Source organism: Leptospira bouyouniensis (genome assembly GCF_004769525.1).
GTDB lineage: Bacteria > Spirochaetota > Leptospiria > Leptospirales > Leptospiraceae > Leptospira_A > Leptospira_A bouyouniensis.
This window is the reverse complement of record NZ_RQFT01000010.1, coordinates 173,014-230,684: the sequence shown is the minus strand read 5'-3', so window position 1 is coordinate 230,684 and position 57,671 is coordinate 173,014. Positions and strand designations below refer to the sequence as shown.

The 57,671-nt window shown below is 38.1% G+C and carries 53 protein-coding genes and 1 tRNA gene (2 of these 54 only partly in view); 22 read left to right on the top strand and 32 right to left on the bottom strand.

Annotated elements, in window-relative coordinates; translation table 11 throughout:
- The 3 genes from tgt to EHQ43_RS11300 all read right to left on the bottom strand — a co-directional run.
- On the bottom strand, positions 1–953 hold the 5' portion of the coding sequence (gene tgt, locus EHQ43_RS11310) for a tRNA guanosine(34) transglycosylase Tgt (protein WP_135771248.1). Its footprint begins 163 nt before the window's first position; only the first 953 of its 1,116 coding nucleotides appear in the window; the start codon lies at positions 951–953; its stop codon lies off the left edge, out of view.
- Positions 953–1,390: a Fur family transcriptional regulator gene (locus EHQ43_RS11305; protein ID WP_244242780.1), complete on the bottom strand. Its 438-nt coding sequence runs from the start codon at positions 1,388–1,390 to the stop codon at positions 953–955. The genes tgt and EHQ43_RS11305 overlap by 1 nt, the downstream gene beginning before the upstream one ends.
- 67 nt (positions 1,391–1,457) lie before the next feature.
- Positions 1,458–2,009, bottom strand: coding sequence for an LPS assembly lipoprotein LptE (locus tag EHQ43_RS11300; RefSeq protein WP_135743018.1), 552 nt, complete (start codon positions 2,007–2,009; stop codon positions 1,458–1,460).
- Between the two features lie 124 nt (positions 2,010–2,133).
- Here EHQ43_RS11300 and EHQ43_RS11295 point away from each other — a divergent pair, with 124 nt between their 5' ends.
- On the top strand, positions 2,134–3,948 hold the full coding sequence (locus EHQ43_RS11295; RefSeq protein ID WP_135743017.1) for a M23 family metallopeptidase: 1,815 nt from the start codon (positions 2,134–2,136) through the stop codon (positions 3,946–3,948).
- On the opposite strand, the gene greA is transcribed toward EHQ43_RS11295, so the two are convergent.
- From greA to EHQ43_RS11270, 5 genes are all read right to left on the bottom strand, one after another.
- Positions 3,921–6,686 (bottom strand): transcription elongation factor GreA, encoded by a 2,766-nt coding sequence (gene greA, locus EHQ43_RS11290; protein WP_135743016.1) that lies wholly within the window; start codon positions 6,684–6,686, stop codon positions 3,921–3,923. The two genes, EHQ43_RS11295 and greA, sit on opposite strands and share 28 nt — an antisense overlap.
- Before the next feature lie 204 nt (positions 6,687–6,890).
- The gene (flaA1, locus tag EHQ43_RS11285; RefSeq protein WP_135743015.1) at positions 6,891–7,877 is read right to left on the bottom strand and encodes a flagellar filament outer layer protein FlaA1; all 987 of its coding nucleotides are present in this window, start codon (positions 7,875–7,877) and stop codon (positions 6,891–6,893) included.
- Positions 7,878–7,893: 16 nt separating this feature from the next.
- On the bottom strand, positions 7,894–8,610 hold the full coding sequence (flaA2, locus tag EHQ43_RS11280; RefSeq protein ID WP_015678734.1) for a flagellar filament outer layer protein FlaA2: 717 nt from the start codon (positions 8,608–8,610) through the stop codon (positions 7,894–7,896).
- An 11-nt stretch (positions 8,611–8,621) separates the two neighbouring features.
- The gene (locus EHQ43_RS11275; protein WP_015678642.1) at positions 8,622–8,858 is read right to left on the bottom strand and encodes a PurA ssDNA and RNA-binding domain protein; all 237 of its coding nucleotides are present in this window, start codon (positions 8,856–8,858) and stop codon (positions 8,622–8,624) included.
- Positions 8,859–9,012: 154 nt separating this feature from the next.
- Positions 9,013–9,483, bottom strand: a complete 471-nt coding sequence (locus EHQ43_RS11270) for a cyclic nucleotide-binding domain-containing protein (protein ID WP_135752958.1) — start codon at positions 9,481–9,483, stop codon at positions 9,013–9,015.
- 191 nt (positions 9,484–9,674) lie between these two features.
- Between EHQ43_RS11270 and EHQ43_RS11265 the strand changes: the two genes are divergently transcribed.
- Positions 9,675–10,295 (top strand): response regulator transcription factor, encoded by a 621-nt coding sequence (locus tag EHQ43_RS11265; RefSeq protein WP_135743014.1) that lies wholly within the window; start codon positions 9,675–9,677, stop codon positions 10,293–10,295.
- A 4-nt stretch (positions 10,296–10,299) separates the two neighbouring features.
- Here the strand turns inward: EHQ43_RS11265 and EHQ43_RS11260 are convergent, their stop codons facing one another.
- Positions 10,300–12,711: a hybrid sensor histidine kinase/response regulator gene (locus EHQ43_RS11260; protein ID WP_135771247.1), complete on the bottom strand. Its 2,412-nt coding sequence runs from the start codon at positions 12,709–12,711 to the stop codon at positions 10,300–10,302.
- A 164-nt stretch (positions 12,712–12,875) separates the two neighbouring features.
- Here EHQ43_RS11260 and EHQ43_RS11255 point away from each other — a divergent pair, with 164 nt between their 5' ends.
- From EHQ43_RS11255 to groL, 3 genes are all read left to right on the top strand, one after another.
- On the top strand, positions 12,876–14,459 hold the full coding sequence (locus tag EHQ43_RS11255) for a helicase HerA-like domain-containing protein (protein WP_135771246.1): 1,584 nt from the start codon (positions 12,876–12,878) through the stop codon (positions 14,457–14,459).
- A gap of 137 nt (positions 14,460–14,596) precedes the next feature.
- On the top strand, positions 14,597–14,887 hold the full coding sequence (groES, locus tag EHQ43_RS11250; RefSeq protein ID WP_135743011.1) for a co-chaperone GroES: 291 nt from the start codon (positions 14,597–14,599) through the stop codon (positions 14,885–14,887).
- Between the two features lie 21 nt (positions 14,888–14,908).
- Positions 14,909–16,558 (top strand): chaperonin GroEL, encoded by a 1,650-nt coding sequence (gene groL, locus EHQ43_RS11245; protein WP_135743010.1) that lies wholly within the window; start codon positions 14,909–14,911, stop codon positions 16,556–16,558.
- Positions 16,559–16,666: 108 nt separating this feature from the next.
- Here the strand turns inward: groL and EHQ43_RS11240 are convergent, their stop codons facing one another.
- The 6 genes from EHQ43_RS11240 to EHQ43_RS11210 all read right to left on the bottom strand — a co-directional run bounded on the left by EHQ43_RS11240 (position 16,667) and on the right by EHQ43_RS11210 (position 21,762).
- Positions 16,667–17,662 carry a GDSL-type esterase/lipase family protein gene (locus tag EHQ43_RS11240; RefSeq protein ID WP_135743009.1) on the bottom strand — a complete coding sequence of 332 codons (996 nt, stop codon included), beginning with the start codon at positions 17,660–17,662 and terminating at the stop codon, positions 16,667–16,669.
- 691 nt (positions 17,663–18,353) lie between these two features.
- Entirely contained in the window at positions 18,354–18,740 is a 387-nt protein-coding gene (locus EHQ43_RS11230; protein WP_135743008.1) for a peptide chain release factor family protein, read from the bottom strand.
- A 116-nt stretch (positions 18,741–18,856) separates the two neighbouring features.
- The gene (locus EHQ43_RS11225) at positions 18,857–19,549 is read right to left on the bottom strand and encodes a hypothetical protein (protein ID WP_135743007.1); all 693 of its coding nucleotides are present in this window, start codon (positions 19,547–19,549) and stop codon (positions 18,857–18,859) included.
- 47 nt (positions 19,550–19,596) lie between these two features.
- Positions 19,597–20,649, bottom strand: a complete 1,053-nt coding sequence (locus EHQ43_RS11220; protein ID WP_135752963.1) for an Mrp/NBP35 family ATP-binding protein — start codon at positions 20,647–20,649, stop codon at positions 19,597–19,599.
- Positions 20,650–20,659: 10 nt separating this feature from the next.
- Positions 20,660–21,523, bottom strand: coding sequence for a metallophosphoesterase family protein (locus tag EHQ43_RS11215; protein ID WP_135771245.1), 864 nt, complete (start codon positions 21,521–21,523; stop codon positions 20,660–20,662).
- The gene (locus EHQ43_RS11210) at positions 21,520–21,762 is read right to left on the bottom strand and encodes a biotin/lipoyl-containing protein (RefSeq protein WP_135743004.1); all 243 of its coding nucleotides are present in this window, start codon (positions 21,760–21,762) and stop codon (positions 21,520–21,522) included. Before EHQ43_RS11210 ends, EHQ43_RS11215 begins: the two co-directional genes overlap by 4 nt.
- A gap of 89 nt (positions 21,763–21,851) precedes the next feature.
- Between EHQ43_RS11210 and EHQ43_RS11205 the strand changes: the two genes are divergently transcribed.
- Positions 21,852–22,688: a hypothetical protein gene (locus EHQ43_RS11205; RefSeq protein ID WP_135771244.1), complete on the top strand. Its 837-nt coding sequence runs from the start codon at positions 21,852–21,854 to the stop codon at positions 22,686–22,688.
- A complete protein-coding gene (locus EHQ43_RS11200) occupies positions 22,685–24,550 on the top strand; it encodes a bifunctional chorismate-binding protein/class IV aminotransferase (RefSeq protein WP_135771243.1) in 1,866 nt (621 codons plus the stop codon). Before EHQ43_RS11205 ends, EHQ43_RS11200 begins: the two co-directional genes overlap by 4 nt.
- On the opposite strand, the gene hslU is transcribed toward EHQ43_RS11200, so the two are convergent.
- Genes hslU through xerD form a run of 4 tightly spaced genes read right to left on the bottom strand, consistent with a single transcriptional unit; the run spans position 24,540 to position 27,879 of the window.
- Positions 24,540–25,958: an ATP-dependent protease ATPase subunit HslU gene (gene hslU, locus EHQ43_RS11195; protein ID WP_135743001.1), complete on the bottom strand. Its 1,419-nt coding sequence runs from the start codon at positions 25,956–25,958 to the stop codon at positions 24,540–24,542. The two genes, EHQ43_RS11200 and hslU, sit on opposite strands and share 11 nt — an antisense overlap.
- Before the next feature lies 1 nt (position 25,959).
- Positions 25,960–26,493 carry an ATP-dependent protease subunit HslV gene (gene hslV, locus EHQ43_RS11190; RefSeq protein ID WP_015678681.1) on the bottom strand — a complete coding sequence of 178 codons (534 nt, stop codon included), beginning with the start codon at positions 26,491–26,493 and terminating at the stop codon, positions 25,960–25,962.
- Positions 26,494–26,539: 46 nt separating this feature from the next.
- Entirely contained in the window at positions 26,540–26,971 is a 432-nt protein-coding gene (locus EHQ43_RS11185) for an ATP-binding protein (RefSeq protein WP_135743000.1), read from the bottom strand.
- Positions 26,971–27,879: a site-specific tyrosine recombinase XerD gene (xerD, locus tag EHQ43_RS11180; protein WP_135742999.1), complete on the bottom strand. Its 909-nt coding sequence runs from the start codon at positions 27,877–27,879 to the stop codon at positions 26,971–26,973. The genes EHQ43_RS11185 and xerD overlap by 1 nt, the downstream gene beginning before the upstream one ends.
- A gap of 97 nt (positions 27,880–27,976) precedes the next feature.
- Between xerD and EHQ43_RS11175 the strand changes: the two genes are divergently transcribed.
- A complete protein-coding gene (locus tag EHQ43_RS11175; protein ID WP_135742998.1) occupies positions 27,977–28,498 on the top strand; it encodes a tetratricopeptide repeat protein in 522 nt (173 codons plus the stop codon).
- A 60-nt stretch (positions 28,499–28,558) separates the two neighbouring features.
- Positions 28,559–29,500, top strand: coding sequence for a thioredoxin-disulfide reductase (gene trxB / locus EHQ43_RS11170; RefSeq protein ID WP_135742997.1), 942 nt, complete (start codon positions 28,559–28,561; stop codon positions 29,498–29,500).
- Positions 29,501–29,572: 72 nt separating this feature from the next.
- Here trxB and EHQ43_RS11165 read toward each other — a convergent pair whose 3' ends face one another.
- The 3 genes from EHQ43_RS11165 to ilvB form a co-directional block, all read right to left on the bottom strand.
- Positions 29,573–31,309: a peptidase MA family protein gene (locus tag EHQ43_RS11165; RefSeq protein ID WP_167481785.1), complete on the bottom strand. Its 1,737-nt coding sequence runs from the start codon at positions 31,307–31,309 to the stop codon at positions 29,573–29,575.
- 62 nt (positions 31,310–31,371) lie between these two features.
- Positions 31,372–31,860: an acetolactate synthase small subunit gene (gene ilvN / locus EHQ43_RS11160; protein WP_135742995.1), complete on the bottom strand. Its 489-nt coding sequence runs from the start codon at positions 31,858–31,860 to the stop codon at positions 31,372–31,374.
- Positions 31,857–33,563, bottom strand: a complete 1,707-nt coding sequence (ilvB, locus tag EHQ43_RS11155; RefSeq protein ID WP_135771241.1) for a biosynthetic-type acetolactate synthase large subunit — start codon at positions 33,561–33,563, stop codon at positions 31,857–31,859. The genes ilvN and ilvB overlap by 4 nt, the downstream gene beginning before the upstream one ends.
- Before the next feature lie 112 nt (positions 33,564–33,675).
- Here ilvB and EHQ43_RS11150 point away from each other — a divergent pair, with 112 nt between their 5' ends.
- On the top strand, positions 33,676–34,782 hold the full coding sequence (locus EHQ43_RS11150; protein WP_135743089.1) for a tetratricopeptide repeat protein: 1,107 nt from the start codon (positions 33,676–33,678) through the stop codon (positions 34,780–34,782).
- A 512-nt stretch (positions 34,783–35,294) separates the two neighbouring features.
- On the opposite strand, the gene EHQ43_RS11145 is transcribed toward EHQ43_RS11150, so the two are convergent.
- The gene (locus EHQ43_RS11145) at positions 35,295–36,974 is read right to left on the bottom strand and encodes a P83/100 family protein (protein ID WP_135742992.1); all 1,680 of its coding nucleotides are present in this window, start codon (positions 36,972–36,974) and stop codon (positions 35,295–35,297) included.
- 123 nt (positions 36,975–37,097) lie between these two features.
- Between EHQ43_RS11145 and serC the strand changes: the two genes are divergently transcribed.
- Genes serC through EHQ43_RS11125 form a run of 4 tightly spaced genes read left to right on the top strand, consistent with a single transcriptional unit; the run spans position 37,098 to position 40,930 of the window.
- Entirely contained in the window at positions 37,098–38,195 is a 1,098-nt protein-coding gene (gene serC, locus EHQ43_RS11140) for a 3-phosphoserine/phosphohydroxythreonine transaminase (protein ID WP_135771240.1), read from the top strand.
- A complete protein-coding gene (locus EHQ43_RS11135; RefSeq protein ID WP_135771239.1) occupies positions 38,188–38,826 on the top strand; it encodes a hypothetical protein in 639 nt (212 codons plus the stop codon). The genes serC and EHQ43_RS11135 overlap by 8 nt, the downstream gene beginning before the upstream one ends.
- Positions 38,823–39,260 (top strand): ribose 5-phosphate isomerase B, encoded by a 438-nt coding sequence (gene rpiB, locus EHQ43_RS11130; RefSeq protein WP_135742989.1) that lies wholly within the window; start codon positions 38,823–38,825, stop codon positions 39,258–39,260. Before EHQ43_RS11135 ends, rpiB begins: the two co-directional genes overlap by 4 nt.
- On the top strand, positions 39,191–40,930 hold the full coding sequence (locus EHQ43_RS11125; RefSeq protein WP_244242773.1) for a concanavalin A-like lectin/glucanase: 1,740 nt from the start codon (positions 39,191–39,193) through the stop codon (positions 40,928–40,930). The genes rpiB and EHQ43_RS11125 overlap by 70 nt, the downstream gene beginning before the upstream one ends.
- Here the strand turns inward: EHQ43_RS11125 and EHQ43_RS11120 are convergent.
- Genes EHQ43_RS11120 through EHQ43_RS11105 form a run of 4 tightly spaced genes read right to left on the bottom strand, consistent with a single transcriptional unit; the run spans position 40,892 to position 44,820 of the window.
- Positions 40,892–41,281: a hypothetical protein gene (locus tag EHQ43_RS11120; protein WP_135742988.1), complete on the bottom strand. Its 390-nt coding sequence runs from the start codon at positions 41,279–41,281 to the stop codon at positions 40,892–40,894. The genes EHQ43_RS11125 and EHQ43_RS11120 overlap by 39 nt on opposite strands.
- Positions 41,278–41,469 (bottom strand): CopG family transcriptional regulator, encoded by a 192-nt coding sequence (locus tag EHQ43_RS11115; RefSeq protein WP_135752972.1) that lies wholly within the window; start codon positions 41,467–41,469, stop codon positions 41,278–41,280. Before EHQ43_RS11115 ends, EHQ43_RS11120 begins: the two co-directional genes overlap by 4 nt.
- The gene (locus EHQ43_RS11110) at positions 41,469–42,077 is read right to left on the bottom strand and encodes a tetratricopeptide repeat protein (protein ID WP_135742986.1); all 609 of its coding nucleotides are present in this window, start codon (positions 42,075–42,077) and stop codon (positions 41,469–41,471) included. Before EHQ43_RS11110 ends, EHQ43_RS11115 begins: the two co-directional genes overlap by 1 nt.
- Positions 42,049–44,820 carry a hypothetical protein gene (locus EHQ43_RS11105; protein WP_135771238.1) on the bottom strand — a complete coding sequence of 924 codons (2,772 nt, stop codon included), beginning with the start codon at positions 44,818–44,820 and terminating at the stop codon, positions 42,049–42,051. The genes EHQ43_RS11110 and EHQ43_RS11105 overlap by 29 nt, the downstream gene beginning before the upstream one ends.
- 51 nt (positions 44,821–44,871) lie before the next feature.
- Here EHQ43_RS11105 and EHQ43_RS11100 point away from each other — a divergent pair, with 51 nt between their 5' ends.
- Positions 44,872–45,846 carry an alkaline phosphatase family protein gene (locus tag EHQ43_RS11100; protein ID WP_135742984.1) on the top strand — a complete coding sequence of 325 codons (975 nt, stop codon included), beginning with the start codon at positions 44,872–44,874 and terminating at the stop codon, positions 45,844–45,846.
- Here EHQ43_RS11100 and EHQ43_RS11095 read toward each other — a convergent pair.
- Positions 45,843–47,012, bottom strand: a complete 1,170-nt coding sequence (locus EHQ43_RS11095) for a tetratricopeptide repeat protein (protein ID WP_135752975.1) — start codon at positions 47,010–47,012, stop codon at positions 45,843–45,845. The genes EHQ43_RS11100 and EHQ43_RS11095 overlap by 4 nt on opposite strands.
- A complete protein-coding gene (locus EHQ43_RS11090; protein ID WP_135771237.1) occupies positions 47,009–48,694 on the bottom strand; it encodes a tetratricopeptide repeat protein in 1,686 nt (561 codons plus the stop codon). Before EHQ43_RS11090 ends, EHQ43_RS11095 begins: the two co-directional genes overlap by 4 nt.
- A gap of 80 nt (positions 48,695–48,774) precedes the next feature.
- On the opposite strand from EHQ43_RS11090, the gene EHQ43_RS11085 reads away from it, so the two are divergent.
- From EHQ43_RS11085 to EHQ43_RS11055, 7 genes are all read left to right on the top strand, one after another.
- Positions 48,775–49,434 (top strand): class I SAM-dependent methyltransferase, encoded by a 660-nt coding sequence (locus EHQ43_RS11085; RefSeq protein ID WP_135742981.1) that lies wholly within the window; start codon positions 48,775–48,777, stop codon positions 49,432–49,434.
- Between the two features lie 41 nt (positions 49,435–49,475).
- Complete coding sequence (locus EHQ43_RS11080; protein ID WP_135771236.1) at positions 49,476–50,759, top strand: UvrD-helicase domain-containing protein; 1,284 nt, start codon at positions 49,476–49,478, stop codon at positions 50,757–50,759.
- A 14-nt stretch (positions 50,760–50,773) separates the two neighbouring features.
- A tRNA-Val gene (locus EHQ43_RS11075) sits at positions 50,774–50,847 on the top strand.
- 112 nt (positions 50,848–50,959) lie between these two features.
- A complete protein-coding gene (locus EHQ43_RS11070) occupies positions 50,960–51,640 on the top strand; it encodes a DUF6989 domain-containing protein (RefSeq protein WP_135771235.1) in 681 nt (226 codons plus the stop codon).
- Between the two features lie 28 nt (positions 51,641–51,668).
- Entirely contained in the window at positions 51,669–52,580 is a 912-nt protein-coding gene (locus EHQ43_RS11065) for a hypothetical protein (protein ID WP_244242772.1), read from the top strand.
- Positions 52,581–52,622: 42 nt separating this feature from the next.
- Positions 52,623–53,873, top strand: a complete 1,251-nt coding sequence (locus tag EHQ43_RS11060) for an LA_2490 family SGNH/GDSL-type esterase (protein ID WP_135771234.1) — start codon at positions 52,623–52,625, stop codon at positions 53,871–53,873.
- Positions 53,863–55,293 (top strand): MBOAT family O-acyltransferase, encoded by a 1,431-nt coding sequence (locus tag EHQ43_RS11055; protein ID WP_135771233.1) that lies wholly within the window; start codon positions 53,863–53,865, stop codon positions 55,291–55,293. The genes EHQ43_RS11060 and EHQ43_RS11055 overlap by 11 nt, the downstream gene beginning before the upstream one ends.
- A 148-nt stretch (positions 55,294–55,441) precedes the next feature.
- Here EHQ43_RS11055 and EHQ43_RS11050 read toward each other — a convergent pair whose 3' ends face one another.
- The 3 genes in view from EHQ43_RS11050 to EHQ43_RS11040 are tightly spaced (at most 54 nt apart) and all read right to left on the bottom strand, a layout consistent with a single transcriptional unit that may run on beyond the window.
- Entirely contained in the window at positions 55,442–56,032 is a 591-nt protein-coding gene (locus EHQ43_RS11050) for a LemA family protein (protein WP_135742976.1), read from the bottom strand.
- 54 nt (positions 56,033–56,086) lie between these two features.
- A complete protein-coding gene (locus EHQ43_RS11045) occupies positions 56,087–57,244 on the bottom strand; it encodes a DUF1343 domain-containing protein (protein WP_135771232.1) in 1,158 nt (385 codons plus the stop codon).
- Positions 57,241–57,671 carry the 3' end of a prephenate dehydrogenase gene (locus EHQ43_RS11040; protein ID WP_135771231.1) on the bottom strand. It continues 463 nt past the right edge of the window, so only the last 431 of its 894 coding nucleotides appear in the window; its start codon lies off the right edge, out of view — the gene reads right to left on this strand; its stop codon occupies positions 57,241–57,243. The genes EHQ43_RS11045 and EHQ43_RS11040 overlap by 4 nt, the downstream gene beginning before the upstream one ends.

Sequence of the window (57,671 nt, the reverse complement as noted above, 5' to 3'; positions counted from 1 at the left end):
TAACCAAGACTATATGTTTTACATACCTTACATTCACAATCTGGATCGATGGGTGACTCACTGAGCCTATGACTTTCATTCCGAAGATTGATTTTGCCATTCGAAGTAAAAACTTGGCCATTTCGTGCATTCCTTGTGGGCAAAACACAATCAAACATATCGATTCCGTTTTTAACTCCCTCCAGAATGTCGACAACAGTCCCTACTCCCATCAAATACCTTGGCCTACTATTGTCCAAATGCGGAGCCATACATTCCAAAATGCGAATGTATTCTGGTCTTGGTTCTCCTACACTGAGTCCCCCGATGGCTATTCCTGGAAAATCAATCTTTTGTAAGGTTTCTAAACTCCGCAAACGAAGGGTTTCATTGACCCCGCCTTGTACAATCGGAAATACATTTTGTCCATTCGGATTCTCCATCCAATATTCATAAGATTCTTTTGCCCAACGATGAGTTCTATCTAAAGCGAGTTCCAATCGTTTAGTATCACTTCCGTAAGGAGCACAATCATCAAGAACCATCATAATGTCTGAGCCGATAGACCTTTGCATATCAATCACAGAGGCAGGAGTGAACTTATGATAACTCCCATCAATATGAGATTGGAAACGGACACCATCATCTTCAAATTTAAATAGGCTCGCTAAACTAAACACTTGGAACCCACCAGAATCAGTAAGGAGTGCCTTTTTATATGACATGAAGTTTTTTAATCCTTGGAAATGATCAAAAACTTCTTTGCCCGGTTTTAAATACAGATGATAGGTATTGGCAAGAATTAGTTTGTAACCCAGCTCATCTATGTCTTCTGAAGTGAGAGACTTGATACTACCTCGAGTTCCCACTGGCATAAAAATCGGAGTTTGGATTTGGATGCCACCCAGATCTAAAGTTCCTGTCCTTGCGTAAGAACCTGTATCGTAGATACCTTCTTTAAAAATAGGAGACACTATTTTTTGTTTTTATGTTCGCAAGTTGCAAAATTTAAACAATTACCAAAAATATTCAAACTATGCCCTGTGATCGTAAATCCATTTTCTGATGCTGCTTTGTTTTGTAATTCTTCGATTCTTTCGTCAATGAATTCGACGATCCGACCACATTGCATACAAATAATATGATCATGGTGTTCATGACCAATTATATGTTCGTAATATTTGTAATCCTTTCCAAAATCATGTTCTTCAAGAAGTCCTGCCTCAACCATAATTGCCAAAATTCGATAAATCGTTGCTTTGGAAATGCGGTCCTTGTTGTCTTTGAGTTCGTCAAGTAGGCCTTCTGCCGTAAAATGGTTATGAGAAGAAAAAATCTTTTGCGCAACTAACAAACGTTGGTTTGTAATTTTTAAACCTTTTTCTTTGAGATACTCTTCAAATGCGAGCATCTCTTTTTTTGTGTCTTCTTGGGAAATAGGATCGTTTTGCAAGGGTTAAATCTCCTAAAATATTAACTTAATTTAATACACCAGAAATGGAATAATACCAAGCTCTTTCTGCTTCTTCTGCAATCCGGAGCGCCATAACACGTAAAAGGCGATTTTGTGCTTCCAGTTCTGATTCTCGAAACCCAATTTGTGTCGAGTAATGTACTCTTCCTGGTATTTCACTTCGTTCCATGGGAATTTTGACTCCCGTTTCCGCTTCGATGATTTCCACACGAGTGACAACAAACAATTCAGAGGTGATATGTTGGTCTGCTAGATCCATCAAATCACCAACTTGTTGGTAGTGGACAATTTCAGCATACAATCGGTATTTCGCGAGAGTTTTTTCACGTGTCGTGATGAACCGTCCCCTTCGATCGATTTCTTCCATGATCATTTGGGTGAGACGTGTGTGCATCCCAGGCGAATAGGTATTGTTACGCACATTTTGGATGTAAAGCAGTCGTTTGGTATCAGGGATGGGTACTCCATCAATTTTCGGAGGTCGACCAGGTTCTTTCGAGAAAAAAGCACAGCCCGAGACAACTAGCGTGAATAATAAAACAATTCCTGATTTCATATGAATTTGTTCCCTGTCATCTTAGGTCCCAAGTCTAGATTGTCAAGGGAATCGAAATGAAAGAGAATTTCCTTTTGCCCAAGGAAAGACATGACAAAGTGGGAGGGAAGTTTCTACTTTTCCCATGCGGTTGGCAAAGATTTGTATTCCCTTCCTATCCCTTCTCCTTTTTCCAACAATCCGTAATGCGGATTCCAAAATTCCTGAAATCCCACACTCTGAAGTTGGATTTCCATTGCCTTATTATTCACCTGTTTCGGGAACATTTGCTGAAATCAGAAATCACAATTTACATTTAGGTTCAGATTTTAAATCTTACGGGTTAAATGGTCACAATATCCTTGCCACTTTTGATGGTTATGTGGAGGAAATCAGTTATTCCAAAACAGGTTATGGTTTATCTTTAAACTTATACAACCCAAAATATAAAATCAAATCCAAATATGCCCACTTACATTCCTTTGGTGGAACACTTGTTGAATTGGAACTATTAAGAAGGGCTCTTCTACTAATGGGTGATCCAACAGGTTTTCAATTGAAACTGCCAGCTGGAATGTTTGTCACAAAAAAAGGGAATGCCATTGGAAAAACAGGCGAAACTGGATCAGGTCCACCTCATTTACATTTAGAGTTTCGTTCGGAAAAAGGAATCATCAATCCACTTTATTTCTCTGAAATCCACCAAAAGGATGTCACTCCTCCAACCATACTCAATATGTTTTTAGAAGGAGACGATTTAGACAAACCATTGATGTTTTCTGCAAAAGAAATCGCTAAGGGTAAATTTGAACTTTATAGTGAAAGTGGTGAAAAGTTCACTTCGATCCAACTCACTGGTAAAATACGAATTCGATTGAGTGGGTATGATAAAATACGTTCTCGAAACAAAAACAATGTTTATGGAATGGATTTGTTTTTAAATGGAAAATCGATCTTCACAAGAAATTTTGATTATTTATCGTTTGAAGACAAATCACAAAAACATCAATTTTACGATATCAATCGCTCTTCTCTTTCTCCACCTGTTTATTTTTATCATATGTATGAACAACCAAAACAATTTAAGGAAGAAGGATATTCGATTGACCTAAATCCATTTCCCAAAAAAGAAACAATACAAATCCAAGCATCCTTAAGGGACGCAACGGGAAACCAGTCTTCCGTTCAGTTTGAAATCATTCATGAAACATCGAAAAAAGACCTTAGTACAAAACAAAATTCTAAAAAAACGGGAAACAAATACAAATCAAACGACGGTGCAGTCTCCATTGATCTAACCAAAGCGGAAGTATCAGGTGATGGCAGTTTACTCATATCTGAAGTTTCAGAAAAAGAAATACCCTTTAAAATTCCCAAAGGACTTCCTTTAAAAGGTAAAATTTACCTATTAGATACAAAGCGAATGAGTTGGAAAGGAGAAGGACTCGGAGATTTGAATTTGGGTACGACTGCTTCCCTAAAAGACTCACTTTATTTTTTTGATTCTTCCATTGGAAAATTCCAAGGAATCCAACCAAAACGGAAACCTAACGGATTTAGTTTCAAACTCACGAAAGTTGGTTACCTAATGGTTCTCTCAGATGAAACCCCACCCACTGTATTTCCAATGACATCCATTGCTCGGTTTATCGAACTTCCTGAAGTTAGGAACCATTGTTTGGAAGAAAAATACTATGTTCTATCAGATGTGGGGAGTGGATTTAAGACCAATGTAGAACTGTTAGTTGATGGACAAACATTTCCATACGAATATGATCCAGACCGAAGTGCAATCAGAGTTCAATTGCCGAAAAGCCTACAAAAAGAAAGGCCTTATCTTCTTTTGGAAGTTAAGGCCTCTGATTTCGCCGGAAATATTTCCGATCCGTTTGTGGATTTAATTTCTACGAATGGATGGAAGGAAGACCTTCTTCAAGCTTCCTGTCCCGTCATCGAGTAACGAGCGATATCCAACACTTCATAAACAGTTTCAGTAGATCCGAAGACGAGAGTCGCTTCGTTTCCTGTGTGTTTACCAAGTAAAGATTTCGCAAGTGGTGATTGGTAAGAGATGATATTTTTTTCTGTATCAGCGTCCCAAGCACCTAAGATCGAGTAAGTGACCACTTCACCAGATTGTTTATTTTTCAAACGAACTGTGGTTCCGATCCCTACTTTTTCTGTTTTTACATCACTTAAATCTAAGATACGAGCACTTTTGAGTTCTGCTTCCAATCGTTTGATGGCCGCTTGCAACTGTGCTTGTTTTTCCATCGCTGCTTTGTATTCTGCGTTTTCTCGTAAGTCCCCTTTTTCTTGGGCCTCTCCGATATCACGAGAGTTTTCAGCCATTTCCACATTCACAAGGTGTTCAAACTCGAGTTTTTTCGCGTTGAAAGCTCGTCTTGTGACAAGCACCACATCGTGAGGTAAATTGGCTAATGGATCATCATCTGCATCTTCTTCTGAGTCATACTCATCCCAAACGATGTTTGGTTTAAGTTCGTTGATGAGTGCATACAATTGGTCTTTTTCTAAATCAGTCACATACGGAACTTCTTTAAAAAGTGCGAATAATTTACGAACATACTCATCATCAGCGTTGGTTAAAATATCACGGAGAAGGCTATTGTCTTTTCCGAATAAAATGTCCATCGCTTGGTTTTTGAGTTTGGTTCCTTTGTCTTCAATTTTCGCAAGTGGTTTCAAGATACGGAACACTCGGAGAACCAGGTCTTCTTCACTCACTTTTAACCAATCAAATTTCCAAGTATGAGAAAGAATTGATTTTGCGACCCAAAGGAAAACTTCAGGGTTTTCTTTGGATTTATTACAAACGGTTTCTACAAACAAATTGAGTTCCGCATACTTTTCGTCCGCTACCAAGTTTTGGAATACAGAACGGTTTACCTTCACTGGCACTTCGAAAAGAAGTCCGATGAGGATATTAATGGCTTCCGGATGGTGCAAACGAATGAGATCTTTAAACCCTTTTTTGATATCCGTGTTTTCCAATGCCTTAGAAATTTTTAGGGCATCTTCTTTGGTTAAGGTTTGGATCAGAGTTTTGAGTTCCGGTTCACGAATTTTATGTGAAAATTCTTCGGTCGGCCAAGCTTTCCCTGCTTCATCCAAGTATAAGTAAGCAGAAATTTTACGAATGATATCACGAGCTGATTCTTCTTCCACATAATGTGAGATAAAAAATTCACCCGCCTCTGCTGCTTCATCAGAATCTCGCACTGCTTCCATTGCGATTTCCAATTTTTTATTCGCATCATTGGTTGCTTGGAATTTTTGAGTGAGGGTTTCTGAGTGAGTGATTGGTTTTTCGTGGTAAACCACTTCATCCTTTTTCTTCGGATTCATTCCAATGTTCGCTTCTTTTTTCAGAACCGATTTTACCTTTGCCCACCACTTAGACCACTCATCTGCTTTTAAGAATGTACCTATGAGTTCATTCTTCATATCAGAGATTAACATTTTGTTATCGTAAGACTTGAGGAGTTGTTTTAAAAACTCTGCCAAGTTCTCTTGGAACATGGTAGTGATTGCTTTTCTATCTTCGAAGTGTTGCACCCAAATATGATCTTTTTTAAGCGGTTTTAAGGAAGTAATTGCCATTTGGATCGAAAGTTTGTGGTCTTTCTTTTCTTCAAAGTCTACAAAGATAGAATCTCCCGTTTGAGAGATTGAGGTAATTTTACCAACACCCCAATTTCTATGCATCACATAGTTACCAGTATCAAACACAATGTTTCTTTCAAAGTTTGTGATACAAAGTTTGACCGGCTTACGATTGTTACCGAGTTCACTCATCTTGAGGAAATCTTCAAGAAGGGAATGGGCAACGTATTTTTGTTTATAAGAACGAATGAGTTCGTTTCTTGCTTTTTGAGATGCAGGTTCGTGTTCTAAAATCTTTTTTAGAAAATAGATGACATGGTCCCAATCTTCCATTGCTTTGAATGGTTCAACAATTGGATAAAGAAGACCCACTAACCGAGTTTTTTCCCTTTGACCAAGGAGGATTCTTTCAATTTTATCAAAGAAAGATACATCTTCATAATTGTTTTGTACGATGGTTGGCCAAATCTCTTCCATCGGAACGTATTCTTTGTTTTTAGCATACATCTCAACAGCAAGTTTGAGATAAGACATCGCTTTGGGTTTGTCTTCTTCCATAATGGAGAATCCATACTTCTTTGCAATCTCTGGGTTTTTGCGGTCTTGTTTAGCTAATTTTTCAAGTACTACTTTAAGTTCTTTGTTTTTCTTGAGCTTATCTAACGCTTCGGCTTTGACTCTGAGCGCAAGTCTATGATCACCAAAACGCAAAATAGAATCAGTGATGTATTCGATGATGGTCCATTTTGCATGTGCTTTAAAAGAATCTAAAATGTTCTTCACCAAATTTGCATCACCCATGGAATCTTCCATAAAAGAGATGATCATTAACATGTATTTGGCGGAGATTGATTCAGGGTGTTCTTTGAAATGGTCTTCGATTTTTTGTTTAGCTTCAGCTAAACGATTTTCTGCCTTGTATGCATCAATGACATCGTCAAAGATTTTGAATTTAGAAACGGGCACCGTTCCTGCATCAGCACGAACATAAATTTCCTCATTAAATAGAGGTGTTAGTTTGTCGTTGTCGGCAATTTTGTTTGATTTGTCTTCGGTAATAGTCTCAGGCATGAAAAGAATCTCCCTCTTCGTATTTCCAATAAAGGGTGTTCATAGTTCCTATAAAGTTGTTACGGTAAATTTAGCGATGAATCCGCGAAAAGAACAGTCCTAGGGTTCATTTTCCAGGTCCGTTCGATTCTGTAAAGCCAAAAAACCCAACCGATTGGCTGGGTTTTCCTGGTCCAAGTAGATTCCCTTGGAGTGAAAAGGGATCTATTTGTTTTGAGAAGATCCGTTACTTCCACCACAATCGCGCACTTTGGCACCCGTGGAGATGGCTCCGGATTTTTGGAGCATTTGCTCAAGCTTCACTTTGTTTTTGCAATCTTCTTCATCAAAGTCAAGGTTTGCTCCATCAAAGTGAACTTCAAATGTATCCGCAAGGACACGAAGTTCATCAAAGAAAAGATACACGGTTTCTGGCCCTGTATTGTGTCTCGAACGAATTTTAAACTGTTTGAAAATCAAGTTTCTTGTTGCAGGGAAAGCATTCGCTTCCTGAGGGATTCCTGGAGGGATGATGATGTGGAGGGGTCTCCAACCAACAAAGTCAAGGGATCCAAAAGGGAAGATATGACTATTACCATTGTGGTCTTCAATCCAACCTTCAAGGTCGTATTCATTTCCACGGCCAAGAACCCATACAGAAATGGCTTTCACATTCCCTGGAGCTTCAATCCCATAGACCTTTTCCAATTTCTTCTTATTGTCAGCATCTATGTAAGGGCGAGCTCTTGTAATTTCATACTCAGGTGCACGTGGTGGGCGAACAGTCACTACGTTGTTCCCAGGAAATGTGAATTGGAATTTGACAGCCAAAACTTTTGCATTCCCAGCATCTACGTTTTTCACGTCGCCTGGTTTCCCTGGAACAAGTTTCACTTCTCTCAATACAAGCGGAGATTTCACTGAATCATTGAGAACAGGTGAATACTTATTGTTTTCATCATATTTCATGTCCCCCGATCCATCTTTGTTCACACCGTCTTTATCGGTGAACACTTCCCAACCATATGGAGCAGAAGCAACAGGATTGTCCCAAGATTCGATTGTAATGGCTTTTAACTCTAGTGCTCCAATATCGTTCCCAATTGGTGTTGCCACCCCGTTGGATACTTTGTATTGTGCTTGTGCGAAACCGATAAGTGTAACCGAGCTTAGCGCTAATAAAGTTAGGATTTTTGTTTTTTTATTTTCCATTGTTCCTTTCTCCCGCTTACCAATTGTCCTTAATTTCAGAACCAGGGTATTTCGCTTCGGATCTATCTGTTCTCACTTGTAAGTCATCTACGTAAAAGTAGAAGTCCCCTGCAACTTCATGAACATCAGATGTCACGAAAAGGGATACAAAGTGAAGGTTTTTATCCAAAAGTGCAAATCTTGAACTTTGTGGGATGAAACCAGGAACCGTTGCGGTTAACTTTCTCCATCCAAAAAAATCCAAACGACCCAAACGGATATTATGTGTTACGTCTTTATAATCTCTGAATTTTGCAAATAAGGTATGTCTGTATTTTCTTCCAAGAACCCATACAGAAATTTGTCTTACTTTTCCTTTGATGATGTATTCATGCGGAGGGTAAAGTTCCACACGATCCAAACCTTTAGCAGCAAAATGTGTTTTGACTCCTAAAATATGGTTCTTTTCGATTTTGTCTCCGCCATCTTCTGGTACGGTTTTTTCATCGAATACATCTTTGATGAGACCTCGTTGGACAAGTTTTAAAGTTCTTGTCTCACCAAGTGGAGTAGTTGCTTTCACTCTCCAATCTTCAGCCTCTTCAAAATCATCTAAAACGATTTTTCTAAGAGGGCTATCCTCATCATTTGCAGTGTTAGCTGTATTTTGTCCGCCAGTATCTGCCTGTGCGTACAACATTCCTATTGAAAGGAAGAGGCCTAACAACAGTTTGGTCATTCCTAATTTCCCCATGAAACTCACTCCTAAAAGGCTCCTAACTCCGGATCTTTCGTATTCTCATTATCGGCTATCCGGCTTTTAAATTGATGCAAGATTTCGATCATTCGATCGATTCCTTCCGCCGGAAGAAAGATCGAGGATTTTTTGCTATTCGACCATTCCGATACTTTCAGGTAAAATCCAGCCTGGTTTTTCTTCAAATCCACCAAGAAAGTCTTATTTTGTGTTACGATCTTCTCGGTTAGGATTTCGGGGTCCACCATGCATTCCTTCTCCCTGCCTACGGTAATAGTATCGGATTCCGAAACCCATTCCTTAGCTGTAATAGGAAGAAACTGAGGAATGGAAAAGGTTTTTTCGAATGCGCGCGATAAAAATTACTAATTTAGTAAAATTTTGTCTCTTAAACGAGGTTTATGCAAAACGTTTTCGCAGTTCCCTAGCATATGCTAAGTCATGTGTTAACTTTCGCAAACGGCGGATGTAATAATGGGTCACTTCTTTGTAAAATTTAAGCTCCATTTCTTTGTTTTTGGAGAACATATCATGCAAATCCGCATAACGTAGTTCGTATAATTCAGAATTTTCCTTCGCTTCCACTTTCGCAGAACGTTTTTCATCATCAAAAAAAGGCAATTCCCCAAAATGATCCCCTTCTCCGAGGGTGATCAGGTTCACGTCGTCACCGTGGCTTGTGGACGTGGAAATTTGTAAGGTTCCATACTTCACAATGTACATAGATTCAGCATCTTCACCTATGTCGTACAAAACATTTCTAGGAGGTAGGTGGACTTCCCGTATCTTTTCAGCTATATGTAATAGTTCATCTTGGTTTAACTTTTGGAAGAGATATATTTTTTTGAGACTCTCTACTTTAGTATTCATTCATTCTCCTAGGATCTTTCTGAACATGGGGGAAACTTTCTGATTTTGCAAGAGAAAATTAAGTAGAATGACCCATGATTTTTTCTGGACAAATGAAACGGAATAGTACTAATATTTGCAGTTCTCCTCGTCTACTAGGGGGAAACGCTAGGAGAAAAAATACTTCCTAGATTCGAAAAAAAGGGAAATTTATGACACCGAAAAAGAAGGTATTACTCGTAGAAGACCATGCTGTGACTCGTGTCGGCGTGAAACATGTGGTGAATGCTTCGAATGATTTTGAAGTGGTTGGGGAAGCAGAACATTCCTCTCAAATCTCAAACCTCCTCCTCGAAACAAAACCTGATTTTGTCCTCCTCGACCTTCGTATCCCAGGGGAAAACGTCCTCAATATGGTGAAGGATTGGAAAAAAGACCATCCACAATTGAAAGTGGTGACTCTTACCATGCTTGACGAACAACCCATTGTACATTCCGCCATTGAAGCCGGTGTGGACGGTTATCTTTTGAAAAGTGATGATTTGAGTAGCCTTACCAAAAACCTAAATGAAATTGCAGCTGGCAAAACGGTATATTCGAAAAACCTAAAACTCAGTTTTAATCGCAAACCCCAAGATGGGAAAGTGGCCAACAAAAAGGAAAAACAAATCCTCACCCTCCTTGGCCATGGGAAAACCTACCAAGAGATTGGAACGGAAATTGGACTTTCCAAACGTACGGTAGAATACCATGTAGGTCGCCTAAAAGATAGGTTCAATGCCAAAACTGTTGCCGAACTCATTGGTCGTGCCAAAGAACAAATGTTAATTTAAACGGTCAGAGGTCGAGGAGTCGTCTGACAATCTCGACCATCTTTTCGTCAGGAGATGTTTTGGTTAAAAAAGCATCTCCTCCAAGTTCAATCACTTCTGTTTCTAATTTATATCCAGTGTTTGGATCCGTATGGGAACTTGAAACCAGTAAGGATCGAATTTCTTCCATTTCAGCATTGGCATACAAATCACGCAAAAAATCGATTCCCGTTTTGTCAGGCATTGAAAAGTCCACAATGATGAGGTCAGGTTTTAATCTAGATACGGAATACAAAGCATGATCCGGGTATTCTTCTTCCCATAAAATACAAGGTAGGTCTTTTAATACCTTTCGGATTTGTTTGCGGTAACCTGGGTTGTCATCTAAAATCAGAACAATTTTTTCAAAATTAGGTAGCAGGAGTTCAACAGATGTACCTTTTTCTTCTTCTGATGCAACAACTAACTGTGCGCCATGACGTTCAGCAACCTCCCGACAAAAGGCTAAACCAACCCCTGCTCCCATTTCATCGGCTGTCCCTTTTCGTACAAAGAGAAATCCTTCTTCTAACACATGTTCGGTCCAGTATTTTGGCATCCCGATCCCTGTGTCTGTCACTTTCAAACTCCAATGTTTATTGGATTCAGTTAATGAAACCTCTACAGTTCCAGATTCTTTCGTAAACTTAACTGCATTTGTGAGTAGGTTCCATATCAAATGTTCAATGAGGTTTGGGTCACCAATCCCAATCGAAGATTCATCCATTTGTGTGATGACAGTGATGTTTTTTGGTTTTGCCATTTCTTGGACACGTTCGATGAGTTGGTCTGTAATTTGGCGAAAGTCAAAGAGTTGGTAATCAGGGAACACGGCAGCATTTTGAAATCGAGAGTATTTAATGAGTTCTTCCACCATACTCAAAATGTTTTTGAGCCCTGTGGATGCTTCACCTAGTACTTGCTTGGCTCTCTCTGGAGAAAGAGAGGGAGGTGATTCCGTGAGTAAATTGACAACCGAAGAAATTCCAAAAAGAGGAGATCGGATGTCGTGAGAAACAATGGATATAAATTTATCCTTTAATTCCCCTGTTTTTTCCGCTTTTTCTTTTTCTTTTTTTAACTCTAAGGTTTTCCATTCGACTTCTTTGCGTAAATTTAAGGATAGGTATTCCGCCGTTTCCCAAGTATGTGCATTTTGTTTGGAAATCACAATGGCTAGACTCATACAAAATATGGCAAACCCAAGGTCTGTGATGAGTGGTAAGTCCCATCGTTTGAAAAACACAACCGAATCATAAATGGTAGCAGATAAAATCACCAAAGTTCCAAATGTCAGGAATGCTCCCACATAACGTGATTCTCTCTGAAAAGTAGACCGAACTGATGCAATCAATGCAAGAATCAAAATCACAACCATGTAAGCTTGGCTAAACACAAGTAATTTTGTGTACACAGCGTACGGTGTTGTCAGGATTATGAGGATCTGTAAGGCAATGGGGACAAAAAAATAACGTTTGAATTTGTTTGGAACCAAATGGGGTTGGACATGGAAAAAAAATAGAAGGCTAAAGAGTTGGATCCCACAAAAGGATAAATATTCTAATCGAATCTGCAACATTTCAAGGAAGTCACTTCCGATGAACCAGTCCCTTGAAACCCTTTCGAATAATAAAATACGAACAAGCCATGAAAAACAAAGTAAGGCAAACCATAAGGGAGATTTGTCTCTTCTTCGATGGATGTACAAAAACAAATGGGAGACTGCAAGGACAAGAAAAGCCCCAAAGAAAAAGGACTTTTTTCGTTCTTTAAAACGCAGATAAAGAATGGTTTTTCCTACTTCACCAAGAACAGGCGAATAATAAGGGCCACCGCGTGAGTATAAATAATTTGATATCTGTAAGTAAATGACAGTTTCATTTGTCGCTCGAAAAGAACGTCCTGTTTCTAAGTAATAACCAATGGATTCTTCTTTGGATTTCGCAACTTTACCAGAGGAACCTAAAAGTATCAAACCACGTTCTGGGTTATAGTAGTACAATCTGTACGCTGATGATGCTTCCCGTAAATACACCATCAAATTCATTGGTTCCTTTACTTTTAGTTGTAAGCGGTAGGTCACATAACCGTGGGCAGGAAGGTTTTGGTTTACCCAGTAGGCAGGGACAGAAAGTGGGATTGGTGTTTTTTCATTGAGAGTTTTGAATTCAGCTTCGGTTTCTGGAAGTTCACCAGGGAATGCATGCCATTCTCCTGCTAATGGGAATGGATCCAAAGTTTTTGGATCTTCTTCGGTTAGATCCAATACACCATTTTCGATGGTTTTTGCCGGTCCAAGTGAAGGGATCCCTCGGTTACAGTTGGCAAAAACAAATAAAAAGGAAAAAAAGATGAAGGTAAAAAATGCTTTCGATGTGCGAATCCGTTCCACATCCATAGCTTAAAAAGATTTTGGAAAAACTCAAATCTTATTAGGAGTTCTACGAGAAATTTGTGTCAAAACTCGCTAGGGCACTCATTTGAGCTCTGGCATTTTCTATGTATAGAAAACATTGACTTGGTTGGGAAACGAAGCGAACTTGTGGATTCTCGAGGGAACCAATGGCCAAACAATCCGATGCATTTATTCAAAAAACTAAGGAAGGATACCCAAGTGACGGGTCATTATTTCTTGGTTGTGGAAAATTTGATGGGGATACTTTCCCTGAAGCCAAAGTGCAAATCCCGCTTTCTACTTTGAACAGGCACGGTCTCATTGCGGGCGCCACAGGAACAGGGAAAACAAAAACCTTACAACTCCTAACAGAATCCCTTTCCGAAGCAGGAGTTCCGGTTGTCCTCATGGACATTAAAGGTGATCTTTCCGGCCTTGCGGCAGAAGGAGAAGAAAACGATAAAGTAAAAGAACGAAATCAGATCCTAGGGGGAGACTGGACACCAACATCCTACCCCGTTGAATTTTTATCCATCTCCAAAGAACCTGGGGTCAAATTACGCGCAACTTTTGCAGAATTTGGACCCATTTTACTCTCTCGGATATTGGAACTCAATGAAACACAAGCCAGTGTTGTTTCCCTTGTCTTTAAGTACTGTGATGATTTAGGTTTACCTATCCTGGATCTTAAGGATTTCAAAAAAGCACTCCAATACATCAATGACGAAGGCAAAGAAGAACTCGAAAAAGAATATGGCACGGTTTCCTCTCAAAGTGTTTCCATCATCTTACGAAAGTTAATGGATCTTGAGAGCCAAGGAGGGGAGGATTTTTTTGGCGAACCTTCTTTTGATGTGAATGATCTCCTCCAAATTGAATCCAAAAAAGGAAAAATTTCCATCGTCCGACTCACTGACATCCAAACCAAACCACGTCTTTTTTCTACGTTTATGTTGTCTCTTCTGACAGAAATTTATGCAAATTTTCCAGAAGAAGGTGATTTGGAAAAACCAAAACTAGTTCTCTTCATTGATGAGGCACATTTAGTATTTGATGAAGCCTCCAATGATTTATTAAAACAACTGGAAACCATGGTGCGCCTCATTCGTTCAAAAGGGGTTGGCATTATCTTTTGTACCCAATCACCCACTGATTTGCCGAAGGAAATTCTTGGACAACTTGGTTTGAAAGTACAACATGCTCTCCGTGCCTTCACAGCAAATGACCGCAAGGCGATCAAAACTGCTTCCGAAAATTATCCAGAAACGGAGTTTTACGATACCAAGGAAGTGATCACAGAACTTGGGATTGGGGAAGCGTTTATTACGGCACTAAGCACAAAAGGTTCTCCCACTCCCCTTGTCCACACCCTTCTCTCACCACCAAAATCGCGTATGGGAACTTTAACCGAAAAGGAACTCCAAACTTCGATTGGAAAATCGGACCTTGTGAAAAAATATGAAACCACTCTCGATCGGGAGAGTGCACACGAAATGCTTTCCAAAAAAATGGAAACCATTGCGGAAGAAACAGAATCGGCAGAAGAGGAATCGGGATCAAAAAAACCCAAATCCAAACGTGCCAAGGAAAAAGAAGACCCCAGTTTTGTGGAAACTCTCTCGAAAAATCCTCTTGCGAGAGAAGTGGGAAGGACAGTGGCAAAGGAAGTCACTCGCGGCCTACTCGGAATGCTCGGAGTGACACCAAAACGAGGTTCTCGCAGGAAAAAAACAGGGTTATTTGGGTTCTAACTCTTTTTTAGCACTCTTCGCTTGAAAGTGCTTGACCAATTCCTCCTACAAACATTCTATGGTACCTGAGTTTAGCACTCTTTTTGAAATGGTGCTAAATTCGGAATCACCATTAGATTGCATACAAGGAGTTACTCATGGCATCAATCAAACCTTTAGGCGACCGAGTAGTCGTAGAGCCAAAGAATGAGTCAGAAGAAAAAATCGGATCCATCATCGTACCAGACACTGCCAAAGAAAAACCACAAGAAGGCAAAGTCATCGCTGTGGGACAAGGCCGTTATGAAGACGGTAAACTCGTTCCTTTAGAAGTAAAGGTTGGGGATACAGTTCTGTACGGAAAGTATTCTGGAACAGAAATCAAACAAGGTGGAAAAGAATTACTCATCATCCGCGAAAGCGACATCCTCGGTGTTGTTTCAAACTAATCATAATAAGGAATAATGATCATGGCTAAAACTATAGAATTTGATGAATCAGCTCGTAGAAAACTTCTTAGCGGAGTGAACAAACTCGCTAACGCAGTGAAGGTGACTCTTGGACCAAAAGGTCGTAACGTAGTCATCGACAAAAAATTTGGATCTCCTACCATCACAAAAGACGGTGTTACAGTTGCAAAAGAAATCGAACTAGAAGATGCAATTGAAAACATGGGCGCTCAAATGGTGAAGGAAGTTTCTACCAAAACGAACGACATCGCTGGTGACGGAACAACTACTGCAACCATCCTTGCCCAAGCAATCATCAACGAAGGTTTGAAGAACGTAACTGCGGGAGCAAACCCAATGGCACTCAAACACGGGATTGATAAAGCAGTTCTTGCTGCTGTTGAAGAAATCAAAAAACACGCAATTAAAATCAATAGCAAGGCAGAATATGCAAACGTAGCGACAATCTCTGCTAACAATGATCCTGAAATCGGAAACCTCATTGCACAAGCATTTGACAAAGTAGGTAAAGAAGGAGTGATCACTGTTGATGAAGCAAAATCAATTGAAACCACTCTTGATATCGTAGAAGGTATGCAATTTGATCGTGGATACGTGTCACCTTATATGGTTACTGATCCAGAAGCAATGATCGCTACTTTTAACGATCCATTCATCTTAATTTACGATAAAAAAATTGCTTCGATGAAAGACCTTCTCCCTGTACTTGAAAAAATCGCACAAGCGGGAAGACCTCTTGTTATCATCGCAGAAGAAGTGGAAGGGGAAGCTCTTGCAACAATCGTTGTCAACACACTTCGTAAAACGATCCAATGTGTGGCTGTAAAAGCTCCAGGGTTTGGTGATAGAAGAAAAGCAATGCTTGAAGACATTGCAATCCTCACTGGTGGACAAGTGATTTCTGAAGACCTCGGAATGAAATTGGAAAACGCTGATGTGAAGATGTTAGGTCGTGCGAAAAAAGTAGTCGTTGATAAAGAAAACACTACTATTATCGAAGGTGCTGGTGCTTCAAAAGATATCCAAGGCCGTGTGAACCAAATCAAAAAACAAATCGAAGATACTACATCTGATTACGATCGTGAAAAACTCCAAGAACGCCTTGCAAAACTTGCTGGTGGTGTGGCTGTGATCCATGTTGGTGCTGCTACAGAAGTAGAAATGAAAGAGAAAAAAGCTCGTGTGGAAGATGCTCTTTCTGCAACTCGTGCTGCTGTGGAAGAAGGAATTGTTCCAGGTGGTGGACTCACACTCCTCCGCGCTCAAGATGCAGTGAAAGCATTAAAACTTGTTGGTGACGAACAAACAGGTGCCAACATCATCTTACGTGCATTAGAAGAACCAATCCGAATGATCACTTCCAATGCAGGTCTAGAAGGATCTGTGATTGTTGAGCAAGCTCGCGCAAAAAAAGGTAACGAAGGCTTCAACGCACTCACCATGGTTTGGGAAGACCTCATCAAAGCTGGTGTTGTTGACCCTGCTAAAGTGGTTCGTTCAGCCCTTCAAAATGCAGCTTCTATTGGAGCCATGATCCTCACCACTGAAGTGACCATTACTGACAAACCTGAGCCAAAAGATGCTGCTGGTGCTGGAATGGGCGGCATGGGAGGAATGGGTGGTATGGGAGGAATGGGCGGCATGATGTAAATCATTTTCCCTATTCTCTTCTGAACAATCTGTTCATTTAAAAAGCCTAAGTGGGATTCTGCTTAGGCTTTTTTTGTATAAAAATCAAATCGATGGAAATCGATTAGATTACAATCCTTTGTACTTTCCTTGCATGATTTGTTGGATTTGTTCTGGTTGAGGTAATGACTTTTCCACATCTGAATTTAATGGAGTGGATAAACCTTTCGTTTCTCCCAAGGTAAGATCGGAACAAGGGTTACCTGGCATAGAAGGCATTTTCTTAATGGCACGAACCCAGGAACAAGCCATTTTTTGATAACCAGCGGAACTTGGATGGACACCATCAAATGAATAATCTGATGAAGACGTAAGTGCATCATACATATCAACAATCACAATTTGATTTGGAAAACCATTTATTGTTTTTGTCAATTGGTTCGAAATCCATTGGTTATATTGTTCAACGATTGGATTCAAAACGGAATAATCTTTACAGGAAGTGCATGTGGAAGCCGGTTTCATGTAACGTATAATTTGAGCCACGTAAATAGTTGTAGAAGGATTTTGTGTTATTAAGTTTTGTATTATGTATGTCAAGCCAACTGTTGCCCTGTCAACAGACTTTCCTTGAATAAAATCGTTTGTTCCTGCATGTACTAAAGTGATGTCAGCTATACTCGGTAAGGAGGCTATTGGTACTAATTGATCTGTTCGAAACCCTGGATAACCATCATGTGACATGGAATTCGTACTCCATTGACTTGCATTTGATCCACCACATTGATAACCAACTGTTCCAAAAACAAACTGATTAGCAGGTTGTAAGGCAATCACTGTCATCCAATTGCGGTATCCACCTCCCCAAAGTTGTACAGCACAGGGAGAACATGAGTTTTGACCATTATTACCGTAGTTCATACAGATGCCTGGAATCCCATAACACTGAACAAATCCGTAACCAAAAGTTATCGAATCACCAAACTGACGAATGATTGGATAATTGGTAGAAGATAATTTAGAGGGTATAGGTTCAGCCAAAATGTGGGTTTGCCGAGACAAACCAAGAAGGATAAACCCGAATAATAAAATTATTGGGAAGAAGCGAAAAAAGCGGTTTTTCATTGTTTCTCCATCAGGTAACTGCATACCATTAAAATAATCGCATACAAAGAATTAGTTTTTGGTATTGTTAGATGATAATTTCTCATTCAGCAAGTATATTTTTTCGATAAAAATAGAAAATCATCGTTCAAATCGTATTTCCTTTCCACCATTTAACAAACTATAATTGATTATTGAAGGGATAAAACTTTTTAAACTCTGAATTTTTCAAAAATTAAAATAAGATTTTATATCAAAAGAAAAATTAGTGACTGTAGTGAATCGGTCCAAAGATATTTTCACAAAATCCTCGTTCATTGGCGAAAGCAAAAACCTATGGTTCAACAAATATTTGTTATGTTAAAAAAAACACACTTGGAAAAGGAAACAATAATTTGGATGACAGTGTTTGTAACCATAACCAAACAAATATTAAGTTTCTTAAGGACATCAAAATAGTATCAGTATAGGCGAAAGTTAAGATCACAAGTGAAATCAAAACATGAAATGTCCACATCAACTGAATGACGTTCCAACGACCAGACCCAATAATCTTCTCAAAAAATACAAACAACTGATGGAAATTGAAAACAAAGTAAGGATAAAAATGAAAAAACTAGGAGGAATCGAATCGTTATAAAAAAAGCCAAAAAATCAAAAAGTATAACCAATCGGCTAAATTCCATCTGAAAAAAAACAATGAAGATTCGATTTAGATAGGATCGTTCCCTTCTGATTTTTCTTTCTCCAATTTCTTTTTTAGAGCCTTATTGTATTTGTTTTGTTTTTTCTTACGAAGTTTTTGAATAGAGGATTCGAACTTTGAAGGTTCCAATTCTCTCTCCATTTCCAAACAAAGTAAGTCGCGTGCTTTGTAACGATTCAGTCCTTGGGTACGGTAGATGGAACACTTCACTTGTTTCCCAGAAGGAATGTGAAGTAAGACAACGGCAGTTGCCACCTTATTCACGTTCTGCCCCCCTTTGCCACTGGCCTTCACAAATTGTTCTTTAAGATCAGATTCGCGGATACCAACAACCTCCATCCGTTTTTTGAGAGAGGCATTTTTTTCTGGTGAGACGGGGAAAGTAAGCGCCATGTTCGTTTAAGCTTTCGTGTGTCGTGTTATGTAGATTGGTCGTAGAGTGCTTAGCTTTGAAAATTCCCTTCTTTACAAGAAGGGTTTTGCAATGATTTTGATTCGACTAAAAACGTTTAAGTGGCAGTGGATTCAATTTCTAATATGCGTTTTCGCAAATCAGAAGCCGTTTCATAATTTTCGATTTGAATGGCATTGAATTTTTGAATATAAAGGCCAACCAGTTCATCCCCTACTTTGCCAGGAACAGACAACGCTTTTTTAAAGTTATCAATATCAAGTGTTGGGTGGTTGTTATGGAAGTAGTCCACAATTCGTTCCATTTTGAGTCTCGTCGCTTCTCTAGCGATCCCAGAAGTGTTACGGAATTCAATAGAAAGGTTTGCTAATGTTTCTAAAGGTTCACTCACTTGTTCGAGTTGGTCACCAAGATTTGTGGTTTGGGTTTTCTTTTCTTTAGCCTTACAAAATTCCACATACCGCATCACCATCGAATTGAACTGTTCCATTCGTTCCTGGATGTATTGGTTCGCCTGTTCTTTGTTTTCAGGCATCTGGAAATCAGGAAGTTGGACAACATCATACAAATGGATATTGTCCGAGAGGATTTTCATGAGTTCCTCTTTGGAAGGTAGTGCCACGGGGGGAAAGGTCACCACGGGGTAATTATCTCCAATTTTTAAGAAACTCACCACCACATTGGAGGCTATGATTTTACCACCTGGTGCAATCGGATTCTCTCCGAATACATGGCAGTATGCGATTAAATTCCCGGTTGGATTTGGTTTGGAACCGCGTTCAAAATTCATAGTGTAACCTTTAGACTCTAAAATGTGTAGGAAGACACAAGTGATTTTTACTCTTCCCAATTCGCAATTTGTTCTTCTAAATTCTTTGCAATCTTAAAATACGCCTGTTGCAGAGGAGAGTCTTTTGCGTCAAGTAAGGCAGGTTTGCCCGATTCTCCGGAACTCATGACATCAAGTGTGAGAGGAACGGCCCCTAGTTCAGGTACTCCTACTTGTTTAGAGAGTTTCTCCCCTCCCCCTTTCGAGAAAACATCTGTCACATGGCCACATTTTGGACAAGCAAAGCCAGACATGTTTTCAACAATTCCAAGAATTGGTACTTTCACTTGTTTGAACATCGCAGCAGCACGGCCAGCATCAAGGACTGCCACTTCTTGTGGCGTCGTAACAATCACAGCACCATCAAGATCAATGAGTTGGGCTAGCGATAATTGGACATCCCCAGTACCTGGTGGTAAATCAATGAATAGATAATCGAGTTCGCCCCAAACCACATCGTATAAGAACTGTTCAATGGCCTTTCCAAGCATTGGTCCACGCCAAACTACTGGTTGGTCTTCTGTGACAAGAAATGAAAAGGAAATCAGTTTGATTCCGTGTTTTTCAATTGGGTAAATTTTATCTTCTTCGGACTTTAATGCAACTCGTCCATTGATCCCAAACATTTTTCCAAGAGATGGTCCATAGATATCAGCATCCATGATCCCCACCTTTTTTCCGTTACGTGAAAGGGTACTCGCAAGGTTTGCAGTGACAGTTGATTTTCCCACTCCCCCTTTCCCCGATCCAACAGCGATGACTTTTTTTACACCAAAGATACGGTTTCCATCTTCCATTTTTAAGTTTTGGTCGACTTCAAATTTGATTTTGACTTTCCCAGCACCTTCGATTTTGGAGATGAGCTGTCTTGTTTGTGCTTCCAGACCAATTTGCAAACGGCGGTCTGCATTCGGAGTTTTGATGAGGATTTCGATGCCATCATCAGTTGGTGTGACTTTTGCAACCATGCCGAGACTTACGATGTCTTTTTTGAGTTCTGGGTGTTTCACTTGCATGAGTTGCCGTTGGATGGAGGTTAAATCAATTTTATCATTTGCCATGGTATGTCCTTTAGACGACTCCCTCTGTCTCTTCGTAAAGAATGGGATTTGTCTCTGTGAATTTGTTTTCTGAATAAATAAATCGACGGTAGTGAAATTGTTTCCCTAGTTCAATCAAATGGAAACCACACTCATGTTTGGAATCGGATAACCTTGTACTCGATGCGGAATTGACAATTGTAAAGGGCGTTTCTTTGCCAGGGAGTTTCACCCAATTGGTATGAGTATGCCCATGTAAGTACAATTCAGGTGGATTGGTTTGTAACCCAAGAACCACTTCTTTTCGGTTAGACATTCGGTGCGATGCCGATTCCACCTCCGTGTTAGGATTCCATAACGGGTGGTGTCCAACGAGTACATAAGGATCTTTTGAGATCCCAACGGTTTTTTCTACAATTTCTTTTGCCACATACCCATTGGCGGTGATCCTAGGGATGGCAAGATTCGAATCCCAACCAACAAAAAGTATACCCGCAATGCGTTTGGTTCTCAGGTAAAAATTTGGATGAACTGATTCCCCCATCCATTCTTCGAATGTTTTTTCAAACAAAGGATTTGGTCCCATGGCACGTTTCTGGTAACGGTCATGATTCCCTGGAATCAGGAACGTTTTGTCCGTAAGGATTGGTTTTAAGATATCTTTTGCGCTTTGGAATTCACTAGGGTGTGAAACGTTTGTTAGGTCACCAGAAATCACTAATGCATCATATTCTAAATTTTTGATAGTGTCCACCATAGCGGCAATAAGCATCACTGGGTGTTTTGACTTTCTCCTCACATGGTAATTGAGGTATCCGATAATGGCTTTTCCTCGAAGTGAAAACAAGGAAAGTTTCTTCGGGAAATGTAAATCGGAGATATGAAGGATTTTCATTCGTTAATATCCATGATTCCGAGGATATCTCCTTTTTTCACTACCGATCCTTGTTCTTTTAGGATTTTTTTTAAGGTGCCACTATAGGGAGATTCGACTGGAAATGCAGCTTTATCAGTGACAAGTTCGATCACTTCATCCCCTTCTTTGACGACTTGGCCTTCTTTGCAAAGCCAACGTACGAGTTCGATTTTTTCAGTATCACCTAAATCAGGAGTTTTTAGAAGGAATTCTTTCATAAACAAACAAACCTGCTCACTTGGTCGGAAAACTGGTTTACAAAACCTTGTTTTCCCGTTTTTTTAACATAAAAGTTTAGCGAACCTCAATGGCAAACGAGAAAATCAAATACAAAGGCACAGAAATCCTTCAAAACTTAGACCACCTCATCCAAAAGGATTATTTCCATTTTGAACTAAAAGGTCTAACAAAATCAACACGCGACATCGTAAACGAAGTGGTACAAGGAATCTTAAATCGAGTTGGTGCAAACCCTCTCACTTCCTTCCATCTCTTCAGCGGTCTTATGGAAGCATTACTCAATGCAGTCAAAGCCAACACTCGATTTGTCATTTTCCAAGATGAACTCCTAAACAAACTCAAAGCCCAAGGCCAAACGCCAGAAGAAGAAGCAGAAGAGTTATTGGATATCATCCTTGAAACAGAACCACTCCGGGATGCGATGCAACGTTACATTGTGCCCGATAAAATCAAAAAGGTGGTTCAAAAAATCCTCACTTTATCTGATAAAAAACGAACAAAAAAACATAATCTTTCAGAAGATGAAAAAGACTTCCTAACGATCGTTAGGGAAAAAGTGAAAAAGTATGATTTAAAAATTTCAATGAAAATCGAAATTCGCCCTACTTCTGTTTACATTCGGATTCGAAACGATTCTCCTATTATGGGAATGGATTTAAACCGGATTCGTAAAAGTAGAGAACGCCATGCCGAACTTGCCAAACAAGGGAACAGCGCTGAATTTTTTCGACCAGACTTTTTGGATGAAAAGGAAAGTGCAGGATTTGGTATTGCGATGATCGATGAAGGGTTTTATAATTTAGGTCTTGATCCATTAGAGTGTTTTGACATCCAAACCAGTAAAAAAACAACTACTGTGTATTTGAACTACCCTCTCGATGCCCTACAAAAATTGGAGTTTTGATTCTTATCGAATTGATACCGTATTCATCCTTTGAAGAGAGCTACCGAAATCTGGGTGGCCTTCTCTTCGAAGATACACTCACTCATCCAGGTTTCACCATTTCGGATCATTATTATGATGCAAAAGAAACCATCGAGCTGATCTATAAAAAAAATCAGAACCTTAAAGAACAAATTTCATACCTATTTGACAGGCTCGATGAAGAACGAAAAAAAGGACTCTATCCTTGTGGTATCCTCTATTATGAGTTAGGTTATCATTTCATTGAAGGATTGGATTTATTTGAATCCAACTTAAAGGAAGGAACTCCCCTACTCCACATCACCCTCTTCCAAAAAAAAAGGAAGTTACAATACAAAAATCCAGATCCAAACGAGTTTTTGAATCACTCCATCACAAAAATCAATCCTAAATGGCCGGAAGCGAAGTATATAGAAAAATGGAAACAATGCAATGAGTTTTTAGTACAAGGGGAAAGTTATGAATTGAATTTATGTTTTCCAGTAGAATTAGAACTTATCGGAGATTTGTTTTCAGTATTCCAAAGTTTAAAGACAAAACAAAAAACCAAGTATTCCGTGTATTACCCGATGGGAGAAAATTCCAAAACCATCATCTCTGTTTCTCCAGAACTTTTTTTCGAAGTGAAAGGTGACGAAATCAAAACGGAACCAATGAAGGGTACAATTGTAAGAGGAAATACAAAGAAAGAAGACCAAAAGAATTTTAACTACTTACAAACTTCCGAAAAAGAAAAAGCAGAAAATGTGATGATTACTGATTTGTATAGAAACGATCTCGGTCGGATCGCTAAACAAGGAACAGTCGAAGTTGAGGAACTCTTTTCGATCCGAGGGCTTAGTACTGTTTGGCAAATGGTTTCAAAAGTTCGTGCAAAGTTAAACCAACCATTTACTTGGAACACAGTGCTTTCTGCATTGTTCCCATCGGGATCCGTGATTGGTGCACCCAAACAAAGGTCATATTCGCTAATAAGTTCATTAGAAGGAATGAATCGAGGCTGTTATACGGGGGCTTTTTTCACTTCAGAAGAAGAAAATGATGTTCCTTTGATCCGAACAAGTGTTACGATCCGCACTTTAGAAATCCAATCGAATGGAGATAATCACAATGCCGTGTATGGAATTGGAAGTGGAGTGACTGTACTTTCGAAACCAAATGAAGAATATGCAGAATGTTTATCCAAACTGAGAGTACTCAACAATCCGATTCCCCCTAAGTTTGAAATCTTAGAAACCTTACTTGTCTGCAAAGGGAGAATATTTTTAAAAGAATTCCATACAAAACGAATGGAAGGAACAGCAATCCGTTTCGGTTTTTCATTTTCAAAAGAAAAACTGGATGAGATCATTCAAGAACTCGAATTGAAAATATCCTTGAAGTCGAGAGTCAGGCTTTTACTCAATGAAACAGGAGGATTCCATTTCGAATCCACAGTTTTACCCAAACGTACAAAAAGACCCACAATCAAACTTTGTTTTGCTAAAGAAGCAATCGATTCTAAAAATATTTTTTTCTACCACAAAACAACAAATCGAAAGGAATACGACAATCTTATGCTCGTATGTAAGGAAATGAAAGTCGATGATTGTATCCTTTTTGATACTGATGGAAACGTTCTTGAGACATGCATTCGCAATTTGTTTTATAATCAAAATGGAACCTGGTACACTCCGAGTTTAGATACGGGAGGTCTTCCGGGAGTTTTTCGAGAGTATTTACTTAAAAAACTTTGGGTCAAAGAAAAAGTAACAACAAAGGATGACCTGGTCCATGCCTCGGCCATCCTTACTGCCAATTCTGTTCGAGGATTTGAACGTGTAATCCTTGTTAGAGAATGAATCTACTTAGGTCTTTGTCTTCGATGATGCCTTTCAATTGGCTGGAAACATAAGTCTCGTTAATCACCACATGTTTTTTATCATCCGGCAGGTCTGGAGCATCAAAACTTGTGTCCTCCAATAATTTTTCCATAATGGTATTGAGCCTTCGTGCTCCAATGTTTTCATTTTTTTCGTTCATTTGGAAGGCAAGTTTTGCAATTTCAGCAATCCCATCTTCTGTGTATTCAATCTTCACACCTTCCGTTGCCAGTAAGGCTTCGTATTGTTTGGTGAGAGACGATTTTGGAGTGGTTAAAATTTTGATAAAATCCTGTTCCGTAAGTGTTTCCAATTCTACACGGATGGGAAACCTACCCTGTAATTCCGGAATTAAATCAGAAGGTTTTGTCATATGAAAGGCACCAGCTGCAATGAAAAGAATATGATCGGTTTTGATCGGACCAAGTTTTGTATTTACTGTGGATCCCTCTACGATCGGAAGTAAATCTCGTTGTACACCTTCTCTGGAAACATCTGCCCCTTGCCTTCCTTCTCTTCCTGCTATTTTGTCGATTTCATCTAAAAAGATAATTCCCATCTCTTCCACTCGGCGCACTGCTTCCGATTGGATTTTGTCTGAATCGATGAGTTTTTCCGCTTCTGATTCGAGTAAAATCTTTTGTGCATCAGAAACTTTTACCTTTCGTTTACCTGATTTTTTTGGCATAAGATCCCCAAGAAGGTTTTGGATTTGGTTATCCATTTCTTCCATATTACCAGCACCAAACACTTGCAACATGGGCATTCCCGTTTGGGTCGAAGGTTTTGGGATATCAATTTCAATTTCTTGTTCGTTTAAAATCCCTTTTCTTAACTTATCTCTAAATTTTTCCCTAGATTCTTTATAACTTTGAAATCTTTCTTTTTCCTCTGGATTTAAATCTTCTTCTTTTTTATGAAAGATCGGAGGAAGGATGGCATCGAGAATGATTTCTTCTGCTCGCTCTTCTGCTTTGTCTCTCACTCGGTCTCTAAATTCCGATTTGACCATATTAAGAGCACCCATTGCCAAATCACGTACCATAGATTCGACATCACGACCAACATAACCCACTTCTGTGTATTTGGTAGCTTCCACTTTGATAAAAGGTGCACCACATAACTTTGACAAACGACGAGCAATTTCCGTTTTCCCAACACCTGTGGGTCCAATCATGATGATGTTTTTGGGGTAAATTTCTTCTTTTAAAGAATCGTCGAGTTTCCTTCGCCTCGAACGGTTACGAAGGGCAACTGCGACAGCACGTTTTGCTTTGGTTTGCCCTATGATATGTTCGTCCAACCTTTCTACAATTTGACGTGGTGTAAGTTCTTCTGTTCCATTCCCTACACTTGCCACTTCCGCTAAAATAGTTTTGATAGTCATATTATAATTCCTCGATCACCAAATTATGGTTTGTATAAATACAGATCTCAGCAGTAATTTTCATTGCTTTTGTAATGATTTCTTTTGGTTCTAAATCAGTATTTTCAACAAGTGCTCTTGCGGCACTGAGAGCAAAATTTCCGCCTGAGCCAATCGCAAGCACTCCATCATCGGGAGAGATCACATCTCCCGTTCCTGAAATGAGAAAGGATTCATTGGCATCACAAACAATCAGTAGTGCCTCAAGCCTTCTTAACATCCGATCCATCCTCCATTCACGAGCAAGCTCTACAGCTGCGCGAGAAACTGACCCACCATGTTCGATTAATTTTTTTTCAAAGAGTTCAAAAAGGGTGAAGGCATCTGCTGCACTTCCCGCAAAACCTGCAATCACCTTACCATTGTAAAGGCGGCGTACTTTTTTGGCAGTATGTTTCATGACGGTATTTCCCATCGAAACTTGGCCATCCCCTCCGACTGCGATTTTTCCGTTTTTACGTACAGAAAGGATAGTGGTTGCGTGAATTGTTTCCATAAGGATAAATTTCCAGATGGGAAACCTTTGTCGAGAAAAATGGAATTTACTTTCTTTTGATGAGGACCATCTGGTTTCCAATCTCGAAGGATTGGTCTAAAAAATAATAATCAGTGAGTTCTCGGATCATAAAAAGACCTATGCCGTGTTCTCGATAATCACTGACATCAAAACTTCGTAAATCCTTTGGTTCCACTTTTAAACCGTAATCACGGAGTTTGATTTCCACTCGGTCCTTATCAAATTGGATTTCGATAAAAATTGGTTTGTTTGTGCGACCAGAATATGCATGTCTGATGATATTGGTGATCGCTTCCCCAATCACCAATTTTAAGTCCATGGAATCATAAAGTGAGAATCCATGTTCTAAACATAAATTAAAAAAATAGTTACGAGTGTGGGAAACAAAGCTTGGGTTGGAGGGAATTTGGATACGGACTACTTTTCCATAGTCCGTATGTTTCGATGGGTTTGACATTATCCTCTCGGATGGAATTTCTTATGAACTTCCTTCAGAGTTTTATTGGCCATATGTGTATAAATCTGAGTCGTAGAAATATCGATATGTCCAAGAAGCTCCTGCACTGATTTGAGATCTGCATGGTTTTCCAAAAGATGCGTAGCAAACGAGTGGCGCAGAGTGTGAGGAGTAACCTTTTTCTTAATCTTTGTGCGTTTGATGTAGTGATTTAAAAGTCTCCAAACCGACTTACGGTTGATATATGATCCTTTCTTGGAAACAAATACGAAATCACAGGTTCTTTTTTTAAGGATTTCAGTTCGACTTTCTAACAAATATCGTTTGAGGATTTCCAATGACTTTTCACCAAAAGGAACGAGGCGTTGTCTTCCACCTTTACCTTCTACAGTGATGGTCATGTTTTCCATATCAATGTCTGACATTTTTAAGTTACAGGCTTCTGAGATCCGAAGACCAGAGGAATAAAGGAGTTCAAAGATACATTTGTCACGAAGTTCATACAAATTATCTTCTTTGATGTTACGAAATAATTCCTCTATTTCTGTTTGTGTAAGATAATCTGGAATCGTCCTTGCAACTTCAGGTGTTTCAATTTTTTCCGTTGGATTGGAATCGAGTCGTTTTTCGTCTCTTAGGTATTTGTAAAACTGACGGATTGCCACAACTTCTCTTGCGAGGGTTTTTGCAGAGATTTTACGTTCTCTTTCTTCTTCCAGAAAACGCATGATGTCGTTTGCTTTTACTTCTAAGAAGTTGATGTGTTCTTTTTCCAAGAAGATAGCGAACTTGTTTAGATCGTATCCGTAGGAATATATAGAATTATCGCTCAGTCCTTTTTCTACGGACAGGTATTCTTGGAATGTTTGTAAAAGCTGATTTTGAGAAACTGGCAATTTGGAACCCATCTTTACTCTCTTATGTTACTTAAAGAGTCGGACAAAAAGCTTAAAGAGACTTATTATTTTTTTTGCCACAAATGGCTATGTCAGGAAAAAAGGAGATGTGACTTATCGAATCACTCCTTTTTTTTTACTCATCCTTTCTCTACTGTTAGTCGTTAATTGCGGCCGAAAAGAACGAACTCTTTTTGAAGAAGGGAAAAAATGGGAAATGGTGGGAGAAAAAACAAAAGCCCTATATTATTACGAACTTTCGCTCCGTGAAAATCCTGAATACGATCCTGTCCTCAAACGGATGGGACTCCTCCTTGCGGACAGTGTTGAATCCATTGCCACAGCCATCTTTTATTTGGAAAAGTACCACAGGCAAAAAAAAGACGACACGGAAGTACAAAGAGAACTCTTCCGCCTCTATCTTACCACAGGGTATGAAAAAGAAGCACTGGAAATTTTAGAGGAAATTCGATTCCAAGGGAAAAAAGAAACCTTGGAATTTTTCGAAGCCAGTTATCTCTGTCTTACGAGAGGGGCAAAACAAAAAGAATACCTCCAAAGTTTAGAAAAAAGCCCACTTTCAGGGGACCCTTATTATGCCCCTTGGGTTCGAGCATGCGAAACAAAATAAACAAGATTGATTTAGACCGAGTCTAAGAAATAACGAAATAGATACCGAATAGGAGAAATTATGAACCACAAAGTTGTCATCATTGGATCAGGGCCTGCGGGTCATACCGCAGCCATTTACGCCGCGAGAGCCAATTTAAACCCAGTGATGTATGAAGGATTTATGGCAGGGGGTGTTGCCGCAGGTGGACAGCTCACAACCACAACCGAAGTGGAAAATTTTCCAGGTTTCCCTGAAGGGATTGATGGTACCAAACTCACCCAACTTTTCCGAGAACAATCGGCCAAGTATGGCACAACCATCCACACCCAAACCATCACTAAAGTGGATTTATCAAAACGTCCGTTTACGATTTGGTCTGATGATGAAGAAATCAAAGCTGAATCCATTATCATTGCCACAGGTGCTACCGCCAAACGTATGTTTGTAAAGGGAGAAGATGTTTTTTGGCAACGTGGGATTTCTGCTTGTGCAGTATGTGACGGTGCCCTCCCCATTTACCGAAACAAAGCCCTTGCGGTTGTGGGTGGTGGTGACTCGGCAGTGGAAGAAGCTAACCACCTAACCAAATTTGCCTCCAAAGTGTATCTTGTGGTCAGACGTGACCAACTCCGTGCTTCCCAAATCATGCAAAAACGAGCTATGGAACATCCAAAAATCGAAATCCTATGGAACCAAACGGTAGTTGAAGCAAAAGGTGGCGCTGGTGGTCTTACCTCCATCGTTCTAGAAAACACAAAAGACAAATCTCAGAAGGATTTGGAAGTGGGTGGACTCTTTTATGCAATTGGCCATGTTCCGAATACGGAAATCTTCAAAGGCCAGTTGCAATTAGATGAAACAGGATACATCATCACAAAACCAGGGACAACACAAACCAATGTAGAAGGAGTGTTTGCGGCCGGTGATGTTCAGGACAAAGTGTACAGACAAGCCATTACAGCAGCAGGTAGTGGATGTATGGCAGCACTCGAAGCCGAACGATGGCTCGAAGGCCATTAGAAAACGAACACAAGTTTCAATTGTGTTGAAAAACCGATTTGGTGGATATTCGCCAAATCGGTTTTTTTTATTTCAATCTGAATACTGAACGGATTCGCGGTTTTGGAATATCACCGAATCTCCGTTTGGTGCCACATATTGTTTTTTACCATTTTCCCATTCCACGAGTGTATAGTTAGACCCTCGGAACACTATTTGATTTCCAGGGAATACATTCGCTTCCCAACCATCTCCATACCAACGGTAATTTCCCTTTTTCCAAAGAAAAAAATATGATCCTCTCGGACCTAAAAAATCACCCTCTCGTTTCCCCGAATAATCATCTACATTGGCAATAAAGATTTTGTATAATGAAGGTAGTTCATCATAAGTTTTGATTTCTTTGGCTGATTCTTTGATCGTAAAACCCTTTTCTAAGAATGAAAAAAATTCATTCGGAAATTGTGGGTTCATCACTGTAAACCCTGAAAGGGATAATGATTTAGTATCTTTTAAAACTTGAATTTTTTCTGTTTCAAAACGTTTGGTACTCTCTTTTAAAATAGTATCCGCACTAACACCAGTTACTTTTTGCAAGGCAAGAGTCGAATCAAGCCCCATACAAGTTTCTTTTTGATAAGAAGAGATAGATTCTTTACCATACACATCATGGATGTATTTGATTAAGATGGCACTGAAATGATAAGGAATATTGTCTTTGTATTTGGCCTCTAATAAAGCTTTGAAGGATTTGGGAGCTTTGTTTTCACGAATTAACTTTTCTGTTTCTGCATATACCCAAACTCGTTTGCGGTCACTCAATCTTGATTCGATATAGGATGCAAATCCTTCTTCAAACCAAGGGTCTTGAATTTCTTGGGTAGATTGAGTGCCTGTTTCGGCAATGGTCTTTAAACACGAAACTTGTTCGGCATTTCTTGTCAGTTTTTGGAGTACCATACTAAAATTAACCCGCCGTAAAGAATCGACATCAAAATTTGGATTCCCTGTGCGTTCAGGCATTTGATCACCACAACATAAAACAATCGCATCTTTTCCACCTAACCCCATTTCGGATTGGTTGGCAGCTGGGAGATCAAAACCAACATATTCCTTTGCTGCATTGTACTCATCAAAAAGTAATACAGGAATTTTCCCGCGATTTTCAAAACCAAACTCATTTTTTAGAATCGAATAAAGAGATTTGGTCTTGACTTCTTCACCAAACACTCGTAAAAACTCATTCCATTTATCGGAACCATAAAAAACAAGATTCCCCAATTCCAACTTTGGTTTTCCAAATTTGGTTTCATTCACAAGAAGGAAGTTTTGGAAATCGAGAGGTTTCTGGAAGATGGTATCGTATTCTTTCCGATTGGAGATCCAGTACTTTGTGATTTTTGTATTGTCTGGATAATTCCATACAAGCGTCGGTGAACATCCATTACAGTTAGGTGGAGCGGGTGCAAATACAAATCCTATCCCAGTGGGAAAATCTAATTTAAAAATCCCGGTAGGCCATTCGGTAAAAACACTACCATCAGCACGTTTCCATTGGTAATGGTTTTTTGCCCATTGGTAGACTTCTCCCCCATCAGGACCTGCATAATAACCAGGTGCTGCATCTAAAAAACCTAACTTAAGGTCCTCTAATTTAGGTTCCTGGAGTTTTTCCGATTTGAAAAATGTGTTGGGGGCAGTTTCCCCAAAATCAAAATATAATACTTCAGCCCCACTCCCTCGTTTTAAAGGGACAATTTTTTTTTCAACATCTGAATAAAGGAAACTAACAAGGAATAAATATGCTGTGATGGAAAGAATACGTTTCATGGGAACCAAACAATGTTTTGTTCCCAAGTTTCGTTTTTTTTTAGACCTCTGTCAAGAGGATTCTAAACAACGTTTTGGTTTCGATAGGCAATGGCAATTTGGCCAGTGCGAGAAATCTCACGAATCCCAAAAGGTTTTAAAACTGTGATGATGTTTGTCACCTGGCGAGAATTGCCGGAAAATTCGATGAGTAGGGAGTCTTCGGTCATCTCTAAAATTTTCACATCAAAACCATTACAGATCGTTAGTGCTTCACTTCGGTTCTTTTCTGTGATAGAAAAAGAAACTAACACAAGTTCTCTTTGGACTGAACTTGCATATGCCATATCTTGCACTCGGAGCACATCAGGGAGTTTGAGGAGTTGGTTTTTCACTTGTCCCACAACAAAATCATCGCCATTGAGAACAATCGTCATGGAAGAAACTTCTGGGTCATCAGTGACACCAACGGCAATCGAATCAATGTTATAACCTCGCCTAGTAAAGAGTCCAGAAACATGACTCATCACACCTGGATGGTTATTGACTAAAATACTCAGTGTATGTTTCATTTTTTCAATTTCCCCAAGTCTTTAAATTCGATGAGGTCTTGTTGAGATTTTCCAGCAGGGATCATTGGGAAAACTTTTTCTTCCGCAGGGATCATCACTTCAATGAGAGCAGAACCACTATCTTTTAAGAAAAATTCGACACCTTTTTGAATTTCAGACTTTTTTTCAATCCTCATAGCAGGGATGTCATAGGCTTCCGCAAGTTTTACAAAGTTTGGATTGTAAGTCCATTGTGACTCACTAAACCTTTCTTCATAGAAGAGTTCTTGCCATTGGCGGACCATTCCAAGGAAGTTATTATTAAAAAGTAAAATCTTGACACCTAACTTTGATTGCGCGATAGTCGCAAGTTCTTGGATACACATTTGGAAAGATCCATCTCCCGTCACACAAATCACAGTTTTGTCTGGGTTACCAAATTTAGCACCGATGGCCGCAGGTAAACCATACCCCATCGTGCCGAGCCCACCGGAAGTGAGCCAAGTGTTTGGTTTATCAAATAAATAATACTGTGCTGCCCACATTTGGTGTTGGCCTACATCAGTCGAAACAATCGCTTCCCCTTTGGTTTTTGTATAAACCTTTTGTAAAAAGTCTTGAGGTTTGATTGTTTCTCCACTGTTATCAAAATCAAGTGGGTGATTTTTTTTGAGTGATTGGATATTCGAAATCCATTCTGACCTATCTCCACCTTTCACAAAAGGGAGGATTTCTCTAATCGCATCTTTTAGGTCACCATGTAAAATATGATCAACATTGATTCTTTTGTTAAACTCAGCTGCATCAATATCAACATGGGCACGCACGGCATTCGGCGCAAAGTCTTGGTATTTGGCAACCCGGTCATCAAACCTAGCACCTAAATTGAGGATATAATCACATTCTAACACCGCTTTGTTGGCATAGGCAGTACCATGCATACCGAGCATTCCGACAGACAAGGGATGAGTTCCAGGAAAAGCACCAAGTCCCATTAATGTTGTGGTTACAGGTGCATTCGCTTTTTCAGCAAGTGCCTTAATTTCAGCAGAAGCAAAAGAATTGATGGCACCACCACCAACATAGAGTAACGGGCGTTTGGCTACATTCAATGCTTCCGCAAATTCTTGTGGGTCCCCTTTCACCTTTGGTCTTTCATAATGATGAGGAGCAATTTTTAAAGATGACGCTTTCCTAACAGTTGTTTTACCCAATTGAACATCTTTTGGAAAATCAAGGAGTACAGGACCAGGCCTTCCACCCATGGCAATTTTGATAGCTTCTTCAAAATGTCGGGCAAGGTCGTCAGCTTTTTTAATGAGGGCATTGTATTTGGTGATTGGGATCGTGATACCAAAGATATCTGCTTCTTGGAAGGCATCAGTACCAATGGCATCAGTTGCCACCTGCCCTGTGATGGCAAGGATGGGAACAGAATCCATTTTGGCATCGGTTAGACCAGTGATTAAGTTTGTGGCACCAGGGCCAGAGGTGGCGATACAAACACCTAACTTACCAGTGGAGCGAGCATACCCTTCTGCCATATGGATGGCACCTTGTTCATGGCGAACAAGGATGTGTTTTATTTTTTTGCTATGATAGAGTTCGTCGTAAAAAGGGAGAATGGCACCACCTGGGTATCCAAAGACAATTTCCACACCCGCTTCTTCCAATAATTCGACCATAAGCCGGCCGCCTGTAATTGCTTCGGTTGTAGATGTCATTCCTTTCCCCCCTCATTGTCATTTCTGCAAAAAAGAGCCTGTTGTCAATGTTCTCACGTTTTTGAGTCGATTTTTACTGTCTAAAAAGGAATGCTGAAAAATGGAACCGAATATGGAAAACGCCGAGATTGAAAAAACACAAGAAGATGAAAAATTCACAAAAATAAAAGCTCTCGCAAAAGAAGCCTATCGTTTTCTCGATCAAGGTCGCTTCAAAGAAGCAAAAGAACGATTAGACATATTACTTGATGAAGATCCATCCAACACATATGGACTTGTTGGACTTGGTGATTATTATGCCAAAACAAAACAACCAGAACAAGCCATCCAATACTATCGCAAATGTTTGAGCGGAGATACAACTAATAAATTTTCCCTCATGGGACTTATGAATGCGTATCGTGATCTTAATAGTTTAAAACGAATCATTGAAGTGGCAGAAGAATTTCACCACATAACGATCACAGATGCGAGTATCTTATCACGAGTTGCTGATGCTCATAGAAAGTTAAAAAACTTCAAAGAATCTGAAGTGTATTATATGGAAGCACTCCAAATCAATCCGAATGACCAATATGTGATTGTGGGACTTGGTCATTTGTACTTTGCCTGCCAACGGTATGCGGATGCGATTCTTTGGTGGGAAAAACTCCTAGGAAGCCAACCAAATAATATCAAAATTCTCACAGAAATTGGGAACAGTTACCGTAAGATCAAGGATTTTGACAAGGCAGTCCTTTATTATGAAAGGGCAAAAGATCTCGATCCAAAAAACTTTTTTGCATTGTACGGACTTGCAGAATCTTACCGCGGCAAAAAGGATTTTAAAACAGCGATTACCTATTGGGAAAAAATCCTCGAATCAGATCCTGATAATAAACTCATTATCAACCGTTATGCGGATTCACTCAGAGGACTAGGTAATTATGACAAAGCTCTTGAATGTTTTAATAAAATTCTGGCAAGTGGTGATGACTACTTTGCACTTCTAGGGAAAGCTGCCGCATTACGTCTGATTGGCGATCTTGAAAAAGCAGAAGAAATTTATTTAGGATTACTCACCAAATCTCCGAATGATCCAAGACCAGCTCTCGAACTTTCAGACCTTTGGGACATTATGGGAAAAAAACCACAAGCCATTAAACTTTTGGAAGATTTAGCAAAGAAAAATCCTTCAAATGAAGCAATTCGTGAACGAATTGAATATCTTAAAGATTAGGTTTGATAGAGTCACATTTTTAGAAATTAAATCGGTCATTTCGAATCAATACACCTTAAACATTGATTTGATTAAGGTGTATTTCATACGTATATCGATTAAATCAAGTTTTTTTCATCTATTTTTGTAAACTGTAGATATATCCATATAACAAGAGCAAATACTCCTTTCACAAATATGTGTTATTTGCTCTGTAAGTTACCAAATCCAACAAACAAGCCAACTTGCAAAAAACAAGGCAAAGATCACACATTTTAGGTTTTGAACCGCTGGCATCTGAAAAAACACCAAAATAAAAAGAATTAAGCCAAAAATAGGCAACCATTCGACCCAATCAGTCTGCCAAAATTTCTTTGAAAAGGCTCTTAAGTTAGAATGAACAAACCATTCTTCTCTAAAAGGAACAAGACTCGTCTCGTGATACGTTTTACATTCCTGTTAAATGTGTTGGTATGATTGGAAATCAATCCATCATTGTATGATGATGGATTGATGAGAAAAACCATAGCTACCTAGGGAGCGATGGTTTTCAACAAACTTAGGTCTTCTTTTTTGAACACTTTGATGGTGGTTTTGTCGCCTTCTTTTGGTTTTCCTGTTACATAAATTTTGTCTCCAAAGAAAGTGAGTTCGGAATTTTCCTCCACAGGTTCTTCAGTTCTTTTTTCAAAGGTTAGATCAGATTTAAAACGAGAGACATGGTATTTATCTTTTACCTTTTCAATCACATATATCCGATCTTCACGATTGATCATTGGGGTTCGCCAGAAAATATCAGCTGATTCGCTTGTTTTTTTCACACCCAATTTATCAGGGTCGAGTAACACCAGTTTGTGTTTTCTGGTTTCAATCTTTTCACCGTCATATCCAAGAACAAGAACCCCTTGGTTTGCAATTTCTTTAAATTCTTTTGAACAGATATTATTGTAAGGACTTTTGAATAAAGCATCATCTTTTGCAGGATCGATCGCCCAAAGTTCATTCGAATAGTGACCATCCGTATCGTACTTGATAAACTTCATAAAAAGGATTTTGTTGTTCACAACATTATCACTTTGTTCTTCTTTTTTCTTAAGTTCTTCTTTGGTTTGTGCAAGTTCTGTTTTTAATTCTTCTACTTTTGCTTCCACCTTTTGGACAGCGTCTTCTTTTTTGGCACCGTCACCTGAAGTGGTAGTTCCAGTTCTTGCCTCTTCTTTTTTGGCAATTTGTTCTTCTTTTTTACTTAACTCTTCTTTTTTGGCTTCGACAGCTTGCGATTTTTGATCTGTTTCTTTTTTTTCTTGTTCGATTTTTTTGATTTCTTCTGCTTTTTTCTCAATCTCGGCTTTGTTTTTCACCGGATCTTTTTTTAGTTCATTAAGACTTGCAACAGCTTCTGCTTCTTGTTTTTTAAGAGCATCTTTTTTATCTTGGATGTCTTTCCCTTCTTTGGACACTTCATCTTTCTTATCTTGCAGAACCTTTTTTTCTTCTTTGAGTTTATCGGTTTGCAACTTGTCCATTTTTTTGGCTTCGTCTTCCATTTTTTGTTTGGTTGCAGGATCTTTTTCTTTATCCTTTACCGTTTTGTTCACATCTTTTTCTAACTCATCAGTGGTTACATCTTTCCCACTGTCTTTTAAGATGTTCCCTTCAATTGGAATGATGATTTGGGTTTTTCCAGGCCAATTTTTATAAACAGTATCAATTCCTAATTTATCGGGGGATGTAGCAGCTGTTACAGCAGCTGTGTATTTTTTTCCAAAAAATTTTGCATCCTTACGGTGTGTGGCATTGTAATACAAAATATACTGCGCAAGAGTTTCGGCATTACTTGCTTTGTATTGGAAAGATTTTTCGATGTATGAAGCAAGGATCCGAGCAATCGAATTCACGTGATCAAAACTTTGTGTTTCAGAAAGAAAGAGGATATCAGCACCGAGTTTCCCATCAGGTCCCGGAAGGATCCTTTGGATTTTCACTCCATCTACACTCGCTGTGTCTTCTTTGGATAAAGTTTCTGCGAGTTTTTTTCCCGTTTCTGTATTCTCTTGGATAATGTCATCAGAAGCCTTACGTAAGGAGCGGTTGATGAATTCAATTTTTTTGGAACCCTTAATTTCGGATTCACCGAGTGGGGCTTTGGATTGGGCTGTCAGGGAAAATCCGACAGCGATTAGGCAAATGATGATGGAACGAGAGATTCTCATTGTTTCCTCACGAAATTAGGTTTCAGATGCCCACAAGATTAACAACCTTTCTGATTCTGCAAAGCAAGTTTTCGAATAAAAATCTATTTACCAGGGGGGAAGTTTTAAAAATTCTGTGGGAGAATGCCTACGTTTACACACAGAATCTACAATTTTAATGCAGGTCCCGCCATGTTGCCCACAGAGGTCATGGAAGAAGCCAATTCCGAATTCCTCAATTACAAAGGAAGTGGGATGTCTGTCATGGAAATGAGCCATAGAGAGAAACATTTCCTAGGTATCTTAAACGAATCGATTGCTGACATTAGAGATTTACTTGAATTACCTTCTCGTTATGCGGTAGTTTATTTTCCTGGTGGAGCCACGTTACAATTTTCTGCCATTCCATACAATTATCTTGCGGCTGGAGAATCTGCTGACTTTGCCATAACTGGCGTTTGGGCAAAAAAAGCATATGAAGAAGCTAAAAAATTTTATCCGAATGTAAAATCCATTTTTAATGGGGCTGATTCTAAATTTATGGATCTTCCAACGATCACAGATCAAGATGTCAACGAAGGAGCAAAATACGTTTATATCACCTCCAATAATACTATCTACGGATCTCGTTACAAAACATTTCCTAAATTAAAAAAGGCACCTCTCATTGCTGATATGACAAGTGAACTCTTCAGTCGTAAACTTCCGATTGAAGATTTCTCTGTGATCTTTGCAGGAGCACAAAAAAATATTGGTCCTTCTGGACTCACACTTGTGATTTACGACAAAGAAAAATTGCAGGAACAACCCCACCCTATCCCGAATTTAATGAACTATGCCTTGATGGAAAAAAATGGCTCAAATTACAACACTCCACCAACCTATTCTATTTATATCGCAAGTCTTGTGTTCAAATATCTGAAACGAAAAGGTGGACTTTCAATTATGGAAGCTACAAATGAAAGAAAAGCAAAGAAGTTATATGACGCAATCGATGCTTCCTCTCTTTTTTATGCTCCTGTCCCTGAAAACTTTCGTTCTGCAATGAATGTTGTTTTCCGAAGTCATAATGAAAGTTTGGATGCCAAATTTTTGACACTTGCCGAAGAACAAGGATTTGCTGGTCTTAAAGGATACCGCGATGTGGGTGGTTTTAGAGCAAGTATCTATAATGCGATGCCAGAAGAAGGTGTGGATGCTCTCATTTCCTTTATCAAGGAATTTGAAAGGACAAATGGTTAAACAAACTCTACCATTTCTATTTTGTATAATTGTCAGTGGAATCAATTCCCATTCCATTTGGATCCCTGAAGGGAACTTTGGATGGGAAGCAGCTAACAAATGCTACGTAACTCTTAATTCTGAAATTCCTCCAAAGGCCATTAGCCAAAACATTCAAAATTTGGATCGGATAAAAATGGCTGCATATGCAATAGAGTCTGCAGAATTACGAATTTCTTCTATAGATTGTATCCGGGATTCGATTACACTTCCGGATACAGAAACCAATATAAGTAAAGTATTATCGCCATCCTTACTTTCCGGATACCAAATGGAAGAGTCATTTTTCCAATTGGAATGGAGAATTCTCTTAGCGGAAAACAGACCTTATCCCTTAACACCAAGCGAGATGACTCTCGCCAAACAGTGGCTAGAGTCTCATAATGAAATCAAACAAGAAATTTTTGCCCTCACTCTAGAATATTTATCTGAAAAAAATCCAAATTCCAAACGGGAAAGGTATTTGGAACTATTCACTGGTTATTATGGAAGTATGCTCAGAGAAAGGGACAAATTTTTACTCTCTTTATCTGTTGAAAGTTATCTCTCTTACACCGAAGCCCTAAAACAAAGAAAGGAAAAATCCGAATGAAAGAAAAAATTGGAATCGCCTCTGATCACGGAGGATTTGCTCTCAAAGAATTCCTCAGGAAAAGTCTCGAGGAATCGTATGAAATGGTCGATTACGGTACTAAGAGCGAAGAGTCCGTCGACTACCCAACCATCATTGGAGATGCCTGCCGAAAGGTTCTTTCCAATGAAGTCCCAAGACTCATTGCTCTTTGTGGTACGGGCATTGGTGCCTCTATTGCCGCAAACCGTTTCAAAGGCATTCGAGCGGCCCTTTGCCATGATGAGTTTACGGCGGAAATGTCCAAACGCCATAACAATGCCAATGTACTGGTTTTAGGGGGAAGAGTTCTCGGGACTGATTTAGCACTGAGAATTGTGAAAAAATGGATCGAAACAGATTTCGAAGGTGGAAGACACCAAAAACGATTGGGTTTAATCGAAGAACAGTCTTAATCTTTCTTGTTATCCTTTTTGGAGGGCACTCTCTTGAATCTTGGGAAGTCCCCAAAAAGGAATCCGTCAACTTAAGCCTTTGGAAAAAAATTGGTGTTGTCGAACACAAAGAACCAGGCAAAAAAAATACTCTCAAACCCAAAGAGAACACACCCAAACGAGGAGAATTGTTTTTTGATTTTGAGGGGGACACAAACGAACCCAACCTTTCTGAATCGGGAAACCCATTTCCATCCAAATCCATTTCAGTTGTGTTTTCCTCTTACTTAGAGGACAAAAACACATCCTTTTTTGGGAAAAAGTCCGCTTACTTTTCTGGACGCCGAAATCAAATTCACTTATCTGTTTCAGGAAATTCTCTTTTTGGAACACACCCAGATCCATTTAGCATTTCAATTCCAGTGCATATGGGAGAACAAGGGGCAGGATCCGTAATCCTCGACCGCACAGTTTATGTTAAAGGGAAAAAATATGGAATCTCCCTTGAGTTAAATGAAGGTAAACCCACATTATATATCAATAATTTACTTCAAAAAACAGATGGTAGAACTGTAAGTTTTATTTTAGAATCAAGTGTAAAAATCAAACGCAAAAACTGGGAAGTGATTTCCCTTTTTTTTGATACATTAAACCATCGATATGTGCTTTATCAAAATGGAATTGAAACTGCAGAGTATGAAAACAAACAAGCTGATACAATCGGATTTGGATTTCCAGAAAATGATTCCACACCCCTTATCCTAGGAAAATCTTATTACGGGAATTTAGATGGTTTCCATATCCATAAAGGTGAACCAGAGATTGGTTATTCAAAATTTGAAACCGTTCGTTATGACGATGATACAAAAATTGGATTTATGGAAGGAAGCACTGCGATCTCTCCGATTTTGGAAACAAAATTCAGCAATTCAACATTACAACAAATCCAATGGAAGGTTGACGCACCGAAAGATACAATGATTGAATTGTATTTCCGCGCATCGAATCAAAAATTTACTGAGGCAAGTGTTCTCCCTTGGACAAGAATTCGTTCCTTAACTACTGATTTACCAAAACATCGATTTAAGTATTACCAATGGAAAATTTGGTTTCGTCCAGATCCGATGGGAAAAACTGTCCCTATCTTACAAGCACTTAACTTTGATTATATAGAGCAATCACCTCCAGATGTCCCTACCCTTTTTCGTTTGGACCCAAATGTTTCCAAAAACCAAACAAATCAAATTTGTTTTTTGTGGAATTCAAACCATGAGAAAGAAGTACAAAACGGTGGAGGTTATATCATCCATTATGGTTTAGTTCCAAATCGAATGGTTGGTTCAATCTTTGTCAAAAAAGACAAAGACAATCAATATAAAAAAATAGATGGAAATGAAGAAAATTCTGGATTTCGTAACAAACGATTTTGTGTAGATGAAGACACACTTGTTTCCAATATTTATATTCCAGAAGGACAACTTGAATCACCCGAGGATCGAACGTTGGCTGACCAAATCGACATTTCAAAAAAAGAAAAAAGAGGATTATTATTCCAACCAGGGCTTACGTATTATTTTAGAATTTCAGCATACAACCGTTATTTAAACGAATGGGATTCTAAAGACCAAAGGAGTGCACTTTCAGCACCTATTTCATTTAGTTTCCCTAAAGAAGTTTCGAACCTTAAGTAAAGGATGAGTTTTCGTTTCTTCTTCTGAATTTAGATAAAATACATCAATTCCTTGGTTCAGAGCAATCACTTGTTCTAAACCAAGGCTTTCCACAAATAATAACTCGGATCGAATATCTTCTATCGAAAGAACAAAAATAGCATCAACTAGATCTTCAATATTACGCAGGATCATTCTTTTTTGTTCGATGTCAATAGTACCTAACATAGAAAAAAGACAGTGAAGAGAATAGGCAGATGTATAAAAACGTGTATTTGAATCAATCGAGGTTAATAGAAGGTTTTTGACTTTTTCTTTCTCATTGGAATGAAGCAATGAATCTAAAAAAGTAGAAGATAAAAATACTTTCAAGAAAAGATCTCCGTTAAATTTTGGATCGCTTTCCTTCTTAGTAGTTCTGATTTTTGGATGATTTCATTTTTTAAAGCCAAACGAATGAGTTCACCCTGCGATATTCCTCTGCGAGTCGCTTCATTTTTTAATAGTATTTGTTCTTCTTCAGAAAGTAAAATCTGAAAACGTTTATCTATTTTTGCCATTAGTCTTCTTCTTCCAATTCCTTTTCGGCTTTTTCAAATTTTCGCCAATACAAACTCGCATCCTTCCATTGACCGAGTGACTCATACAATGATGCAACATTATAATATGATTCTGTTAATCGATAATCTAATTTCACAGCTTTTAAAAACAATTTTATCGACTTTTCTTTGTTATCTGAAAACCATTCACTGAATGCCCAAAGGTAATACCATCTACCTAAATTTGGATCCCTCGGTCTCACTTTTTCCAAATGTAAAACATTCTCTTGAAAAAGTTTTGAAGCTAAATTATAATTTTTTTGAATGATTTTTGCTTTATTGATTCGATCTTCTGCGGGTTCATTAGGTTTTGGAACTAACAAATCATTTCTGTATAAAAGAGCCTTTGCATACAATAGTTTAAAATACAACTCGTTTTGGCTTAGTTCTAAATACCTTTCCAAATAAGGAATAGAACTTGTTTCCTCGTCTACTTTATGTAAACCGTAGATTTGTTTTTTCAAAGCAATTGTTTCTTCTTTTTTTTTACTGCCTCCTGCAGAAAGAGAAATCACAGTCACAAAAAAAACCAAAAAGAAATTAGAAATATAAATAATAATTTTGTCCATCTTCTGGAAATTTCATCGATTTGAGTTCATGGGAGAATGGTAATTCTTGTAGTTTTTGTACGACAGTTAAATACAAATCTTTTGCAGAAACAATCAACATTAAATTTGGCGAAGTTTCAATCAAACGATCCTTACTTTCTAAATATGTTTGAATGGAATCAACAAAATGCCTTTTGCTACGTTCCCATTCTGGGGATGGATGGTATTCTGGCCAATGGATACGTAACACATTGGCAGAACGTTTACCACCAAAAGTGGCTTGCATAAACGAACGAATCATCCAAGACAAACTGTCTTTCAAAAATTCAGGTTTACGCTCTTCTTTCTCAACAAGTACGTGTAAAGCAGGAATCACCTGTTTTAGTTTTTCCTGGATCATTCGTTTGTGCGAATCTAAAAATTTACTTCTTTCTTCTTTATTCAAGAGCACAAGAAAAATACCTGGGAATCCAAGAGTTTCCATATGAAAAGCAATGATGGATTCGGTTTGTAATAAAATTTCCCAAGAAAACTTTTTCGAAATAAATCGATCGAGTCGAATGTTTTCTTCCATTTCCAACATGGCAAAACCGGACTCATCAAAGTTAAGATATGGATCATGGTGTAAAAAAATCAGATTAGAACGAGTGTTATAGTCAAGACCAGAAGAAATTTGGTTATGAAACGAACCAAGAGAATCGTTTAAAAATAAATAAGAAAATCGAGGAGAACCTAATCTTGAAATGAAATTTTTAGTATAACCAATGATTCCATCATATGAAATCTCATTTTCCCTATAAATTTTATCAAGAAGGCTATATTCAAATCGTTTTTCTTCTGGAACTTGTGTGAAGGAATTTTCTGGAATAGGAATTGTTTTTATTTGAGTGGTTTCATCACGTTTGGTAACGTTGGAGACAAGTCGTTCCAGTTCTGGATTAAAAATAGTTTCTCGTTTCTTTTGAACTGCATCCAAAATGGCCACTCGTTTCCAAGTTGCTGGAGGTAATATTTTAAAACTCGTTTTTTTCACAGGACTAGGATTCTTTATAATAGGTTCTGTTTTAGTTTCAATTCCTTCTTTTGTATTTTCTATTTTTTTTACCGTATCCACAAATTCGTGATTCTCCGAGTCTTTCAAAAGGGATTCCCCTAACATTGATGTAGTTGACCACTTTCTTTTAACGTTAGCCCAAAACACGAATAAAACCCATGGACCAATGAAAACAAAACCAAAACTAAGTAAATAAGGTGGGTATGATGAGTACCGATACACAGATAAACCGGATACAATCCCTGGTTTTCCTTTTTCTTTATCTAAATAATAAGAATGGAACTTATGATGTAAAAAACCAATTGACTCCTTTTGAGAATCAGTATGCCTAAGTTTTGAAAGTTGGGTTCCATTCCAATGGCGCGGGTTGAACAAAACTTGTTCTTTACTTTTATTATCTGATAATTTTACATCTACAAACGGAAAATAAAACTCATCCTTATCTTTTTCTTTTTTAGCATATAATAAATTAGGATTGATTACAGTTAACAAAACTGATGCCAAAGTATTTTCATGATTTTGAATGGGTATGATGTAAACTAAATCCATTTCAGATTCGATCAAAATCGACTTTGGATTTTCCTTCATTTTTTCCAATACTAGAAAAATTTCAGCTCCAAATCGATTTCGAATGTCTTTATCACTAACATCTAATTTCCATTCGTATAATTCGGATAAAATGGCTTCACTAATGCCAAATCCATTGCTGTCATTATAGTAATTTGATTTAAGATTTTTTTCAAGTCCAATCAATGTATCTTCAATTTGTTCCAAACGATGTTTGGTCCAAGGTTTGTAGTAACGATAGTCAGGAAACAACTCCCAACTTTTTTGATAAAAAACTAGGAGGAATAAATAAACGATCATTGGGATCACGATTCTTCTTTTAAAGTGAAATCCTTCCGAATGGACAAACATCCAAACAAATCGTATATAAAATAAACCTGTAAAGGTAACAAGGAATAATATGAAACATCCAAAACGAATTTCTTCAATTTCAGAATCAGTTTGTTTGAGTAAATAAACAGAAAATTGATCTTTTGTTTCTAGTATTAATTTTGAAAATTCACCATCCAATTGCCAAGTGATCTCTTGTCCTTCTTTACCTTGAAAAAGAGCAAGTAATTCATTCGTATCGCGATCACCTGAAAGAATGGAATCATCATTGGTGTATAAGATTTTTTGTGTATTGGGTTGGAAAACCCAATACAAATAACCATATTCTAAATTTGGATTTTGAATGAAACTGGGAGTATAGTTTACCTTTGGAAATAACAAAAAGAATTTTCCAGACTTATCCCGATAAACATAATCACCATTCGATATTATTTTTATTTTACCTTCGAGTAAACCCGAAGGATCTTGCCTGAGCTCCTCTTGGAATATTTCAGTAGTTTCATTTGTACTATGAATTAGCCTTAATGAATCATCATAAAGCCTAACATAGTCTAAGTGTAATGACTTTTGAATTTGTGTTGTAACATTTTTAGCTCGGTATGGTAAATCTGAATCACGAATAAAAAACTCAATTGTATTTAAATACTCTTTTGTTCTATTTTCATCATAACGTTCTAATGCTTTGATCAGATTTGATTTTTTTTGGATGGGTCGAATCCATTCGAAATAAGCAAACAAAAGGAAAGTAACAAATAACGAAACGAAAATGAGACCAAAAAGAATAGACAGGTTTCCGAAATTTCGTTTCATCATTCTTATTATCGGGTTGCCACTAGGCAAAAACCAATCGGTCTAAGGAAAGGAATGATTTTTTATGTATTTTTAGATGGTGTTGGGATCTCAGATTATGATCCGAAAACCAATCCTTTTAGCCGATTTGCCAAAGGATTTTTAGCACCAATTGGTGGTGTCTCCAAATCCGATTTAGATTTGCCGGTGGATTCAGCTGGTATTCATTATTTAAAAACAGATGCCCATATGGGTGTGCCTGGCCTCCCCCAATCAGCAACTGGCCAAACCGCACTTTGGACTGGGGTTCCAGGTCCTAAAGTACTTGGTCGCCATGTCAGTGGATTTCCCACAATTACCTTACGTAAAATTATCGCCAAGTATTCTCTCATCAAAGTTCTAAACGAACATGGGAAATTAAGTGATTTTTTGAATTGTTTTTCACCACCTTACTTAAAACACGTGGAAGAAAAACCAAAACTGGTTTCCGCCTCCACTCTCGTACAATTGGCAAGTGGAAGACCACTCAAAAATTTTGAAGACCTTCGGAGTGAAAGAGGCCTTTATATGGACCTCACTCACGAAATCATGGGAACACTCGGAATTGATATGTTAAAACAGGGGGATCCACTCCTCGAAAAACGAGATCCATATTTACTTGGATCTAAATGTTTCCAGAAGTTCTCTAATTATGACCTCACATTATACGAATACTTTTTAACTGATAAAGTTGGACACGCTATGGATTGGGAAAAAGCCGAAAAGGTAATTCAAAACTTAGAATTATTTTTCAAAGGACTTCTAACTTCTATCGACCCAACAAAAGATTTACTGATTGTTTCAAGCGATCATGGAAACATGGAAGACTTAAGTCAAAAAAATCATACTGAAAACCCGGCGGCCACCATCCTTTATGGAAAAGATGCTGACCGCTTCGCAGAAAATATACATTCGTTAGCGGATATTGTTCCCGAAATTTATAAAACTTTCGGTTTAGAAGAAGCTCTTTACAATACACACACGAATGAGTTTCTAATGGAAACCAACTAAAATTCTAAATCGTTCCCCGAATCTGGTTTACTTGAAAACGAATTCGGTTTCGTTGAATTAGAATCCGACGATACATCTGAATCATCTAAATCATTGTGGTCAGTAAACTGATCTAGTGATTCTTTTTTCCATGCAATCGCCTTGTCGGTAATCTGGTTTTTAGGGTATTTATCTACAATTGTTTGAAAGATACCGGCTGCTTTTTCAAATTTCCCTTGTCTGAAATAAATTGTGCCTTTTTTATAAAGTGAAGCTTGGTCTAGCGAATAATCGCTGTTATTTAAAACTTTATTGATATATGTGAGAGATTCAGTTTGTTTACCTAAAGCATCATAAGACAATGCAATATAATACAATGCTTCTTCTTCCTTTTTCGGAGTTGGATTCACTGAAAGAGATTTTTGGAATAATTCAATTGAACGAGCGTATTGTTTTTTTGTATAACTATCTTTAGCATCTTTAAAAACAGAATCTTTATATTCACCAACAACTTTTTCGTCAGCGCCAGCAAGCCCATCTTGAGTTTCAATGTATTCATCGAACACATCAAAGGATGCCCAATCTTTTCCGAGTTTTCTCAAAGTCCGTCCCCACCCAATTCGAGATTCAGTGTGGTTTGGATCTTCTTGTAGTGATAAAACATAGTTTTTACGAGCCGCTTCGAATTGACCAATTTTATAATAATGGTCGCCAAGTGCCATGAATGACCTAGATCTAAGTTTGTTATCAGAACTTGACTGTAAAACCGACTCTAAGTGAGCCTTCCCTTCTGATTCATTTCCAATTTTTAAAAGCAAATTACCAAGTGAGTAACCAAGTTTGTCTTTTTCTTCAGGTTTCAAATTAGAATTTTTCTTTAGCTCTTTATAAATATCAAGAGCAGGATAAAAATCAGAATTTTTTTCTAGTGCCCTTGCTTGATTGTATTTAATTTGAAATTCGTATTTTTCCAATCCACGCTTTCCAGCTAACTCAGAAAAGATGGCAATTGCTTTTTCTTTGCTATGTGGATTGGTTTGTTTTAAATATTCTTCTCCTTCTGCTATTTTTTCAAGGACCAATTGTGACTGGTCTTCTTTGGCAGAAATATTGGTTTGGTAGTAGGCAGTGGAGAGACCAGCTACAATGAATAACAAACCTGCTAAGGAAACGATCACTCGACTCATAAATTACCTCTACCCACTTGATTTAGGGTTTGATTCGTCCAAAATTCAACTCTTGAAGGAGAATAGGATTTGGTTTCCTTTTTTAAAAAACACTTCAAAGCTTTTTTCGTGTCACCAGTTTTTAATGCACTAACACCTAAGAAAAACATTGCTTTGCCTCTTAAATATGAATTTGATTCATATTTTAAATATTCTTCTAAACGATACACTGCTGTTTCGAATTTCTTTTGGATGACAGTTTCTTTGATGATACGATTGAGTTCCGTTTGTCCTAGATCATATGTCACCGTTGCGGAAGTTTCTACTTTAAAGTCGTTCGTAGGTTCCGATGTCTCTTTCGGTGGAGCAATTTCAGTTGGTGTCACCGAATGTTCATTTTTATAAATTTCGGATTTTTCTGTATCCTTTTTTGGTTTAGAGGAAGCGACAATATTCTCTTCTTCTTTTGGTAGATTGTCCTTGGAGAAATCATATTTAAAATACGACACATTTTCTTTGAGATTATAATCTTCCGGAACAGAGCTTGATTTGGCAGTCACTCCAAAATACAAGTCATCTATTTCTTTTAATTCTTTAATAAAAAAATTAGTTTTAGGATGAACGACAGTCGCAACTTTAACAACTGTTCCTTGGTTAAAGGAAGCAGAACCTTGGTTCAATGGTTTGACTGATGCATATAATGTATAAATTGTAGATTCGTCAGCATCTTCAGGGCTTAACCAACTGATCACTGCTCCTTTACCAACCCGCTCGTATCCAAGTCCTCTTACATGCAAAGCCCCTGAAAGGTTGGTTGTTGGTTCATTCGAAGCAACAACAGCGTTTTGTTTTTTGGGACTTTCTTCCACAATCACTTCTGCATTTGCTTTTTCAGTTTGTTTGATATAAAATACACGTAAGGTAGATTTTTTATCTTCCAATGGAAGGGATTCTTCTCCTCCCAATTGTTTAACAGATACACCATAATATAAAGTTTGGGATTTATTTAAATCTTGGTCTAAAAACGAAGTTGCAGGGTGTGTGAGCTCTGCTAGTTTTTCTGCTTTTTGCATCAAAGGAAGACTTGTGAGAGGTGAATTTGACCTATAGATCGTGTATATGGTCCTTCCAGCAATGGCACCTGCAGGTGGAGTCCAATTCAAACGTATAAAACGTTTTTCAATATTTGCCGTAAGACCTGAGACTCCTCCCACCATAGATTGGATATTTGTATCTTGTGGGAACGCAGGGAAATCTGGATTTTGTCCGACAACAGGTGTTCCATTTTCTTCCGCAATTGTAACAGGAATGATCGTATAATTTTGATTGGAAAATAGTTTTACTTCACGTTTCCGAACATCGGAAACCATCACAATCGCATAATAATACGTACCTGGCTTTAGGTTATAATCGAAGTAAACTCGTGTGGCATTGGGGCCAGAAGCTTTATAACGACCCAGTGAATCTGCAATGTACAATTTGTCTGGGCTATCAATCATCACATTGGACCTTGCGACGATAATTTCTCCATCTTGTTTCGGGCTATCCCAATCGATACGAATCGATTTTTTGTCTGGTAAAATTGAAGCATGGATTGCTTTGGCAATCGAAGGGTATCGACTTTCCTCAAATCCGGAGTCTGCCCGTACCGGGAAAAAAGAAAGTAGCAGTACAACCGTGAGGAGGTGAATCGAGAACTTCATACTTAGATTTTCGGTGGTAATATGGCTCGAATTGAATTTTTCGTTTGTACTTTCTCCTCTTTTCTGGAAGAATTGTCATTATGTCCGAAACGGAATACTACCGTTCCCAAACTTACCAAGAATACTTACTTTCAAGCCACCGCCGAGAAGTATGCCCTCCAGAAGATGTATATGCATTTTTCAATTGGAAAGGACTTAACAATCTGGTTGATTTTGGGAGTGGTCTTGGATTTTATTTCCAGGATTTTCGAAAATGGTTTCCCAATGTTTGGATTTGGGCCGCCGAATGCCAACAAGAGATCATCGATCGAATTTTACGACGTAAACTGATGGAAGGGATTGAACAACTCACACCTTTCTACATGGATCAATCAGACCATCCTCTACTCCCTGAATGGGTCCCAGTTCCTGAAATCATATTTGCCTCTTTATCCTTATCTACTTTCCCAAACCCAGGTTTGGCGATGGATGGACTCATTCGGTCCATGAAGGCAGGAGGAAGGCTTTTTATCATAGATTGGTCAAAAACCGAATCCGGATTTGGACCCAAAATCAACGAAAAGATTTCAATGGATAAAATGAAATTCCTCGCTGAAGAATACAAACTCGAAGTCACAAAATCCGGTAGGATCTCTGAACATTTTTATGGACTGGAAGTTCGAGCTAGTTCCAATTTCATATATGGTTATTATGACTTAAAGGAAGAAGAAGATGAAGATTCTGCGGTCTTTAAGATTTAAGTTTTAAGGGTCCAAAACACAAATCCTCCACCTAAATGTACATGTGGAGTGAAGAACAAACGAAGGTTATAAAAAGCACAGACCCCATCATACAAGTGATTGCTGGTGCCGGTTCTGGAAAAACCGCTACGATGGTTGGTCTCTTGGAAGAAAGGGAAAAATCAGGAAAGTTCCATCCTGAAGAAACTTTAGTTGTCACTTTCACAAAAAAAGCGACAAACGAATTTAAGGAAAGGTGCCAAAAAAAAGGCATCAGTCACAATTACCATATCTCAACCTTTCATTCGTTTTGTTATGACTCCCTTAAACAATATGACACTCTTAACCAATGGTCAAAATACAAATTACTGACTGAATCCAAAAAATGGGATATCACAAAATCTTTGTTATATCCTTATCAAAATACTATTGGCGGGATTCCGTTTTCCATTTTACTTAAAAAAGATGGTCACTTTTTACGAAACCTGTCTTTAGAAATTTACCTTCAATTTAATACAAACTTTCAATCTTGGAAAAAAGAAAATGGTTACTTTGAATTTGATGACTTAATTCAAAATTTTTTGTTTTTTTTAAACAAGAATGAAGCTTCCCCAATCAAAAAAAAATGGAAGTCTCTCATAATTGATGAATTCCAAGATACTGATGAAATCCAATTGGCAATCATCAAACAAATGGAATTTGAAAACATCACAGTGGTAGGTGATGATTGGCAAGCGATTTATGGATTTCGTGGTGCTACTCCCAAACCATTTTTAGAATTCTGTCAGCATTTTCCAAATGCCGTTCCTTACAAATTATCAACGAACTATCGTTCCGTAAGTTCTATCATCCAAAAAAGTTTATTACCCATTCGAAAGAACAAAGAAAAAATTCCAAAAGATACTATCTCGTACAGAAAGGATAAAGGTTTTTTTCGACTCATACGAATCGATCAAAAAGAAAAAACATTAGATACTATTTGGAAAAAAATCCAATGCGCTGATCCAAGGCTTATGATACTAACTCGTAGTAATTTTCGTAAATCCGAATGGATCCAAGTGGGCGTATCCAGGGAACAAGTGATGACCATCCATAGTGCCAAAGGATTGGAATTTCAAACGGTTGTTGTGGACGTATGCCAAGGATGGAGTGAATTACACGATTCGATCGATTTGGAAGAAGAAAGGAGGATTCTGTATGTTGCTTTGTCGCGAGCCAAGGACAATTTGATCGTTCTCATCAACGATAGTTCGGATCCTAAAAGTCTTTGTGACCTCTTTAGCGAAGATTTTTCCCTTTGGAATCGGTTTCGAAATCGTACTTTACGGTGGACTAGACTCTGGTGAAGTGGTTTTACCTTGGGGGATTAGCTCAGTTGGTTAGAGCGCTACCTTGACATGGTAGAGGTCACTGGTTCGAACCCAGTATCTCCCAAGACCCATATACAAACAACCCACCCTTTCGTTCCAAACGTTTTATTCTTTTTCTCTCCACCAAACAAAGTTTCGACTTGCCATTCAAATCCATTCATGTCCAATTCGAACCGATGAAACCTAAGTTATTGGCCGAAGAATTTTTACTCGCTTTGTACTTTTTTGTATTTAGTGTCCTATCAGGAATTGTTCTTTTTTATGTTCCCTTGGAAGCAGGAGTGAAGATAGCAAGCCTCACTGCCTTTTTTCATGTAAGTTTTGTTGTCATATGTGTATTATTCCATTGGCACACACCATATCGAATTTGGAAATTTTTAGTCCCCTTATCAATCTTTATGGTTTTTCCAGATTGGTTTTTGTCAGCCGTATTACAGATATTAGTTTTTCCAGAAGATGGATTTTTAAAAATTGGCACCGTCTCAGGTTATATGGCTGGCCTTTGGGTTATTCCATTATTCATCTGTGTTTATACTGGAATTAAATTGGAAGAAAGATCTGTTTCCATCATAGGAACCGGGATTTGGGTTGGTATTGTAAGTTTGGTTATCTTTGGAACTTCAGAGGCAACAATGTGGATACTAGGTTCTTGGTTTGCACAAAATGTAAAGATGTGGGGTCATGTTGCCTACTACGTATTGATTCCAGAAATGATCTTAGGAATTACAACCTATCTTGCATACCAAGGGTTTTCTTATTCCGCATATTTATTCCAAATTGCCATTGGATTTCTCGTGATGATTCTTTACATTGGGAATTTATCTTTCTTTTATCTTTTAATTGAAAAAATTCTTTAAAATCTCATTTGCCACTTTCTTTAGTTTGATGTTACTTCTTTTTTTAGGAGAAGTAACATTTCATACTTTTAACAACCAAACAACCGAAGAGATTCGTTATAAAAAAATCCATTGTTTAAAGGGTTTTACTCAAATACGGTTATGCCCAGATATCAACCAAACCTTTACTCGTGCTGATGACAAACCTTGGGACATCAAAACCAATAGATTTGGTGAACGGATTGTTTCGGAAGAACAAAATCATACAAATCCCGCCAAAATATGGTTAATTGGTGATTCAATGTCAATGGGATATGGTTTACCATCGAGAGAAACCATTTCTTATATTTTAGAAAATGAATTTGATTTAAAAATTAGAGTTATTGCCGTTGATGCCATTGGCACAAATGGAATTTTATCCTTGTTTGAGGATACCTATCGAACCACTATCGAAGAAAACCTACCTACCCATGTCTATTGGATATGGAACCCATCTGATTTCATCGACGATGAAAGGGAAAAAAAAGGAATTCAACAAATGTTTTATCCCTTTCATTTTTATCTTTCGAGAAACTCTTTCCTTTACCAGAAAATCCTTCCTGCAACCAAAAACAATGTATATACCAATTCGATATCATTTTTATACCCAAGTTCTCATATAACTTATACAAATTTAAAACACTTACTCGAAAGGGTATCGCAGAACAAAGAACAATGGAGAATTTTATTCTCTTGGGGAATGGCTCCGAGTGGCAAACCCGATACGAGTGATCCAAATTATGATGTAGCCAATCAATTCTTCATAAAAGCTGGGTTCCAAACCATTGACCTTCGTAAAAAAACTGAAATGATGTTTGCCAATCAGAAAAAAATCTATATCCCAAATGATGGCCATCCCGATCAAGAATTGGCAAAGATTTTTGCAGAGGCCATCGCAGTTGACTACAAAAAACAAAAATAGAAATGCTTGATTCCTATCCCCTTTTCTAAAGTTTAGAGGGATATGGTCCAAAACTGGAAACGATGGGGAGCCATTGTCCTATTTTTCCCGTTCGTTATTTTAACTCTGGAAGGAATCTTCCGACTTGCCAATCCACCGGCTCTCCGTTATTACCGCGATGTAAAACTTCTCCATGCCTACCATCCTGATTATGGTGTCACACTTGCTCCAAACGAAAGTCGCTATGTTCGACATTATGCAGACCTTTGGCAGGGTCAATTCACAACCAATTCCTTAGGTCTTCGCGGACTAAAAGAGCCAAACCCAGAAAAACCAAAACTGGTTTGTTTGGGCGATAGCCTTGTGATGGGATTTGGTGTATCGGATGAGGATACATTTTGTTCTCAACTTGATGGTTATGAAGAAGATGGTATCATCTACCAAAGTTTGAATTTTGGAGTAGATGCATACGGATCTCTTGGTTCATACAAACGCCTCAAAGATTTGTCAGGAAAAATTGACAAAATCCAAAAAGTTTTATTTTTTATCTCACCGAATGACTTTACTATGCCCGAAGAATTACGGGCACAAGGAATTTTACCCGATGATGAAAATGATGCTCTCCATGAACATGATTTAGAATGGAAAAACAAGTTTCGCATCCAATTTGAACTCACAAGAATTTTGTATCTTTTACAAGCTTTAAAACTCGCATTCGAACAAACGAAAGTTAAGTATGCTCAAACTAAATACACTATCGCTTTGGATTCTAAACAGATCGCCGAAACACCGTTAACGTATTTAAAAGAGGCTTTTTTTGTACCTGTTAAAAATGCAAAATGTGAAGACAAAGAAAACTTTATTTGCCCAACACCGATTCCCAATTTACAAATCCAATGTTCTGATTCACAAATAAACATAAATGACTTAGAACCCCTACCGGAAACCACTACACGAGCATATGATCTCATGATCCAATTTGCAAAGGAAAAAGGTTATGAGTTTATTCCTGTGATTTTGCCCATGCAGATTGAAGAAGTGTATTGTCGCCAATTAGGAAAATTTAATGCCCTAGGTAATTATGCTTTGAGAGCAAAAAAGTATCTGGAATCCAAATCTGTCAAAACCATAGAGATTTTACCTTACACTGACAAGATGTGTGGTCGTGAATTTATTATTCATGGAAAAACCAAAAAAGCCGGGATTCAAGATTATTATATCCCAGGTGATGGTCACCTAACAAAATTAGGAAATTTATGGGCAGCAGAATCCATTCGTTCCGCTTTAAAGGAAAACAGATCAAATGCTTTTTAATTCAGTCCATTATTTAATTTTTGCACCAGTCGTTATTTTTATTTATTTTCTGATCCCAAAACGATTTCAGGGACTCTGGTTATTTATTGTTAGTTTATATTTTTATGCAATCTTTAGAATTCCATTTCTCATCTTACTTGTCTTTTCTTTTGTCATCACAAAACTATCTGTTGATTACATGGAGGAAACAGACTCCAAATCCAAAAAGATCTTTTGGTTGAATGTTGCAGTGTGGAGCAATTTAAGTTTATTGTTTGTCTTTAAATATTTGGATTTTTCTATCACAGTTTGGAACCAAACTTTTTCTTTCACTGCTTGTGATCCGGATTTTATACAAAAATCTGGAATCTTATTACCAATGGGGATTAGTTTTTTCACCTTACAAGCCGTATCTTATGCTGTGGATGTTTACAAAGGGGTGGTTGTAAGAGCAAAATCTATTTTCCACTTTGGCCTTTTTTTATCTTTTTTTCCACAACTTGTGGCAGGTCCAATCTTACGAGCCAGTGATGTATTACATCAATTTTTAGAATCCAAAGACTTCACGAAAGATAATCTGAAACAAGGTTTGAAACAACTCTTTTGGGGAATCTTTAAAAAAACTTTTATCGCCGATCCTGTTTCTTACGTGATTGATCCGATTTATGCAAGTCCGACGGAATACAACTGGATCGCAATGTGGATAGCTGCCTTTTTATTTGCCGTTCAAATTTATTGTGATTTTTCCGGGTATTCAGATATTGCGATTGGAACAGCAAGAATCCTTGGCTTCCATATTCCCAAAAACTTTGATCGACCTTTTCTATCGGGAACCCTCAGTGAACTTTGGAGGCGGTGGCATATATCCTTTAGTTCTTGGTTAAGAGATTATGTGTACATCACTCTTGGCGGAAACAGGAGGGGCGAAATTTTAGCTTATGTGAATTTATTCATCACAACCTTCGTTTCAGGAATTTGGCATGGTGCCGATTGGACATTTGTATTTTGGGGAACCCTTCATTCAACGATGATGGTGGTTGAAAAGTTTGTATTTAAATTTGAGACGATGCGAAATGTTTGGAACAAAGTACCTAGGTTTTTACAACCACTGTATCCTGTTGGAGTTTTTGTCCTTTCTTGTTTTTTCTTCCGGGCAAAAGCGACACCTGAAGTTCCTACTGGGATGGGTATCACAAACATCATGTTAGAAAGAGCTTTTACAGGTGCTGGTGGATTTTTTCCTCAAATGAACATCAGTTTGGTGATACTTGTTGGTTTCTTGTTTTTTGTAGATATTATGCAGGATAAAAAAGAAGACAGGTTTGCCTTCATTACTGACAATTTGTATTTCCTTGTCCCAGCTTGTATTTTACTGTATGTGACGTCCTTTATCATTTATAGTGTCACCTTATCCAGTCCATTTCTTTATTTTCAGTTCTAATAATTCAATGCAAACTGATGAATTCGAACTCCATAAGTAAGAGGAAATAAAAAAGGTATCGAAGGTGAAAACTTTCGATACCTTTTTTCTCATTTAACTCTTACAAATGAACAAACGAATGTAATAGAAATTCAATAGAGTTTAAAACTTAAAATTCAACTTTTGGAGCATTCTCAATCGTCTTTTGGTCTTCCACAGTAAAACTCGCCTTAGCTTCATAACCAAATGCTTTTGCAGTAAGGACTGCTGGGAACTGCCGAATGTAAACGTTGAACTCTTTTGTGGCTTTAATAAAACGATTCCTTGCCACTGTGATTCGATTTTCAGTTCCTTCCAATTGTGCCATCAGATCAGAAAAATGTTGGTCAGACTTTAGTTGCGGGTAATTCTCTTGGATCATGAGAAGTCTAGATAATGCTGATCCAAGTTGGCCTTGAGCTTGGTCAAATTGTTTTAAACTTTCGGGATTATTGATGAGTTCTGGAGTGGCTTGGATCGATCCAATTTTAGCTCTTGCGTCAGCAATTCCTTTCATAATATCTTTTTCTTGGTTTGCAAAACCTTTTACTGCTGAAACTAAATTGGGAACTAAATCAGCTCTTCTTTTGTATTGGTTGAGCACTTCTGCCCAAGAAGCAGTGACTTCTTCATCCAACTCTTGGATACGGTTATAGCCACAATTGGTAAAAAGCGTAGTCATTAGGGAAAATAGAATGATGGTTCGAAACAGTTTTGTCATGGTCATTATTTACCTAACCTTTAGTCGGTCTGCAACATCATTTTGTTAAAAAAATTAGTATCTGTAAGGTTTTATTGCTTTGGTCCAAAGTGATTCTTTGTTTTCCAAATACATTTCTAGATCAGATTCCGAATGTTTACCATACAGATAATCGAGTAAATAAGGATCACCCGCAAGTAACTCTATTGCTGGTCGATCGGATCGAAATTCATAAACTCCTTTTAAAAATTCAAATTGTTTCGGAAACAATTCACCCAACTGTTTTAAAAAATATAAAGTAAAATATAAAGAATGAAACTTTTTAGGTTTTGTTACCATAAGTTGGTAACCTTCACAGATGATCCCAACATATTTATGAAAAGTAGGCAAAAAACGCAAATTCCTTAAAAGAAAGGTTCCTTTCTGGTGGTTTGACAATCGTATGTCTAGTTCTTGTTTAGCTTCACCAAACAAGTATGGTGCACCAAAAGTTTCGAATGGTTTGGTTGTACCTCTTCCTTCCGAAAGATTGGTTCCTTCCAATAAACACATACCAGGATACACGAAACAAGTGTTTTGCGTCGGGATATTTGGTGATGGAGGAACCCATTCAAATGAAGGAATACGATTTGGATGGAAAACACCTACCGGGACAACGACTACATCCACATTTAAATGGAATGTATCGTTATAATAAGTAAGAAGTCCACCTGGAGTAAGACCGTGCCGATGTAGAACCGTTTTAACACCAACAAAGGATTGGTAGGATTCTAATAGTGGAGATCCTTCCACTTTTGTACCAATCGGATTTGGAGAATCAATTACTAAAAAAATAGGTGCTTTACCAGTTTCTTTTTTTAGTTTCGCAATTTGATCTAAAATATAATATGCAGTTGTTAAAAAAGTGTAATACCTAGAACCAACATCTTTTATATCAATGATCACTAAATCTAAATTTTGTAAACTTTCCTTAGGTGGAACCAAACTACTCTCTTCCTTTCCATACAAATTTACAATTTGCATATTACCAAAAAGGTATTTTAATTCGTCTCCACTCACTTGATCTTGTAATTCAGCAAACAATCCATGTTCAGGTAAAAAAATAGTTTTTAGATTAAAAATTTCTGAATAGGTTTGGAAATGGTATTTACCATTATAACCGAATGCACTTTGGTTAGTCAAAATTGCCGCCTGACAACCGCTTAACTTACTAATGTTTTTTAAAAATTTCATTTTGTTTTCTGAATGATTTCTTTTTGTTTCAGTGCTAAATCCCAAATGGAATGAATGCTGGATTCATCAAGATTAGTTTCTTCTTGAAATAGTTTACGAAATTCTTTAAGTTCTTTTATAAAATCATCAATAGAGTTTTTTAAAAATACTTTATTTTCCTCGAATATCGATGCCCACATCTCTGCATTAGAACCAGCGATCCTTGACATATCACGAAAACCTCCACCAGTAATTGGTTTCGTTATCGAAGATACTTGTTCCATCGTCGTTTTGTTTTTGCCAGCAACATTAACAAGGATCGTCGAAATCACATGTGGTAGATGAGAAACATAAGCCAAGGTTTCGTCATGTACATTTGCATCCATTGGAATCGTCCAAGACCCAATTGTTTCCCAAAATTTATTTACTGCTTCAAATGAAGTTTGGC

Bases quoted from the DNA above. Each gene is read 5' to 3' on its own strand.
- EHQ43_RS11305 (WP_244242780.1), bottom strand. From the start codon at position 1,390: ATGCTCGCATTTGAAGAGTATCTCAAAGAAAAAGGTTTAAAAATTACA.
- EHQ43_RS11300 (WP_135743018.1), bottom strand. From the start codon at position 2,009: ATGAAATCAGGAATTGTTTTATTATTCACGCTAGTTGTCTCGGGCTGT.
- EHQ43_RS11295 (WP_135743017.1), top strand. From the start codon at position 2,134: ATGCGGTTGGCAAAGATTTGTATTCCCTTCCTATCCCTTCTCCTTTTT.
- greA (WP_135743016.1), bottom strand. From the start codon at position 6,686: ATGCCTGAGACTATTACCGAAGACAAATCAAACAAAATTGCCGACAAC.
- flaA1 (WP_135743015.1), bottom strand. From the start codon at position 7,877: ATGGAAAATAAAAAAACAAAAATCCTAACTTTATTAGCGCTAAGCTCG.
- flaA2 (WP_015678734.1), bottom strand. From the start codon at position 8,610: ATGGGGAAATTAGGAATGACCAAACTGTTGTTAGGCCTCTTCCTTTCA.
- EHQ43_RS11270 (WP_135752958.1), bottom strand. From the start codon at position 9,483: ATGAATACTAAAGTAGAGAGTCTCAAAAAAATATATCTCTTCCAAAAG.
- EHQ43_RS11265 (WP_135743014.1), top strand. From the start codon at position 9,675: ATGACACCGAAAAAGAAGGTATTACTCGTAGAAGACCATGCTGTGACT.
- EHQ43_RS11260 (WP_135771247.1), bottom strand. From the start codon at position 12,711: ATGGATGTGGAACGGATTCGCACATCGAAAGCATTTTTTACCTTCATC.
- EHQ43_RS11255 (WP_135771246.1), top strand. From the start codon at position 12,876: ATGGCCAAACAATCCGATGCATTTATTCAAAAAACTAAGGAAGGATAC.
- groES (WP_135743011.1), top strand. From the start codon at position 14,597: ATGGCATCAATCAAACCTTTAGGCGACCGAGTAGTCGTAGAGCCAAAG.
- groL (WP_135743010.1), top strand. From the start codon at position 14,909: ATGGCTAAAACTATAGAATTTGATGAATCAGCTCGTAGAAAACTTCTT.
- EHQ43_RS11240 (WP_135743009.1), bottom strand. From the start codon at position 17,662: ATGAAAAACCGCTTTTTTCGCTTCTTCCCAATAATTTTATTATTCGGG.
- EHQ43_RS11230 (WP_135743008.1), bottom strand. From the start codon at position 18,740: ATGGCGCTTACTTTCCCCGTCTCACCAGAAAAAAATGCCTCTCTCAAA.
- EHQ43_RS11225 (WP_135743007.1), bottom strand. From the start codon at position 19,549: ATGAATTTTGAACGCGGTTCCAAACCAAATCCAACCGGGAATTTAATC.
- EHQ43_RS11220 (WP_135752963.1), bottom strand. From the start codon at position 20,649: ATGGCAAATGATAAAATTGATTTAACCTCCATCCAACGGCAACTCATG.
- EHQ43_RS11215 (WP_135771245.1), bottom strand. From the start codon at position 21,523: ATGAAAATCCTTCATATCTCCGATTTACATTTCCCGAAGAAACTTTCC.
- EHQ43_RS11210 (WP_135743004.1), bottom strand. From the start codon at position 21,762: ATGAAAGAATTCCTTCTAAAAACTCCTGATTTAGGTGATACTGAAAAA.
- EHQ43_RS11205 (WP_135771244.1), top strand. From the start codon at position 21,852: ATGGCAAACGAGAAAATCAAATACAAAGGCACAGAAATCCTTCAAAAC.
- hslU (WP_135743001.1), bottom strand. From the start codon at position 25,958: ATGACTATCAAAACTATTTTAGCGGAAGTGGCAAGTGTAGGGAATGGA.
- hslV (WP_015678681.1), bottom strand. From the start codon at position 26,493: ATGGAAACAATTCACGCAACCACTATCCTTTCTGTACGTAAAAACGGA.
- EHQ43_RS11185 (WP_135743000.1), bottom strand. From the start codon at position 26,971: ATGTCAAACCCATCGAAACATACGGACTATGGAAAAGTAGTCCGTATC.
- xerD (WP_135742999.1), bottom strand. From the start codon at position 27,879: ATGGGTTCCAAATTGCCAGTTTCTCAAAATCAGCTTTTACAAACATTC.
- trxB (WP_135742997.1), top strand. From the start codon at position 28,559: ATGAACCACAAAGTTGTCATCATTGGATCAGGGCCTGCGGGTCATACC.
- EHQ43_RS11165 (WP_167481785.1), bottom strand. From the start codon at position 31,309: ATGAAACGTATTCTTTCCATCACAGCATATTTATTCCTTGTTAGTTTC.
- ilvN (WP_135742995.1), bottom strand. From the start codon at position 31,860: ATGAAACATACACTGAGTATTTTAGTCAATAACCATCCAGGTGTGATG.
- ilvB (WP_135771241.1), bottom strand. From the start codon at position 33,563: ATGACATCTACAACCGAAGCAATTACAGGCGGCCGGCTTATGGTCGAA.
- EHQ43_RS11150 (WP_135743089.1), top strand. From the start codon at position 33,676: ATGGAAAACGCCGAGATTGAAAAAACACAAGAAGATGAAAAATTCACA.
- EHQ43_RS11145 (WP_135742992.1), bottom strand. From the start codon at position 36,974: ATGAGAATCTCTCGTTCCATCATCATTTGCCTAATCGCTGTCGGATTT.
- serC (WP_135771240.1), top strand. From the start codon at position 37,098: ATGCCTACGTTTACACACAGAATCTACAATTTTAATGCAGGTCCCGCC.
- EHQ43_RS11135 (WP_135771239.1), top strand. From the start codon at position 38,188: ATGGTTAAACAAACTCTACCATTTCTATTTTGTATAATTGTCAGTGGA.
- rpiB (WP_135742989.1), top strand. From the start codon at position 38,823: ATGAAAGAAAAAATTGGAATCGCCTCTGATCACGGAGGATTTGCTCTC.
- EHQ43_RS11125 (WP_244242773.1), top strand. From the start codon at position 39,191: ATGGATCGAAACAGATTTCGAAGGTGGAAGACACCAAAAACGATTGGG.
- EHQ43_RS11115 (WP_135752972.1), bottom strand. From the start codon at position 41,469: ATGGCAAAAATAGATAAACGTTTTCAGATTTTACTTTCTGAAGAAGAA.
- EHQ43_RS11110 (WP_135742986.1), bottom strand. From the start codon at position 42,077: ATGGACAAAATTATTATTTATATTTCTAATTTCTTTTTGGTTTTTTTT.
- EHQ43_RS11105 (WP_135771238.1), bottom strand. From the start codon at position 44,820: ATGATGAAACGAAATTTCGGAAACCTGTCTATTCTTTTTGGTCTCATT.
- EHQ43_RS11100 (WP_135742984.1), top strand. From the start codon at position 44,872: ATGATTTTTTATGTATTTTTAGATGGTGTTGGGATCTCAGATTATGAT.
- EHQ43_RS11095 (WP_135752975.1), bottom strand. From the start codon at position 47,012: ATGAGTCGAGTGATCGTTTCCTTAGCAGGTTTGTTATTCATTGTAGCT.
- EHQ43_RS11090 (WP_135771237.1), bottom strand. From the start codon at position 48,694: ATGAAGTTCTCGATTCACCTCCTCACGGTTGTACTGCTACTTTCTTTT.
- EHQ43_RS11085 (WP_135742981.1), top strand. From the start codon at position 48,775: ATGTCCGAAACGGAATACTACCGTTCCCAAACTTACCAAGAATACTTA.
- EHQ43_RS11080 (WP_135771236.1), top strand. From the start codon at position 49,476: ATGTGGAGTGAAGAACAAACGAAGGTTATAAAAAGCACAGACCCCATC.
- EHQ43_RS11070 (WP_135771235.1), top strand. From the start codon at position 50,960: ATGAAACCTAAGTTATTGGCCGAAGAATTTTTACTCGCTTTGTACTTT.
- EHQ43_RS11065 (WP_244242772.1), top strand. From the start codon at position 51,669: ATGTTACTTCTTTTTTTAGGAGAAGTAACATTTCATACTTTTAACAAC.
- EHQ43_RS11060 (WP_135771234.1), top strand. From the start codon at position 52,623: ATGGTCCAAAACTGGAAACGATGGGGAGCCATTGTCCTATTTTTCCCG.
- EHQ43_RS11055 (WP_135771233.1), top strand. From the start codon at position 53,863: ATGCTTTTTAATTCAGTCCATTATTTAATTTTTGCACCAGTCGTTATT.
- EHQ43_RS11050 (WP_135742976.1), bottom strand. From the start codon at position 56,032: ATGACAAAACTGTTTCGAACCATCATTCTATTTTCCCTAATGACTACG.
- EHQ43_RS11045 (WP_135771232.1), bottom strand. From the start codon at position 57,244: ATGAAATTTTTAAAAAACATTAGTAAGTTAAGCGGTTGTCAGGCGGCA.